General features: G+C 46.6%; 51 protein-coding genes, 1 tRNA gene and 1 other RNA gene (2 of these 53 cut by a window edge). 28 read left to right on the top strand and 25 right to left on the bottom strand.

All coding sequences use genetic code 11. The features are described 5' to 3' along the window. On the bottom strand, positions 1-2,597 hold the 5' portion of the coding sequence (locus E7027_02075; GenBank protein MBE6420919.1) for a DEAD/DEAH box helicase. It extends 547 nt beyond the left edge of the window; 2,597 of the gene's 3,144 nt are visible here — the first part of the coding sequence; its start codon is at positions 2,595-2,597; its stop codon lies off the left edge, out of view. Positions 2,598-2,627: 30 nt separating this feature from the next. After that, a complete protein-coding gene (locus E7027_02080) occupies positions 2,628-4,757 on the bottom strand; it encodes a PBP1A family penicillin-binding protein (GenBank protein ID MBE6420920.1) in 2,130 nt (709 codons plus the stop codon). A 119-nt stretch (positions 4,758-4,876) separates the two neighbouring features. Between E7027_02080 and E7027_02085 the strand changes: the two genes are divergently transcribed. Genes E7027_02085 through E7027_02100 form a run of 4 tightly spaced genes read left to right on the top strand, consistent with a single transcriptional unit; the run spans position 4,877 to position 8,040 of the window. Then, complete coding sequence (locus E7027_02085) at positions 4,877-6,022, top strand: sensor histidine kinase (protein MBE6420921.1); 1,146 nt, start codon at positions 4,877-4,879, stop codon at positions 6,020-6,022. Beyond that, entirely contained in the window at positions 6,019-6,669 is a 651-nt protein-coding gene (locus E7027_02090; protein ID MBE6420922.1) for a response regulator transcription factor, read from the top strand. The genes E7027_02085 and E7027_02090 overlap by 4 nt, the downstream gene beginning before the upstream one ends. Before the next feature lie 15 nt (positions 6,670-6,684). Further along, positions 6,685-7,275, top strand: coding sequence for a 16S rRNA (guanine(966)-N(2))-methyltransferase RsmD (rsmD, locus tag E7027_02095; protein MBE6420923.1), 591 nt, complete (start codon positions 6,685-6,687; stop codon positions 7,273-7,275). A gap of 3 nt (positions 7,276-7,278) precedes the next feature. After that, positions 7,279-8,040 carry a PD-(D/E)XK nuclease family protein gene (locus E7027_02100; GenBank protein ID MBE6420924.1) on the top strand — a complete coding sequence of 254 codons (762 nt, stop codon included), beginning with the start codon at positions 7,279-7,281 and terminating at the stop codon, positions 8,038-8,040. A 64-nt stretch (positions 8,041-8,104) separates the two neighbouring features. On the opposite strand, the gene E7027_02105 is transcribed toward E7027_02100, so the two are convergent. Both E7027_02105 and E7027_02110 read right to left on the bottom strand, forming a co-directional pair. Then, positions 8,105-8,899 carry an undecaprenyl-diphosphate phosphatase gene (locus E7027_02105; protein ID MBE6420925.1) on the bottom strand — a complete coding sequence of 265 codons (795 nt, stop codon included), beginning with the start codon at positions 8,897-8,899 and terminating at the stop codon, positions 8,105-8,107. A 3-nt stretch (positions 8,900-8,902) separates the two neighbouring features. After that, positions 8,903-9,358, bottom strand: coding sequence for a hypothetical protein (locus tag E7027_02110; GenBank protein ID MBE6420926.1), 456 nt, complete (start codon positions 9,356-9,358; stop codon positions 8,903-8,905). Here E7027_02110 and E7027_02115 point away from each other — a divergent pair. The 7 genes from E7027_02115 to E7027_02145 all read left to right on the top strand — a co-directional run bounded on the left by E7027_02115 (position 9,329) and on the right by E7027_02145 (position 19,734). Continuing rightward, on the top strand, positions 9,329-12,469 hold the full coding sequence (locus E7027_02115; GenBank protein ID MBE6420927.1) for a hypothetical protein: 3,141 nt from the start codon (positions 9,329-9,331) through the stop codon (positions 12,467-12,469). The two genes, E7027_02110 and E7027_02115, sit on opposite strands and share 30 nt — an antisense overlap. After that, positions 12,460-15,804, top strand: coding sequence for a hypothetical protein (locus E7027_02120; GenBank protein ID MBE6420928.1), 3,345 nt, complete (start codon positions 12,460-12,462; stop codon positions 15,802-15,804). The genes E7027_02115 and E7027_02120 overlap by 10 nt, the downstream gene beginning before the upstream one ends. 38 nt (positions 15,805-15,842) lie before the next feature. Beyond that, positions 15,843-16,136, top strand: a complete 294-nt coding sequence (locus E7027_02125) for a YbaB/EbfC family nucleoid-associated protein (protein MBE6420929.1) — start codon at positions 15,843-15,845, stop codon at positions 16,134-16,136. 1 nt (position 16,137) lies between these two features. Continuing rightward, positions 16,138-16,503, top strand: a complete 366-nt coding sequence (locus tag E7027_02130; protein MBE6420930.1) for a CoA-binding protein — start codon at positions 16,138-16,140, stop codon at positions 16,501-16,503. A 3-nt stretch (positions 16,504-16,506) separates the two neighbouring features. Then, positions 16,507-17,451, top strand: a complete 945-nt coding sequence (locus tag E7027_02135) for an aldo/keto reductase (GenBank protein MBE6420931.1) — start codon at positions 16,507-16,509, stop codon at positions 17,449-17,451. After that, complete coding sequence (locus tag E7027_02140) at positions 17,433-18,731, top strand: hypothetical protein (protein ID MBE6420932.1); 1,299 nt, start codon at positions 17,433-17,435, stop codon at positions 18,729-18,731. Before E7027_02135 ends, E7027_02140 begins: the two co-directional genes overlap by 19 nt. Before the next feature lie 361 nt (positions 18,732-19,092). After that, the gene (locus E7027_02145) at positions 19,093-19,734 is read left to right on the top strand and encodes a porin family protein (protein MBE6420933.1); all 642 of its coding nucleotides are present in this window, start codon (positions 19,093-19,095) and stop codon (positions 19,732-19,734) included. 59 nt (positions 19,735-19,793) lie between these two features. Here the strand turns inward: E7027_02145 and E7027_02150 are convergent, their stop codons facing one another. The 4 genes from E7027_02150 to E7027_02165 are packed head-to-tail and all read right to left on the bottom strand — an operon-like array spanning position 19,794 to position 23,062. After that, on the bottom strand, positions 19,794-20,576 hold the full coding sequence (locus E7027_02150) for a prepilin peptidase (GenBank protein MBE6420934.1): 783 nt from the start codon (positions 20,574-20,576) through the stop codon (positions 19,794-19,796). A gap of 58 nt (positions 20,577-20,634) precedes the next feature. Next, complete coding sequence (locus E7027_02155) at positions 20,635-21,051, bottom strand: prepilin-type N-terminal cleavage/methylation domain-containing protein (protein ID MBE6420935.1); 417 nt, start codon at positions 21,049-21,051, stop codon at positions 20,635-20,637. 8 nt (positions 21,052-21,059) lie between these two features. Continuing rightward, complete coding sequence (locus tag E7027_02160) at positions 21,060-22,289, bottom strand: M20 family metallo-hydrolase (protein MBE6420936.1); 1,230 nt, start codon at positions 22,287-22,289, stop codon at positions 21,060-21,062. Positions 22,290-22,312: 23 nt separating this feature from the next. After that, positions 22,313-23,062 (bottom strand): Nif3-like dinuclear metal center hexameric protein, encoded by a 750-nt coding sequence (locus E7027_02165; protein MBE6420937.1) that lies wholly within the window; start codon positions 23,060-23,062, stop codon positions 22,313-22,315. A gap of 25 nt (positions 23,063-23,087) precedes the next feature. Here E7027_02165 and E7027_02170 point away from each other — a divergent pair, with 25 nt between their 5' ends. Next, on the top strand, positions 23,088-25,001 hold the full coding sequence (locus tag E7027_02170) for an N-acetylmuramoyl-L-alanine amidase (protein ID MBE6420938.1): 1,914 nt from the start codon (positions 23,088-23,090) through the stop codon (positions 24,999-25,001). A 74-nt stretch (positions 25,002-25,075) separates the two neighbouring features. Continuing rightward, on the top strand, positions 25,076-25,540 hold the full coding sequence (locus E7027_02175) for a prepilin-type N-terminal cleavage/methylation domain-containing protein (GenBank protein MBE6420939.1): 465 nt from the start codon (positions 25,076-25,078) through the stop codon (positions 25,538-25,540). A 47-nt stretch (positions 25,541-25,587) separates the two neighbouring features. Here E7027_02175 and rlmB read toward each other — a convergent pair whose 3' ends face one another. The 7 genes from rlmB to E7027_02210 are packed head-to-tail and all read right to left on the bottom strand — an operon-like array spanning position 25,588 to position 31,767. Further along, positions 25,588-26,337 carry a 23S rRNA (guanosine(2251)-2'-O)-methyltransferase RlmB gene (rlmB, locus tag E7027_02180; protein MBE6420940.1) on the bottom strand — a complete coding sequence of 250 codons (750 nt, stop codon included), beginning with the start codon at positions 26,335-26,337 and terminating at the stop codon, positions 25,588-25,590. 11 nt (positions 26,338-26,348) lie between these two features. Beyond that, entirely contained in the window at positions 26,349-27,449 is a 1,101-nt protein-coding gene (locus E7027_02185; protein ID MBE6420941.1) for a 6-phosphofructokinase, read from the bottom strand. Between the two features lie 12 nt (positions 27,450-27,461). Continuing rightward, on the bottom strand, positions 27,462-29,153 hold the full coding sequence (gene ispH, locus E7027_02190) for a 4-hydroxy-3-methylbut-2-enyl diphosphate reductase (GenBank protein ID MBE6420942.1): 1,692 nt from the start codon (positions 29,151-29,153) through the stop codon (positions 27,462-27,464). A gap of 48 nt (positions 29,154-29,201) precedes the next feature. Further along, entirely contained in the window at positions 29,202-29,816 is a 615-nt protein-coding gene (locus E7027_02195) for a hypothetical protein (GenBank protein MBE6420943.1), read from the bottom strand. Then, positions 29,813-30,265, bottom strand: coding sequence for a C_GCAxxG_C_C family protein (locus E7027_02200; GenBank protein ID MBE6420944.1), 453 nt, complete (start codon positions 30,263-30,265; stop codon positions 29,813-29,815). The genes E7027_02195 and E7027_02200 overlap by 4 nt, the downstream gene beginning before the upstream one ends. A gap of 3 nt (positions 30,266-30,268) precedes the next feature. Next, entirely contained in the window at positions 30,269-30,970 is a 702-nt protein-coding gene (locus E7027_02205; protein ID MBE6420945.1) for a polyphenol oxidase family protein, read from the bottom strand. After that, the gene (locus E7027_02210; GenBank protein MBE6420946.1) at positions 30,967-31,767 is read right to left on the bottom strand and encodes a glutamate racemase; all 801 of its coding nucleotides are present in this window, start codon (positions 31,765-31,767) and stop codon (positions 30,967-30,969) included. Before E7027_02210 ends, E7027_02205 begins: the two co-directional genes overlap by 4 nt. An 85-nt stretch (positions 31,768-31,852) precedes the next feature. On the opposite strand from E7027_02210, the gene E7027_02215 reads away from it, so the two are divergent. Together E7027_02215 and E7027_02220 are read left to right on the top strand one after the other, a co-directional pair. Beyond that, entirely contained in the window at positions 31,853-33,340 is a 1,488-nt protein-coding gene (locus E7027_02215; GenBank protein ID MBE6420947.1) for a hypothetical protein, read from the top strand. A gap of 37 nt (positions 33,341-33,377) precedes the next feature. Further along, complete coding sequence (locus E7027_02220) at positions 33,378-33,854, top strand: prepilin-type N-terminal cleavage/methylation domain-containing protein (protein MBE6420948.1); 477 nt, start codon at positions 33,378-33,380, stop codon at positions 33,852-33,854. 3 nt (positions 33,855-33,857) lie between these two features. Here E7027_02220 and E7027_02225 read toward each other — a convergent pair whose 3' ends face one another. Then, positions 33,858-34,583, bottom strand: a complete 726-nt coding sequence (locus E7027_02225) for a hypothetical protein (GenBank protein MBE6420949.1) — start codon at positions 34,581-34,583, stop codon at positions 33,858-33,860. A 134-nt stretch (positions 34,584-34,717) separates the two neighbouring features. Between E7027_02225 and E7027_02230 the strand changes: the two genes are divergently transcribed. Continuing rightward, positions 34,718-35,626, top strand: coding sequence for a magnesium transporter CorA family protein (locus E7027_02230; GenBank protein MBE6420950.1), 909 nt, complete (start codon positions 34,718-34,720; stop codon positions 35,624-35,626). Positions 35,627-35,689: 63 nt separating this feature from the next. Here the strand turns inward: E7027_02230 and pssA are convergent, their stop codons facing one another. The 5 genes from pssA to E7027_02255 all read right to left on the bottom strand — a co-directional run bounded on the left by pssA (position 35,690) and on the right by E7027_02255 (position 38,461). Further along, entirely contained in the window at positions 35,690-36,481 is a 792-nt protein-coding gene (gene pssA / locus E7027_02235) for a CDP-diacylglycerol--serine O-phosphatidyltransferase (protein MBE6420951.1), read from the bottom strand. Positions 36,482-36,493: 12 nt separating this feature from the next. After that, positions 36,494-37,162, bottom strand: a complete 669-nt coding sequence (locus tag E7027_02240) for a phosphatidylserine decarboxylase family protein (GenBank protein ID MBE6420952.1) — start codon at positions 37,160-37,162, stop codon at positions 36,494-36,496. A gap of 47 nt (positions 37,163-37,209) precedes the next feature. Next, positions 37,210-37,292, bottom strand: a tRNA-Leu gene (locus tag E7027_02245). A gap of 50 nt (positions 37,293-37,342) precedes the next feature. Beyond that, positions 37,343-38,029, bottom strand: a complete 687-nt coding sequence (locus tag E7027_02250; protein MBE6420953.1) for a hypothetical protein — start codon at positions 38,027-38,029, stop codon at positions 37,343-37,345. Positions 38,030-38,050: 21 nt separating this feature from the next. After that, on the bottom strand, positions 38,051-38,461 hold the full coding sequence (locus tag E7027_02255) for an NYN domain-containing protein (protein ID MBE6420954.1): 411 nt from the start codon (positions 38,459-38,461) through the stop codon (positions 38,051-38,053). A 94-nt stretch (positions 38,462-38,555) separates the two neighbouring features. On the opposite strand from E7027_02255, the gene ssrA reads away from it, so the two are divergent. From ssrA to E7027_02270, 3 genes are all read left to right on the top strand, one after another. Next, positions 38,556-38,902, top strand: a transfer-messenger RNA (tmRNA) gene (gene ssrA / locus E7027_02260). Positions 38,903-38,972: 70 nt separating this feature from the next. Next, entirely contained in the window at positions 38,973-40,382 is a 1,410-nt protein-coding gene (locus tag E7027_02265) for a phosphoglucomutase/phosphomannomutase family protein (GenBank protein MBE6420955.1), read from the top strand. A gap of 7 nt (positions 40,383-40,389) precedes the next feature. Further along, positions 40,390-40,749, top strand: a complete 360-nt coding sequence (locus E7027_02270; GenBank protein MBE6420956.1) for a response regulator transcription factor — start codon at positions 40,390-40,392, stop codon at positions 40,747-40,749. 51 nt (positions 40,750-40,800) lie between these two features. Here E7027_02270 and E7027_02275 read toward each other — a convergent pair whose 3' ends face one another. After that, entirely contained in the window at positions 40,801-41,886 is a 1,086-nt protein-coding gene (locus E7027_02275; GenBank protein ID MBE6420957.1) for a YjgP/YjgQ family permease, read from the bottom strand. A gap of 2 nt (positions 41,887-41,888) precedes the next feature. Then, positions 41,889-42,983, bottom strand: a complete 1,095-nt coding sequence (locus E7027_02280) for a YjgP/YjgQ family permease (GenBank protein ID MBE6420958.1) — start codon at positions 42,981-42,983, stop codon at positions 41,889-41,891. A gap of 115 nt (positions 42,984-43,098) precedes the next feature. Here E7027_02280 and E7027_02285 point away from each other — a divergent pair, with 115 nt between their 5' ends. Continuing rightward, entirely contained in the window at positions 43,099-48,465 is a 5,367-nt protein-coding gene (locus tag E7027_02285) for a hypothetical protein (GenBank protein MBE6420959.1), read from the top strand. Between the two features lie 4 nt (positions 48,466-48,469). Next, positions 48,470-49,207, top strand: a complete 738-nt coding sequence (locus tag E7027_02290) for a ComF family protein (protein ID MBE6420960.1) — start codon at positions 48,470-48,472, stop codon at positions 49,205-49,207. 42 nt (positions 49,208-49,249) lie between these two features. Here E7027_02290 and E7027_02295 read toward each other — a convergent pair whose 3' ends face one another. Both E7027_02295 and radC read right to left on the bottom strand, forming a co-directional pair. Beyond that, on the bottom strand, positions 49,250-50,536 hold the full coding sequence (locus E7027_02295) for a serine dehydratase subunit alpha family protein (GenBank protein MBE6420961.1): 1,287 nt from the start codon (positions 50,534-50,536) through the stop codon (positions 49,250-49,252). Then, entirely contained in the window at positions 50,536-51,222 is a 687-nt protein-coding gene (radC, locus tag E7027_02300) for a DNA repair protein RadC (GenBank protein ID MBE6420962.1), read from the bottom strand. The genes E7027_02295 and radC overlap by 1 nt, the downstream gene beginning before the upstream one ends. Positions 51,223-51,278: 56 nt before the next feature. Between radC and lpdA the strand changes: the two genes are divergently transcribed. The 7 genes in view from lpdA to E7027_02335 are tightly spaced (at most 59 nt apart) and all read left to right on the top strand, a layout consistent with a single transcriptional unit that may run on beyond the window. Continuing rightward, positions 51,279-52,667, top strand: a complete 1,389-nt coding sequence (lpdA, locus tag E7027_02305; protein MBE6420963.1) for a dihydrolipoyl dehydrogenase — start codon at positions 51,279-51,281, stop codon at positions 52,665-52,667. Continuing rightward, positions 52,664-53,371, top strand: coding sequence for an RNA methyltransferase (locus E7027_02310; GenBank protein ID MBE6420964.1), 708 nt, complete (start codon positions 52,664-52,666; stop codon positions 53,369-53,371). The genes lpdA and E7027_02310 overlap by 4 nt, the downstream gene beginning before the upstream one ends. 59 nt (positions 53,372-53,430) lie before the next feature. Next, the gene (buk, locus tag E7027_02315) at positions 53,431-54,540 is read left to right on the top strand and encodes a butyrate kinase (protein MBE6420965.1); all 1,110 of its coding nucleotides are present in this window, start codon (positions 53,431-53,433) and stop codon (positions 54,538-54,540) included. Positions 54,541-54,575: 35 nt separating this feature from the next. After that, complete coding sequence (locus E7027_02320) at positions 54,576-55,493, top strand: phosphate butyryltransferase (protein MBE6420966.1); 918 nt, start codon at positions 54,576-54,578, stop codon at positions 55,491-55,493. Between the two features lie 40 nt (positions 55,494-55,533). After that, positions 55,534-56,844 (top strand): hypothetical protein, encoded by a 1,311-nt coding sequence (locus E7027_02325; GenBank protein MBE6420967.1) that lies wholly within the window; start codon positions 55,534-55,536, stop codon positions 56,842-56,844. After that, positions 56,804-57,376 carry a hypothetical protein gene (locus E7027_02330; protein ID MBE6420968.1) on the top strand — a complete coding sequence of 191 codons (573 nt, stop codon included), beginning with the start codon at positions 56,804-56,806 and terminating at the stop codon, positions 57,374-57,376. The genes E7027_02325 and E7027_02330 overlap by 41 nt, the downstream gene beginning before the upstream one ends. Before the next feature lie 3 nt (positions 57,377-57,379). Then, a protein-coding gene (locus tag E7027_02335; GenBank protein MBE6420969.1) for a hypothetical protein crosses the window boundary here: on the top strand, positions 57,380-57,671 show its 5' portion. 272 nt of this gene lie beyond the right edge of the window; only the first 292 of its 564 coding nucleotides appear in the window; the start codon lies at positions 57,380-57,382; its stop codon lies off the right edge, out of view.

A 57,671-nucleotide genomic window follows, 5' to 3' on the forward strand; every position in this document is an offset into this window, starting at 1 on the left:
CCGTGTTGTTTGACGCCCAACAGTTGCCCCGCTCCGCGGATTTCCATATCCCGCAGGGCCAAGCGAAAGCCGCTTCCCAGTTCGCCGAATTCCATAAGAGCCGAAAGGCGTTTTTTGGCTTCTTCGGTAGGGTCTTTTTCTTCTTTGGGTTTCCAATAAACGGCAGACAAATCGGCAAAGTTATCTTCGGGTTGTTCGGGTTTATTAAACAACCAATCGGGGTGAAAAAGGTAACAATAGGCTTTGGTTTCTCCACGCCCGATTCTGCCGCGAAGTTGATAAAGTTGCGCCAGCCCGAAGTTTTGGGCATTTTCCACGATTAAGGTGTTGGCGTTGGTAATATCAATGCCGGACTCAATGATGGTGGAAGCCAGTAAAATATCATATTTCCCTTGGTTAAAATCCCATAAAGTTTGTTCCAATTCTTTTTCGTCCATTTGGCCGTGCGCCATGCAGATGCGCGCTTGCGGAACAAGATTTTTTAAGAAAAGATAGCGGGACTCCATACTCTGTACACTGTTATATACATAGTAGATTTGTCCTTTTCGGGCGAGTTCTTGGGTAATGGCAGCGGCGGCCAAGTCGTTATTCCAGGGAGTAACTACCGTTTTAATCGGGGTGCGTCCGCGGGGCGGTGTATCGATTAAAGAAATATCGCGCAAAGCGGAAAGAGATTGGTTAAGGGTGCGCGGGATAGGAGTGGCACTTAACATTAAGGAGTGCACCCCCGAACTTTTGGCACGGATTTTTTCCTTCTGTTTTACTCCAAATCGGTGTTCTTCGTCTATAATTACAAGGCCTAAATCTTTGAAGGCAATATCTTTGCTCATCAGGCGATGCGTGCCGATAATGATATCGCACACCCCGTTTTTGAGTTGCCCGATTACCTCTTGTTGTTCTTTGGGTGTTTGGAAACGGCAAAGCATTTGCACATGAACCGGGAACCCGGCCAAGCGTTTGGAAAAGGTTTTATAATGTTGTGCGGCCAAAATGGTAGTGGGCACAAGCATCATTACCTGTTTGCCGGATAGAACCACTTTTAAGGCCGCGCGCATGGCTACTTCGGTTTTACCGAAACCCACATCTCCCACCAATACACGATCCATGGGTTTTTGTAAATCTAAATCGTGCAAAGTTTCTTCGATGGCTTGTTGTTGCCCGGGGGTTAGCGTGTAGGGGAAGGAGTCTGCAAATTCTTGTTCGATGCGTTCGTCTCCCGGCACTTGCGGAGCCGGGGTGGCCTGGCGCAAGGCTTCCATTTTAAGGATTTCTTTAGCGGTTTTTTGGGCTTCTTCCTTTACCCGTTTTTTAACATCTTTCCACGCAATACCGCCCAGCACGGAAAGCGTAGGGCGCTTCCCGCCGGCCCCGATGTATTTTTGAACTTTCTTAAAATCGTACATGGGCACATATAGTTTGCTTCCGCGGCGGTATTCGATAATCAGGCAGTCGGTGGGATTGTCTCCCGGATCCATGAGTTCCAAGCCTAAATAGCGGCCGATGCCGTGTTCTTGGTGAACTACATAATCTCCGGCTTCTAATTCCTTAAACCGCACCCGCTTGGCTCCTTGTATATCAAATTGCTTAATCACGCGTGCGGCCTGGTAATGGCGGTTTAAGATTTCGTTGGTAGTAATAAAGGCCACTTTATCTTGCGGAGAATAAAACCCCTGTGTAAGAGAAGAAATCTTGAAACCCAATGCGTGCAGACTGGGATAATCGGCGGATAGTTCGGTCATTCTGTCGAGTTCCCCGCGGTTTAGGCAACACAAAGTAATGCGGATACCTTGTTTCTGCAAAGTGTTTACTTCTCTTTCCAATAAAGCAAAGTTGGCTTGAAAAGAGATATTGGCTTTTAGCCCGCAATCGACGGCTTGATGATGGGGAAGGCGCGTGAAAACGGCTGAAGCGGAAAAAGCGGAAAAATCTGCTTCTTTTTCCGGATCGTCAAAAATATAAATACCCGAGGAAACATAATCGGCCAAGGAAGAGGTGCAGTCATTAAACTGAACAGGTAAAATAAGGGCTTCTTCCTCGCGGGAACGAGTGTTTTGGGTATCTAAATCAAAGGAACTGATAAGTTCAATTCGGTTTCCGGAAAAATACAGGCGTAAAGGCTGCGGACGGTTCAAACAAAAAATGTCCACCACGCTTCCGCGGGCGGCGTACTGGCCGGGGGTTTCCGCGTAGTCTTCGCGGGTATAGCCGTTTTCTTCCAAGCGGTCTAATAATTGTTGGCGGGGGAGGGTGTCGCCCGGCTTAATAATAAAAGTGCGGGATAAAATTTCTTCCTTGGCGGGAAGGCCCGCAAACAACCAATCATAACGGGCACACAATAAGAAGGAGGAATTTTTTTCATGTAAAATCTGCCACAAAGCGGCGGTTCGCCCGGTATCCGTTTCCGGTAAAGTAAACACAGAAGCGGAAGCGGGCGTAAATTCCCGCGCGGCATGTTCAAAATCGTCCGTGTCGTCGTGCGTGATAAATAAAACGGGTTTAGATTGGGTGAGAAATTGTTTGCAGACAAAAAACGCCCTCGCGGCACTGTTGGGCAGACCGTAGTAGTAAGTAGGGCACAAAGGCTTCGCGTTAGGCATTGTTTTTTCTCAACGCGCGGAGAACGGAACTTAGAAACTCTGCGGTTCCGTTCCGGAAATAAATGCTTCTAAAAATTTGTTGCGTTCGGAAGGCATGGCCAGTTTCCCGGTGGCGGGGTTGATATAGACCAAGGAAATTCCTTCCGGCACGGCGAAATCTTCGTTGGGTTCGTCTTTTAAGATTTCTTCCATAATGCTCGTCCACCAGCGGGCGGTGGTGCTACCGGTAAAACGGGCGCCCTGTTCGTGGGAGGTGTCATCGTCGTAACCCATCCAAGCGGCGGCAGCCGTATGAGGTGTCATGCCGACAAACCACATATCGCGGTGGCTTTGGGTGGTACCTGTTTTGCCGGCTATGTGGCGGCCCAAGCGAGAAACATACGCCCCGCTTCCGCGTTGGGTAACCCCTTTCATCATGTTAATAAGAAGGTAAGAGTTTTGAGGGGAAAATTCAGCCGATTCCAACGGAATATGTTGTTCCAAAATACGGCCGTTGGCATCTTCTACCCGTTCTATATAATAGTTGTCCGTATGAATACCGCCGTTGGCAAAAGTGCTAAGGGCAGCCAAGTGTTCGTCCATTTGCAAAACACTGACCCCTAATGCCAGGGCCGGTACGCGCGGCAAGGCGGCAGTCAGCCCCGCTTTGCGGGCCACACGCACTGTCTCCGGTACGCCGATGGCATCAATCAAATTAACGGCTACTAAGTTTTTAGATTTTTCTAAAGCTTTTCGCAGTGTAATCCAGCCTTCGTTTCTTCCACCGTAGTTTTGCGGAACCCATACATTAAAATCTTTACTGGCAATGAAAGTTTGTTTGGCTAAGTCCAAAGAGTACAAATCGGCATTTTCGTCAAAAGTGCGCCAGTTTCGTCCGTCGTAATAAAACATGGTAGGCAAATCTTTTACCAATGTAGCGGGGGTATAGCCTTTTTGCAAAGCGGCCATCCACACATAGGGCTTAAAGGAAGAACCCGGCTGGCGTTTGGCTTGGGTTACGCGGTTAAATTTACTTTCGCCGAAAGCCCGGCCGCCGACCATAACGCGCACCGCGCCGCTTTTTACATCGCGCACCATAAAAGCCCCTTGCAAGCGCGGATATTCCGCCTCCGGGTCTTTGGGAAGGAGTTCTTCGTCCGTGGGGGTGGTGTCGGCTTCGGTGTCGTTGGGGTCTATTTCGATGCCGAGCCCTTTGGCCACTTGTTCATCGTAGGCTTGCAGGGCTTCGTTCATAATTTTTTCGGCTATGGCCTGTTTTTCAATATCAACGGTAGTATAAATGTTTAACCCCGCCTTCCATAATACATCCATGCCGTATTTAGGTTCTAACATGCGGCGGATATGTTCGATAAAATACTGACCGGGTTTGCTTTCCGGAGCGGGTTGTTTTTCGGGCAGGGGTTCGGCTTTGGCTTTTTCCAACTCTTCTTTGGAAATATAGTTTTGCTGGTGCATGACGTCCAGCACTAAGTTGCGGCGGTTTTTGGCGGTTTCGGGGTTAGCAAAAGGATTGTAGCGTCCCGGTGCGGGAATAAGCCCCACGATAAGTGCCGCTTCCCCGGTAGTAAGTTCGGAAAGTTCTTTGTCAAAATATTTTTTGGCGGCAGCTTTTACCCCATAGGCTCCGCTGCCTAGGTAAATTTCGTTTAAGTATAACTGTAAGATTTCGCGTTTACTGAATTGGTGTTCGATTTGGATAGCCAAAATAATTTCGCGTATTTTGCGAATAATCTTTTTCTCTTGCGTTAAAAATACACCGCGCGAGAGTTGCTGGGTAAGGGTGGAAGCCCCCTGCTTGGCACTGCCGGTGATAATGTCGTGAATCAGTGCGCGTAAAATACCGCGGACGGAAAACCCGGCATGGGAGAAGAAATCGCGGTCTTCCATAGCCACCACCGCATTTTGCAAATCTACGGGGATATCTTCCAACGGCACCATGCTGCGTTTTTCGATGGAAAATTCGTGAATTAAGTTGTTATTGCGGTCAAACACCTTGGTGGTAAGCGAAGGGGTATATTCTTCCATCTCGTACACGGGCGGCAAGCCGGAGAAAATATAGCGCATAAACACTGCCCCGGCCAAAATGCAGATAAACAGCCCCGCCAAAGAGGAAAAAATAAAAAAACGGGAAGTAAATAATTTTGTAATCTTTTTACCCATACACTTAAATTATATCAAAAATCCCTATTGAAAAATGGGGAGGAATTAACTAACCTTTTTGGTAGAAAAACGGAGTAAAAATCTAGTACAATAATAATGCAGGACGAAAGGGGGTATTTATGGCTCAAGAAAAAAACGAAGAGCAGATAAAGCGTAAACGGTCTTGCGAGTTTTCGTGTTCTCAATGTGCCAACCGTTTGGACGGAACCTGCCCGCACGAGGTAGTGAAGTTGTCGTTTCGCCCGGAAGATTTGGAAAATATCAAAAAGAACGGTATGGCCGGTAACGACATAGTTATTTTTATCAATGCCGATACCCAGCAGGCGCTTGTTTTAAGTAATACATTTTCCAATATTACCTTGGAAGATTTAATGAAAGACAGCGCCATACATCAACAGGCTTGGTTGGAAACCCTGAAACACGGGGTTCATCACTACGAGTGGAGTTTTGAAAAAGATAATAGAGTGTATCTTTTCCAAACTACGGTAGTGGCTATGTCGGACGAGAAAGGGGTCGTTACGGGCGGACTTTCTCTATCGCGCGACATCAGTCACTGGGGAGTTGGGCGTAGCAAAGTGCTGCGGGACGGTTCTACCCCGCGTACGCTTTCCCAGATACTTATTTCCGCGCGCGAAATGGAAAAGAAAGATATTGCCAAAGCACTTCACGATGAAGTGGGTTCCATGGCCGTTATTTTGACGGCTCTTTTAAGTGTGGTGAAAACCCGTGTAAAAAAGGGCGAACAAAAACAAGCCTTGGCGGATATATCGCGTTTAGATGGGCAGATTAAAGAAAGTATCGAACGCATCAAAAACATTGTGGTTTCTCTGCGTCCGCCGAGTTTGGAAAACGACGGGGCCCTTGGGGGCGCAATCCGCGAACTCTTGGATAATATCAGCGAACTGACCCATATTCCTTACCAGTTTGATTATAAACCCGTTTCGGGCCAGTCGGGAGTATCGGATCAGGTAAAAATTTTGCTTTACCGCATTGTGCAGGAATCGCTTAATAACATTGTTAAACATGCACAGGCCAAAAATATTTATGTTTTGTTGGAAAAAACAGATGTAATTCGCCTGGTCGTGCAGGACGACGGCGTAGGTTTTAAGGTAAGAAAACAAAACTCTATTCGCCATATCGGGCTGTTAGCCATGAAAGACGGCGTAAAGTTGTTAGGCGGAAAAATTTCCATTAAAAGTTCACCGGGTAAAGGAACGCGCATAGAAGTAATTTGCCCGTGTGTGGTTTATGTGGGGGAAAAATGAAGAAAAAAATTGTACTGGCGGACGACCATGCTATCGTTCGAAACGGCGTGCGTGCCGTGCTTGAAAATTTGGGCAAAGATATGGAAGTAATTGCCGAGATTTCCAACGGGAAAGATTTGGTGGAATTTGCCCAAAATAACAAAGCAGATGTATATGTGGTGGATATTTCCATGCCGATACTAAACGGTATCGAAGCCGTGGACCGTATCGTCAAACAAGATCCCGAAGCCAAGGTGGTTATGCTGAGCATGTATGATGACCGGGTTTCGGTAGAAAAATCGCTCAAGGCCGGGGCCAAAGGTTTTATCGTAAAAGTTTCCACTGCCGATGAAATCGTAGATGCCATCGAAGAAGTATCGGCCGGGCGTTTTTACCTGTGCAGTAAGGTTTCCAAATATGTAGTGCAAGGTTTTTTAGGTAAAACAACTCCCCGTAACAAACGGGATTCTTCGGGCTTAACTCCCAAAGAAAAAGAGGTACTGCAACTCATTGCCGAAGGGTATAGCAGCAAAGATATTGCCAAGTCGTTCAACCTTTCGCTCAATACAATTCATGTGCACCGTAACAACATTATGAAAAAACTGGGTATTCACAAACAGGCGGAACTGGTGCGTTTTGCCATTAAAGAAGGAATTGCCCAACTTTAGTTAAAGGATTTTACTATGCGTATTATTGCCGGCACTGCCCGTGGACGGAGAATTTTTTCCGTGTCTAAAAACTTACCGGTCAAACCGATTTCAGACCGGATTAAACAATCTTTATTCGATATTTTGCGCCCGCGCATTACCGGGGCCATTATGTTGGATTTATTTGCCGGAACGGGCAATGTGTCTTTGGAAGCCCTTTCCCGCGGGGCCATGAAAACCGTTATGGTAGACCGCGAACCGGCCTGTATTAAAAATATCCACCGCAACTTGGCGCATTTAGGTTTTGAAGACCGTGCCAAAGTGCTGCGCGGTGATGTATTAAAACCGCTTGATTGGGTGATGCCTTACAGCGATAACGAAGGGTACGATATTATCTTTATGGGGCCGCCTTACCGCGATATTAACAACAAAATGCTCTCTTTTTCAGAGCCTGCCTTAAAAAATGTGGCCGAGGCCCGTCTGCTGGCTCCAAACGGAATTGTGGTATTGCAAACGCATAAAACGGAAGAATTTGCCGTGCCGGACAGTTTGGAAATTTACCGCGTAGAAAAATACGGTGATACCTTGGTACATTTTATGCGTGCCGCCGAAAAAAAGGAAGCCTGATTCATGAATAGCGATGTGCGCGAATTAAACTATTCCAAAATAAAAACCTATATGGAGTGCCCACTTCTATATAAATATAAGTATATAGACGGTCGGCGGGAAGGATTGGTGCCCGCTTCTTCTTTGGGGGTTTCAATTCACCGCGCTTTGGAAGAATACCACCGCGATTGTAATGACCCTTCCGAACTGCTTGCTTATTATGATGATTGTTGGTTGGGGGCGGGCTATTCTTCTTCCGGCGAACAAATGGAGTGGTACTTAAAAGGGCAAAAAATGTTGGAAAAATATGCCGAACGCGAATATGAACGCAAAACCACGGTGGACAGCACCGAACGGGAGTTTATTTTCCAGGAAGGGGATTGGACTTTACGCGGAAAAATAGACCGTATTGATAAACACCCCGACGGTTCTTGGGAAGTTATCGATTATAAAACGGGTACCGATGTGGACTTGTCTATCCCGGTTACGGATTCGTTGCAAATGGGAATTTATGCGGTTGGTGCCCGACGCGCTTGGAATATGCAAAAAGGAAAAGCCAGTTTTTATTTCGTAGCGTATGATACCGTACAATCGGCTCCGTTTGAAGCATTTGACGAACGAAAAATTTTAGACACCTTTATCGAAATAGGCAAGAAAATAGAGGCGGAAAACTTTGAGCCTAATTTGGAGCATTGCCAAAATTGCGCCTTCAAAGACCGTTGCGAAAAATCTTGTGCAGCCGGTGAGGAGAAACCCTTAGACTTTACCGGTTCTTCTCCGGCCTGAAATATTTTTCCGTCAATCAAAAACCCCGAGTATTTCTCGGGGTTTTTTGTTGGGAAAGAGCGTGTCAGTTTTTGAAAAAATAAAAGGCAATAATTGCTAAGCCCAATGCCAATCGGTAGTACACAAAAACATTAAAACTGTGGTTTCTAATGTATTTCATCAACCACCCGATAACGGCCAACGCTCCCAAAAAAGCACTGACAAAGCCGCAAACCAGCGGAGCATTAAAATCTTGCCAGGATAAGTGTGTCATTTCCAACACGGCTGCTCCCGCAATAATGGGCGCGGAAAGCAAAAAGGAAACTCTCGCCCCCGCTGCGCGCGTAAGCCCCAAAAGCAGGGCCGCCGTAATGGTTATCCCGCTGCGTGATACCCCCGGCATAATGGCCAACGCCTGTGCACAGCCGATAAGAAGAAAAGTGCTAAACGGAATAGAAAAAATATCTGTTCCGCGGGTATTTCGGTTGCCGCGTTTATCGGCCCACCACAACAGAAGTGCAAAGCCCATTAAACAAGCGGCAATCATCAGCGGGTTTCTAAAGGTATGTTCGGCCCAATCGTTTAACAGAAATCCTGCCAGCCCGGCCGGTACGGTGGCGGCGGCTAAATACCAAAGGACTTTCCCTTCGCGGGAAGCGGGGCGGGAAAGGCCGTTTTTGATTAAGACAAACCAATCTTTTGCAAAATATAACAATACTGCAAGCAAAGTGGCCGCATGAAGCATTACATCAAAAGCAAGGCCCTGATATTCTTGCCCGCGGAAAAAGGGCAGGAGTACCAAATGGGCAGAACTGGAAATGGGTAAAAATTCGCCCAATGCTTGTAAAAGTCCTAACAAAACAGCATCTAAAATAGTCATCTTTTATTCTCCAAAATATACGAGGTTCGGGGTTTTATCCGTAAAAGAAAACACGGCAAAAGATCCGGGGGAAAACGGACGGACTTGTTTTGCCAATAAATGGGTTAAATAAGATACATTGGGGTTATGCCCCACCGCAATTACCGTATCGCGGGTTTGCAAATTTTCCCACAGAAACTCAAAAACATCTTGTTCTTCGTGCATACCGTTTAATTCCGCAGCCGTTTGCAGAGGAAATCCGAGCGTTTGTGCCAGAACTTCTGCCGTTTGTCGGGCGCGCAACAGGGGACTGGTCAAAATCAGGCCGGGTTGCAGCCGGCGCGAAAGAAGTTGCCCGGCTGTTTGGCGTGCCTTGGCAAAACCTTCCTCGGACAAAGGGCGTTCGGCGTCGGTATTTACCCGGGCCACATACCCCGGCAACGCGTGTGCATGGCGTACGATAATAAGGGTTTTCGTCATAAACGGTTGGCGTCTTTTGTTTTCGCTCTTAAAAATGTAATAATAAAGAAAGCCACTTTATTTTACTATTTTTATCAGGTATTTATGGAACTGTTTTACGCGCATTATCCGTCCTTGGAAAAATCTTTCCTTCGTTTTGTCCGCACGCGCCGCCAAAGTCCGCTCGAGAAGTGGCTGATTGTTTGTTCTTCTAGTTTTCTATCCAAGCGCCTGTCTGCCGAATTGGCAAAAGAATACGGTGCCGTGGCCAATTTACATTTTGCCACACCGTCTTCGCTTCTTCGCCAGTTAGATAGCGAAATGGGCGCGGCTTTGCCCGAGTTCCCGCAAGATAACCTGCGCGATTTTTTAATCAAAGAAATTTTAGCGGAGCCCGGTTTGAACCGTTATCCCGTCTCGCGCGGTTTTGTGCAGGCTTTGAAAGCTTCCCTGCGCGACTTGGCTGATGCCCAAGTAGATGTAGAAGTGTGGGAGGAATACCTGCAAACTTTGCCCGCGGAAACCCTCCCCGAAGAGAAAGAACGCCTTTGCTGGTTGGCAAAAGTTTATCGCCGTTACCAAGAATGCGAAGCCAAAGTGCCCGGTTTCCGTCCGTATCAGCAAATGTTTGAGCGTGCTTTGGGACAGGTGGAAAATTCACCTTTTTTGCGCGAATTTAAGCAAATCGTTTTTTATGGTTTCTATGATATGCCGGGGCGGCAACAGGAATTTTTCAAACACATTTGTTCCGTATATTCTCCGGCCGTGTTTGCTCCTTACAAAGACCATGCCGCCTATCGTTTTGCCGAAAAGTTTTTTAGGAGTAATTGGTTAGGAATTTCCAAAACCGCCCAAAATGTAGATCAAGACGATTTCGGTGTTTTGGGTGCGTCCGGGAAAAGTTTGTTTGAAGCCCGTGCGGGGGAATCATGCGCGGGGGTGGAAGTCTGGTCAGCACCGGACGCTCGCGGCGAACTATTTTTTGTAGCCAAAGAAATTTTGCGTTTGGTGGAAAAAGAAGGATACCACTTTTCCGACATTGCGGTACTTGCGCGCAATACGGCACCATATCAGGACGAAATTCGCCGTGCATTTAAGCAAAATTTTATTCCGTTAGATGCGTCTTTCTCTTATTCGTTACGGCATCTTTCTTTAGGGATATTCTGTTTCAATTTATTTTCACTTCTTGCGCGCGGGTGGGAACGAAATGATGTGTTGTCGGTTGTTTCTTCTCCCTATTTCAAATACGCGTACAAAAAAAATTGGCGCAAATTGATTAACAAATCGCTTGTCAGCCGCGATTTTACCCAATGGAAAGATTTGCTCCCCCAAACGCAACATTACGACCCGGAATTGATGACCTGGTTGGAAAACTGTAAAAAGGGATTGGAAGATTTAAATAAAGCCCGTTCATGGACGGATGCCTCCGCGGCGGCGGTCAGTTTTCTAAAAGATAATGTAGCCGAGCAAAACCTTACTCCCCGGGAAACGGATATTTTCCGCACCGTGTGCGAAAAAATTTCTTCTTTGCAAAGATATGCGGTGATGCGCCCCGACTGCCGCGAGGGAGAGTTTTTACCGGAACTAACAGATGCGCTTCTTTCACTTTCTTTTAATGAAGCCGAATCGGTGCGCGGCGGGGTTACTTTTACAGATGCCGTCCGCGGGCGCGGTTTGCGTTATAAAGTGGTATTCCTATTGGGACTCAATGAAAAATCATTTCCCATGTCCGTCCCAGAAGACCCTGTTTTGCGCGATTACTACCGCTATATTTTGCGCGACGGATTGGGGTATTGGATAAACCAAAAAGTAGAACGATTTGACGAAGAACGACTCCTCTTTTTCAGTGCCGTTACCACCGCTTCGCAAAAACTGTATGCGCTTTACGCTCGCGGAACGGAAGACGGAAAGAATATGGTTCCTTCCGTGTTTTTAGCGGAACTGGCCCGTGTTTGTTGTATCGACTGGCAAAATAAACAAGCCCCGCGTATCAGTGGCCGTTTGGCGGAAAGAATAGCAAGCTTTCCTTCCGGTTTTTTAACGGAAGCGGAGCTTTCTTATTCTTTGTCTTTGCATCCGCAGACCGCCGAAGAAAAATACCTGCAGGCAGGTTTATTGACCGAAGCAAAAAAGCGCTCGCTTGCTTGTGCGTTGGCCCTCAACCGTACGGGTAACCTTACTGCGTATGACGGGCAGATTTCAAGCGGAGAAGATTTTCTGGAGCGGATTAACAAAAAGAAAGGTTTTTCTTGTACGGCGTTGCAGTCTTTGGCGGCCTGTCCGCTGAAATACTTTTTTGAAAAAGGCCTTCACTTGCGGGAAGAAGACCCGCTAAGCCGCCAAGAATTGGCCCCCAATTACCGAGGAACGGTGTACCACAAAATTTTGCAAAATTTCTACACCGAACTTTTACGCTTGGGAATTACCAACAACACCCTTTTCTCCGGGGCGGAAACTTACTTGGAACGGGCCGTTTCATCGAGTTACACGCTTTGCTCGTACAAAGAATTTGGGCTCTACCCGGTGGTGTGGCAGGTAATTTTAGAAGAAATCTGTGCCCAATTGCGCGCATTTATTGCAGATGATTTGTTCACTCAGGGCCCTTATATCCCTTCCTATTTTGAAAAAGAATTTTGTGTTTTCGCTCCCGAAGAACTTCCTTTCAAAATCAACGGAGTAATCGATCGGGTAGATGTGGACGAAAAGAGCAAAACTTTTTTGGTAATGGATTATAAATCTTCCAAAAAAGGCACGAAAGATTTAGCGAACGACTTTTTTAATAAACTTATTTTTCAACCTTTCCTATATGTGTGGGCCGCGCAACACATGGAAGAATTTGTTTCTCTTAAGCCGGCCGGGTCGGGGTTGTTATCCATCAAAGACGGTTTTTCCCGGCAGGACTTGCCTTTTAGCCGTTGGGAAGATATGCGTCCCCAAGCGGAAAAATTACTCACGGCCTTGGTGAACCTGATTAAAGAAGGAAATTTTTTCTTAAATAACGAGCATAAAAAAGTGTGCGACTATTGCCCGTTTGCTTCTATTTGCCGCCGGGACGCCTTCCGCCCGCTCATGCGTGCGCGCAAAAGCGACGGGCATAAAAAAATAAAGGAGATTTGCCAAGCATGGAAATGAAGGAAAACCGTTTGGAAGTTCAAACCGAACTTAATATAAACATGGTGGTTGAGGCCGGTGCCGGCACGGGGAAAACCACCCTGCTTATAGACCGCTTGTGCTTGGCGGTGTTGGTGCATGCGGTAGCAGTGGAAAAACTGGTGGCCCTTACTTTTACCGAAAAAGCCGCCGCCGAAATTAAAACCCGTTTTATTTTCAAATTACAAAAATTGGTAGAAACCATTAAACTTCAACGCTCGGCCCGCCAAAAGCAAGAGGCTGATGAGCCGTTAACCCAAGAAGAAACAAAAGCCGTAAAAGAATCGGACAAAACCCTGGACTTGTTGCGCGCGCACTTTATGGACGATGCCCCCGAAGTCGCCCGCGAGCCGCTTGAAAAGCGCCAAGAAAAATTGGAAGATTTATGGATTTCCCGCGCGGAGACGGCTTTGGCCCGTTTGGACAGAAGTTCTATCGGCACGATTCACGGCTTTTGTGCCGATATTTTGAAGGCATTTCCGTTGGAAGCGGGCTTAACCCCCAATGCGGAAATTGATTCCGGCCAAAAAAGCGAGCGTTTGTTTGATGCATACTGGAATACTTTTTTGGATAAAGAACTGGGCGAAAATGCGCCTCGCCCCGATAAGTGGAAAATCCTTCTGCCCGAAGTTTCCTTAACCGATTTGAAAAAATTTGCCCGTCAATTATGTAGCGGGAAAATAGATCATTACGACTATTGGGCCCATGCCGAAGAAGTGGCTGCCGTTTGTGAAGCAAAGGCTGCTCGTGCCGTGGAATGGAGCACCGCCTACTTGCCGGAAGGAAAAGAAAAACGCCGAAGCGAAAAGAGCCTTATTTGGGCAGGAAAATCACTGTTGCGTACCGTTAAATTTTTGCGTGAACGGGTGATTCTTCCCCCGGTGGAAGATGCAAAACCCTCCTTCCCGGATAGTCCCGTTGCCGGGTGGGACAAAGAGGCGCATGAAGAAGCCAAAGCCCTTGTTGCGTTTGCCGAAAAAATCACGCCCGAAAATCAACAACTCTTTTTAACCGCGTGGGAACTGGTAAAAGATTTAGCTGCTACCGTGCGCGCGGAATTTGCCAAGGAAGGCATTTTAAGTTTTGACGACTTAATCGTTAAAACTCGCAATTTACTGCAACGCGATTTTTATGTGCGCCGCCAATTAAAAGAGAAATTTGATGTATTGTTTGTGGACGAATTCCAGGACACAGATCCGGTGCAAGGCGAACTCCTCTTGTTTTTAGCGGAAGAAAAATCTTCGGCGGCAGCATATTGGCCGGAGGTAAAACTCGCGCCCGGGAAATTGATTGTGGTGGGAGACCCTAAACAATCTATCTATCGTTTCCGCGGAGCCGATATTACAGCCTATGAACTGTTTACCGATTTAATTTTGCAACAAGGCGGAAAGAAATGTTTTCTCCAGTGCAACTTCCGTAGTGTTCCCGATATCGTTTCCACCGCTAACAGTGTTTGTTCGAAAGCCATGGTGCAAGAGCCCACTTTCCAACCGGCCTATGTGCCCATTTTCCCCACCAAACCGGCCGGGAAATCGGCGGTGGAGTGGGTGTTTGTTGCTTTGCCCGAGAAAGAAAGAGGTTCGGAAAAAGACAAAGTAGATTTGTTCCGTTATAATCAAGGAGAACAGATTGCCCAATGGATTAAGGCCCATGTCGGCCACATGAAATTGGCGGACGGCTCCCCGCTTTCCTACCGCGATATTACAATTCTTTCTCGTGCTACCACCACTTCGGGCCCTTATACAGATGCTTTGCGCCGGCACGGTATCCCGTTTAATGTGGAGGCGGACAAAGATTTCTACCGCAAACAGGAAATTCACGATTTTCTAAGTTTGTTGCGCGTGGTGTGCGACCCGGACGATTCGGTTGCACTGACGGGCGTGTTAAGAAGTCCGTTCGGCGGTTTTACTGACGAAGAAATTTACCAAATTGCCAATCGGGGTGAACTGAATCTTTCCGTTACCCCTCAAGACCCGCGCCTTGCGGAATTTTATGTTACCCTTCGTCATTTAATTGATTTATTGGGTCGGGTGAGTTTGCAGGAATTTTTGGTGCAAGTGCTTACTACCGTGTTCCTGCCGGAATCTTGTGCGGCGGCTTATGACGGAGAACAAACTTTAGCCAACCTCAACCGCCTGGTATTATTGGCAGAAGGTTTTTGCGGAGAAAGTGCCGCCGGGTTGGGGCAATTTTTGGCAAAAGTAGAAGATTTGATGAAAAACCACCCGGAGATGTTGGGCGCTCCCACCTCGGACGATGCACTGGACGCCGTATCCGTCATGACGGTTCACAAATCAAAAGGGTTGCAGTTTCCGGTGGTCATTTTGGCAGATTTGTCCAAAAAAGACAGCGGAAATTCTGCAAAAGATGATCATATTTTTTCTTGGCAATACAATATGCACGGGCTTCGCGTCGGGAAAATAGCAGACGCCAATTTGCTTTTTTTGGAAGAAGAACAGAAAAAGCATAGCCGTTGCGAAGAAATTCGCGTACTTTATGTAGGCTTAACCCGTGCCAAGGAGCATATGGTGTTGGTGGCGGATAACCGCAAAAACACCTCGCAATTGGCACAGGCTTTTAGGCGGTGCGGTCTTTTCCCGAGTGGGGATAGCGAGCAAAAAGAATTGAAACAGTTGGAACTTACCGTCCCCGTTAGTTTGATGCCATACCAAGAGACGGATGAGTTTATTTTCCGTACTTCTTCGCAGGAACGCGAAGTGCCTTTTGAACACGATGTGCCCGCGTGGAAAACGGCTTTTTCTGCCCGTAAAGCCAAATACGAACAAATGGCGGGGGAGAAAAATTTAGCTCCCAGCGAACTGGCGGGGCTTGCGCTTTTAAGTGAAGAACAACGCATCGGTGCGGAAGTAGGAACGGTGTGCCACCGCGCGTTGGAACTGCTTGTCAGCCGTAAAGAAACGGACGCGGCCACCGCCGTCAAGCAAGCGGCCGCTTCCACGGCATTTGCGCAACACGAAGAGGCCGCCGCCGGAATTATTGTACCGTTCAGCAAAAGTCCTCTTTTCAAACAGATTTCCTCCTGTGAAGTATTAGCCTGTGAAATGCCCTTTTCGTTCGCGCAAGAAGGCATAGTTACTTCGGGGGTGATTGATTTGCTCCTCAAAAAAGCGGACGGAACGGTGTGGGCGCTGGACTACAAAACCGATCGTGTGCACCCCGGCGGGGAAGGAAAAATTTTGGAAAAATACCGTCCGCAACTTGCCGTCTATTCCCAAGCGGTGCAAAAGTTGTTCCCGAAACAAAAAGTGATTTGTTCGGTGGTTCTTTTGCGCACATTTGCGGCGTTGGACTTATAAAAGATAAAATATTAAAAACAATTTTTAGGAGAAATACTATGTTTGATAAACTCGGTCAATTAAAAGATTTGTGGAAACTTAAAAACCAGATGGAAGAAATCAAAAAACGCTTGGACAACATGGTTATTAAAGTGGAAAGCCCCCGCCATGTGTTCGAACTGACCATTTCCGGCTCGCAAGAAGTGAAAGAAGTAAAAGTAGATGCGCTTGCCAAGAATTTTTCCGAAGCGGAATTGGCGGACGATTTGAAAGCCGTTATCAACAAAGCCGTGCGCGACAGCCAAGGTATGGCCGCGCAAGCCATGGGCAACTTCGGCATGCCCCAAGCCTAATATGTACGAGGATAAAAACATAGCCGTATTCGGGGTATCGCAAGATTCGTCCAAATACGGGTACAAAATTTTTTCTACCCTCTTGGAAAAGGGGTTTTCCGTCTATGCCGTTAACCCCAAAGGGGGGGAGGTGTTCGGTAAAAAAATCTATCCTTCCCTAAAAGAAGTTCCTGTTCCCGTGGAGGTGGCAATTTTTGTGATTCCTCAAAAAGCACTACTAAATGCGGTGGAACAGTGTGAAAACGGGGGGGTAAAAGAAATTTGGTTTCAACCGGGAACGGAAGATCCCACCGCTTATAATGCTACCAAAGAAGCCGGTATGCGCCCTGTAAACGGGTGTTTTATGGTGGATAACGGGTTTTGGTAATTTATGAAATACAACCGCTTAGGTCAAACGGATTTACATATTTCCGCCGTCGGCCTGGGCGGTTGGCCTTTTGGCGGCGGGTACGATTGGGGGGATTTGGACGAAAAAACCGCTGCCCGTTCGGTAGAAGCGGCCTTGGAACAAGGCGTCAACTGGATAGATACCGCCCCGGTGTATGGGGACGGCGAAAGCGAGTCTTTTTTAGGCAAGGTTTTACGCAGTAAACGGGGAAAAGCCCTGCTTGCTACCAAATGCGGGCTTGTTAAAAACGGCTCGTGGACAGACCACGATTTATCCCCCAAAGCCGTTCGCACGCAATTGGAAAATTCGCTCACACGCTTGCGAACGGACTATATTGACCTGTACCAAATTCACTACCCCGACCCGAAAGTTTCTTTGACCGATGCGTTGGAAACACTGCTTCGCTTAAAAGAAGAAGGAAAAATTCGTCATATAGGCGTATGCAATTTTTCGGCGGAACTGTTAAAAGAAGCCGCGGAAATCACCCCCATTGCCTGTGTACAAAATGAATATTCCCTGTTGCACCCACAGAAAGGAAATGAAGTCTTTTCCGTTTGCCGCGAAAAGGGGATAGGGTTTGTCGGTTACGGAACTTTGTGCGGGGGAATTTTAAGCGGAAAATATAAAAAAGAGCCGAATTTCCGCCGAGCCGATGCGCGCAATTATTTTTACAAGTCTTATCGGGGGGCTTCTTTTGAGGCGGCGCAACAGGTGGTGGCGCGTATCAAAAATATGGCGGAGCAGAAAGGGGTATCTCCCGCGGAAGTGGCGGTAGGCTGGGCATTAACGAGCCCAACCGTGACGAGCGCGCTGGTGGGGGCCCGTACGGAAGAACAAATTTCACAAAATACCAAAGGGGCGGAGGTTCCACTTTCCCCGCAGGAAATAGCATATTTGGAGGGGCGTGTATGCTCGTGCATCAAGTAGAACAATATGTTCAGCAGGTGTTGCCTGCGCTGGGAGTAAACAAACTGAGGGAAATTTCCCGCCTGCTGTTTGAAATTTGCAAGCGCGAAGGTACCACCCCGCAAGAAATTTTACAACCCGACAAAAATTTAACTTTTGAATCTGTTAAAAAAACCTTACTCAAGCGTCGCTATCCGGTGAATTTTAAGACGGCGGCCAAAAATCGGTTTTATTTGCCTAAGTTGGAGTTGGACCCTGCCTTGCAGGCAGATTTATCTGCGCGTCCTTTTTACCCTAAAACCGTTTACATAGAAAATTCCGTAAAGGATAGCGAACTGGCCGACCGCGTAAAAAAAGCCTTTCCGTTGGCGGAATTTAAGGAAACGGACGGCAAAACCCAAGTGGGCAGTGCCAATTTTTCCCGCCGTACCGACACCTTGCTTATCCACAAAGAAAAATACGACTTTCTAAAACCCTGCCCGTGCAGTTGCGGTTCGGCGGGTTGCGGGTATAACTTGATAAATCTGGGTTTTGGTTGCCGTTTTGAGTGCGAGTATTGCTTTTTGCAACAGTACCAAAATTTACACGCTGTTTTGCTTCCCGCCAATGTGGACGAATTTTTGCAAAAAATAGATGATGCCCATTTTAACAAGGGGCCGTTTGACCGCCCGCGCATCGGCAGCGGAGAGTTTACCGATTCTTTGGTGTTTGACGATTTAACGCAGTATTCCCAAAAAATCGTTCCGTTTTTCCGTGCGCGCCCACACTTGCAGTTTGAATTCAAAACAAAAAGCGTAAATATCGGCGGACTTTTGGAAGCGGGCGGGGCTGAAAATGTGGTTACTTCGTGGTCGGTCAATTCGGCGCGTATTACCAACGAGGCCGAACATTTTACCCCGGGTTTAACCGAGCGCTTGGCGGCGGCTTGCCAAACGGCCAAGGCCGGGTATCGCTTGGGCTTTCATTTTGACCCGGTGGTTATTTACCCCGGTTGGAAAGAGGAATATGCCCGCACCGTACAAGAAATGGCCGACACTTTGCCGATTGAAAAAATCGCTTGGATAAGTGTGGGAACCTTGCGCTTTAGCCGCGAACTAAAGAAAATGATAGAAAACCGTTTTCCGCAAAACTTTATACTGGACGGGGAATTTTTATTAGATTTTGACGGTAAAATGCGCTACGGGGACGAAGAACGGCGGGAAGTGTATTCGTTTATGATGCCGCTACTGCGTAAAACCTTTCCCAAAACGCATGTGTATTTATGCATGGAAGACCCGCAGGTTGCCAAAGATTTTTGGTAACGGAAAAGTAGCCAAAACGCGGAAAAATTTTTATAATAAATTATATTTGTTGTAAGGAGTTTGATTCTTGCCTAAGCCTTAAACGTGGCTTACATACAATTTTTACTGTTTTTGGAACCGCATGAAGAATGCGGTGCGCTGTTGGGATACCAATGGCACATGAACACTCCAAAAACAGTCGTTTTAGGCACAATATACCCGAGCTGATCCCTTGGGTGTATTGTGTCGAGTGTTTCCTGCCATATTTTATATGGCGGGAGACCACGGCTGTTATCATTTGGGTTAGTGTTCATGGCTCAAATATAACAGCCGTTTTTATTTTATCTGTTATACCTTGGGCCATTTATACAAGGAGAAAAAAATGAAAAAAATAGTTGTGATGGTTGGTTTATTGCTGTTTGGAAGTGTTTTTGCTTCTGCTCAAAGTGGACTAAATGTAGGAGATACAGTGCTTTCTTTTTCTTTGGGGATTGGAAATGCAACTAACACCGTAGAAGGATATGATTGGGGGGATAATGTTGCTCTTTCTTATGGAGGGCAAGTTATGAAAATGGTATCTCCTTTTGTGGGATTGGGGGTGGAATTGAACGGAAATAATTTTGCGAGTGTTAATAATTCCCAAAGAATTTATATTCAATCTCAAAGTTATTTGGAAACTGTAGACTGTAATGTGGATATTTGGAATTTAATGTTGGCTGGGAAATTCTATTTATCTCCTATAGAATCTTCTGGACGCGTGTATATCCCCTTGGGGGTTGGTATTGGTTTTAGTGATATAGATATTAACTATTCAATAGAGGGAATGGGGAGTCTTCATGATAAAAGTTCTAAAGTAGGAGTTGCTTGGCATGCCGGTTTTGGTTTTGAAGGAGATATGACAGATAACCTTATTTTCGGTTTGGAAGCAAGGTTTAGTGGTACGAGAGCAAAAGTAGATTTATTAGATAAAAACACTAATCTTATTCATTTCCAAGTAGCTGCTCGCTTGGGTTATAAATTCTAAGTCTATCCATTAAAAAACCGCCGCAGATTTTCTGCGGCGGTTTTATTTTACAGAAAAATTTATAACTCAATAACCAACATAGAAGGTTTGATTAAATACAGCAAGTTAATCAATGCTCCTAAACTTAAAAACGGCCCGAAGGGGATAGCGTCGGACTTGTTTTTCCCTTTGAAAATCATAAGGAAAATGGCATAGATAAGCCCAAACAGCGAGCCCAATATAACGGTTGTAATAACCCCTTCCCAACCGATTAAGGCCCCCACGCCTGCCATCAGTTTTACATCGCCTCCGCCCATGGCTTCTTTTTTGAACATCCAAGTACCTAAAAGGGCAATTCCCAACACGCCAAGTAAACCCACGGTGGCCCCTAACAGGGATAACAACTCCCGTTGCCACCAGATACCTTCAAAATTGGGGTTACACCAGGCAAACGCAAGGCCCCATACAATAAGCCCCAAGGAAAAGCGGTCGGGGATAATCATGAGTTCTAAGTCGATAATGGAAAGGGTAATTAACGCATACACGGCTGCCAGCACAACAAAAGTCCACAGTGTAAGCCCCAAGTGCCATACGCACAATAAAGTAAGCGCGCCCGTTAAAAGTTCCACAACCGGGTATTGCATGGAAATGGGGTTTTTGCATTTGCGGCATTTGCCGAGTAAAAACAGATAACTAAGAACAGGGATATTGTCGTACCAGGCGATGCGTGCCCCGCATTTGGGGCAGCCCGAAGGTGGCCACACGATAGATTTTTCTCGTGGGATACGGTAGATACAGACATTTAGAAAACTGCCCACAATCAAGCCGAAAATAGTGGCAAAAACAAGTGTAAAGGTTTCCATATAAAAACTCCGTTAAATATAAAAATCCCCCGGTGCTTTTGGGCCCGGGGGAAAAAGGTTAATGCGTGTGCCAGGCTTTGCCGTAACTGTCGTCCTTTTCTACATTTACGAAAAAATCGCCGTAGCGCGGGTCTGCCGGATCGCTGATATAAGCCCAGCCCCCTGTTTTGGTAAAAGCCTGCTCAAAATTTCCGTGAGAAACATGAGCCGAAGGCGGATACCCGGGCACGGTGGCTTGCGGGATTTTTTCGATGTATTGCGGGATAAGGCTGGAGAGGTCATCAGTAGGGTAGTTACCTTGATGTTCCCCATAGTATGCGGCAATGGCGCTGCGTACTTTTACCAATTTATGTTTGGTACTGCCCTCTTGGGCTTTGTGTACGAGTGCCATAAATTTCGGCACGGTAAAACCAAACAGTAGTGCAAATACTACTACCGTAATAGCAATTTCCATGACCGTAAAGCCTTTTTTCATACGCACCTCTATTTCAAGTTTAATGCCACGCGCACAAATACTTTAGCATCGCCCAGCGTATTTTTGATGCTGGAGTATTCGTTGGGTTGGTGGGCCATATCATCGAGTTTGGAACATACCACAGCCGGGTAATCGGCATTACGCAGGAAGGAACCCACCGTTCCGCCGCCCACACCCATGATACGCGGTTCGTTTTTGTAAATGGCTTTGATGGAATCGCGTGTTAATTTTACAAAAGCCGCTTTGTGATCCGTCGGTTTAGAGGCTTCGTTAATAGCAATATCCATTTTAACCGTTACTTTGAATTGTTTTTCGATTTTCTTGGTAATTTTGGTGATTTCCGCCAATACTTCTTTGTTGGAGTAGCAGGGAAGTACGCGGCAATCTAAATAGAAAACATCGGTTCCCGGAATCGTGTTTACATTGGGAACATTGGCTTCGCGTTTGGTCGGTTCGAACGTGCTGGCAACGGCCGGAGCGAAAAGTTTGTCTTTTTTATTGAATTTTTTGGCTAATTGGTCAAAGGCTACAATCAAGTAAGCGGCCGCACGGTTGGCGTTGTTGCCGGCATAAGGCATGGAAGCGTGCGCTTGTTTGCCTTGCACGGTAAATTTAAGCCACAACATATTTTTTTCGGCCACTTCCACCATGGTTCCGTCCGGGTTTCCGCCGTCGGGCACCAAGAATACATCGTCTTTACCGAAAGTTTTGGGGTGTTTTTTCAAAATGGCTACAACCCCGTACAGGCTGCCCATTTCTTCATCGGCGTTGAGCAAAAGGGCATAATCGCACGCGGGGCGGACACCGCAGTCCATAAGGGCTTTGGCGGCCAATAAACCCGATACCAACCCTTGGTGATTGTCTTCCGAACCGCGCCCGTAAATTTTATCCCCTTTCACAACGGCTTTGAAAGGATCCGTTTTCCAGAGGGATAAGTCCCCCGGAGGCACCACATCCATGTGGGCCATGATCCAAAGGGTTTTTTTACGGTTTTGGCCGTAGTAGCGGGCAATAATGTTGGGGCGTACGCCGCCTTCGGCTTGGGGGTCTTTGATATTGATGACGGAAATTTCGTCAAATTTCATTTGTTTCAAAACGGAAAGTAAGTAAGCGGCTTTGGCCCCTTCGCCTTTACCGCCTTCTTGGGGGGACAGGGCTTCCAGCGGAATCATATTGCTTTGCAAATCAATGACATCTTGCTTATAAGAATCGATTTTCTTAAATAAAGTTTTTTCCATAAAATATCCTCAGCCAAGCCCGATTAAATGGGGTTGGCTACATCTATAAATTCGGTTTGAACCTCAAACCGTTTGGCTACCAGTTCCATGAGGGCTTTGATGCCTGCTTTTTCGGAATTATAATGCCCCAAGGCCACACAGTTGATGTGTCCTTCCCGGCACCACTCTTGGACGGGTTCGTCCACTACGCCGGTAACATACAAATCCATTTTTTGGCTGATAGCCTGCGGCAAAAGGCTGTGTGCCCCGCCGCTTACCACCGCCAAGGAGCCGATTTCTTTCGGCCCGTAAGCGAACACTTGCGCTTTGGTTTGGCAGTAGTTTTCCAGGGTGGTTACTAACTGGTCTAACGGGGCATTTACCACGCCCGAAAAGCCAATCGTTTCCCCGTGGTACACGCCAAAGGGTTGTACCCGTTGCGCGTTTACGGCACGCATCAAACAGGCATTATGCCCTATTACGGAGTGTTTATCCAACGGCAAATGATAAGCAACCAAGTTGATATCATTTTTTAACAGAAACGCCACCCGTTCCTTAAAAAGCCCGGTAAGCGGTTGTTCCTGCCCCCACAAAAGACCGTGGTGCACGATAATCATATCCGCTCCCGCCGCTTTGGCTTTGTGAAAGAGTTGCAACGAAGCCGACACGCCAAACACAATTTTGCCGACGCGCGGCGTCCCTTCTACCTGCAGGCCGTTGCGGCTTGCATCCGGTATTTGGGCACTGTTTAAGTAAGTATCTAAAAAGTGCAGAACATCTTCACAATTCACCATAGATTTATGTTATCATTTTATTACAATGAAAAGAATACTTTTTTTACCGATTTTTATGATTTTATTTTCTTTTTGCGCTCAGGCGGAAGAAATCCCGGTTGCGCCCTACCTGCCCGCGCAAGAAAACAAAACTTCCGCCGAGGCACCCATTACGGTGCAGTTTCCTTACGAAAAAATGACCGTTTCCCGCGGCGCAAAAAACATTTTCCTGTTCGGGAAAATCAATTTACCCGGCAAAGTGTCTTTGGATATTAACGGCGTATCTGTTCCCGTCCACCCGAACGGAGCCTTTTTGGCATTTCTGCCGGTGGAAAATGGCGAAAATGCCTTCCTGTTAACCGCTACTAACGGGCAGGAAACCGCCCGTGCGTTACGCCATGTGCGGGTGCCGGGAGTGAAATGGAAAGATTTGTCGGGCCGGGCCGCCTTTGACCCGGACGAACTCTTCCCGCAAGCCCCTACCGAACTGTTGCCGGGTGATACCGTGGGGCTCTACGCGCGCGCCACGCCGGGAGCCGAAGTGACGGCTACGCTCAGCGGGCTTAAAAACGGAAAAAATATCCCGCTACAAGAAGTTTCTTTTATGCCGGGCTTGTACCGGGCTAAATTTACGATTTCTCCCGATCAAAAACCGAAAACGGCTAAAATCGTTTATCACTTAAAAAACGGGCCGCAAAATACAAAAGCCAAAATTACCGCTTCCAAAAAATTAAAAGTCCGCTCTTTCAAAGAGCCTTTTACTTATGCCCAAGTCAAAACTCCGGGGGTAAAATTGCGTAAAATTCCCACGGAAAAAGAAAACCTGTTTCCTTTTTACCGGGCTTATGGGGAGGTGCGCGTAACGGGCCGTATGAACAATCAGTACCGTCTCTTTTTGAACAAAGAAGAATCGGCTTGGCTGGAAGAAGATAAACTGAAAACCATTTCCGCTTGGCCCGGGCTTAATCGTTTGAGTGGATTGGATATGACGACGGACGCGGAAAAAACCCGCTTGCGTTTTGGCGGCCGTCGACCGGTGGTGGTGCAAATTCACGAGTTTACCGATCGTATGGAAGTTGCTTTTTACTATACGGAAAATTTTGATGAAAATTTTAATTTTGACGGCACCGGCCTTTTGGTGGAACAGGTGGTGTGGTCTCAACCGCAGCGAAACACGGTGCTTTTTAAGATTTATTTTAAGAAAGGGGTTCAACCGTGGGGGCATTCGTATGATTTTGAAGGAAATGATTTTGTGTTGGATATTATACACCGTCCCGAAATTACCCCGACGAAAAACAAACCGTTAAAAGGCGCCCGTATTTTGATAGATGCCGGGCACAGTCCCCGCCGAACTATCCCTTATGACGGGGCTATCGGCCCGACCGGTTATATGGAATACGAAGCCAACTTGGCCCTCGCCGAAGACTTAAAACCTCTTTTGGAAAAACACGGCGCTACCGTACTTATGACGCGGGAAGGAAAGAACCGTAAATCGCTTCAAGAACGCTATAAAATGGCCTTGCAGGAGAAGGCACACCTTTTCGTCAGCCTGCATTATAATGCCCTGCCCGAAACCATTAACCCGCTTTCTAAACCGCGCGGTTATTCGATTTATTACAATTATCCTCACAGTTTTGAATTGGCAAAATCTGTCTATGAATCGTTCACCCGTTTGGTGTCCATACCGGATAACGGCCTGATTGCCAACGATGTTTTGTTTATTCCGCGGATTCCGCAGATGCCCAGTATTTTGGTAGAAAATGCCTACCTGATTTTGCCGGAACAGGAAGAAATGGCCAAAACGCGCGAAGGGCGCGCTCCGTTTGTGCGGGCCGTTTACGAAGGGATATTAAAATTTTACGGGGTTACTCCCGAGCCGGTTTTGACAGAAAACCGCAAGCGTAAAACACGAAAAAAACCGGCACGCAAAACTTATTTGCGCCCGGCCAAAGGGAAATAATTTTTTAATAAAATGTGATATCTGTTTGCAAGGAATCAGTAATATTGTTTGAAATAAAAAATAAGGAGTAGTGTATGAAACAGGGGTTTACCTTAATAGAATTGTTGGTGGTTGTTTTGATTATCGGTATTTTATCCGCGGTGGCACTTCCGCAATACGAAAAGGCGGTGGAAAAATCCCGCGTGTCTCAAGTGGTATCGATATTGAAAGCCATTAAAGATGCGGAAGAAGTTTATTATTTAGCCAATGGTACTTATACCGCTGACCCGGAAAATTTGGATATCGCATGGGGAGATTTACCTAAAGGCTGGAGTTTGGTTTTGATGGGAGATTCTTCGCAAAAAGTGGAGGCTTTTCGCGATGGAAGAACCGTAAGTATTGTTTATGGGTTCGACCATAGAACCACCGATGCAAGATTGGCGGGCGCACTCTATTGCGCCGGTAAAACTTCCGAGCCGAAGGCCGTAAGCCTATGCAAGAGTTTCGGCGGAAAGGAACTGGTGGTGGACGGAAGTTGGAGCCGATATTATATTCAGTAAAATAAAAAACCCCCGCAAAAAAGCGGGGGTTTTTGTTTTCCTAAACTTTATTTTTTAATTTGTACTTTGGACATCATATCGTACATAATGATGCTGGCCGCGGCGGAAGCGTTCAAACTTTCCACTCCGCCTTTTTGCGGAATAGAAATTACTTCGTCGCAATTTTCGGCCGTTTTTTCGCGAATACCAAACCCTTCGGAACCGATAACGAGTACCGCCGGAGAGGCATATTCCATAGTGGTAATAGATTTGCCGGCCATATCGGCACCGTAAATCCAAAAACCTTCTTCTTTTAAGTCGTTTAAGGCTGCCGACAGGTTGGCTACTTCCACGATGTTGATGTTTTCAATCGCGCCGCAAGCCACTTTATACACGGCAGGCGTAATGCCTACGGTACGGCGGTTGGGCAAGATGATGGTGGAAAAACCCAAACAAGCCGCACTGCGGATAATGGCTCCCAGGTTTTGCGGGTCGGTCATTTCGTCCACGGCGAGCCACAAATCGTCTTTTTTACCGTCGGCTTCGTAGATAGCATTGGAAAGTTTCATCATTTTAACCGGTTGAATTTTAGCCATAATACCTTGGTGGTTGGCGTTATGGGTCAAGCGGTCTAAAATTTTATTTTCAATGCGGTCGATTTTCACATTTTGGCGTTTGGCCAAACGGATAATATCTTCCACGGCGCGGTGCCCGGCTTTCGAGTCGGACACATAAAGTTGCGTGACATTGCGTTTTTTACTGCGCAAGGCTTCTTGTACAGGGTGAATCCCGTAAATCATATCTAAATTATCGTTCATAAATTCTCCTTTTAGCCGATTTCAGCCGAGCCGAAACTCATGCCTACTTCCAACGCATAGCGTACTTCTTCTCCGTGCGGATCTACGCGTTTAAGTTTGGAAATGGCATCGGCAATTTTTACTTCCGTCATTTCAAAAGCGTGTAAGGAAGCCATATACCCGAATTTGCCTTCCACTACCATATCCAAGGCTTTTGCCCCATAGAGGGTAGAAAGCCAACGGTCAAAAGCCGTGGGCGTGCCGCCGCGTTGGGTGTGGCCGAGCACGCAGGCGCGCGATTCAATGCCCGTTTTTTCTTCAATCATTTGGCTTAATTTGTTGGCAATACCGCCCAAGCGTATGGCATCGGTACTACCGGCAACGGTGCGGGCGATGGCCTGCTCGCCCTGTTCGTTTTTGGCCCCTTCCGCGGCTACCACAATGCTAAAGTTTTTGCCTTTGCTTTTGCGATCCAAAATATACTTAACGATTACATCATCGTTGTACGGAATTTCGGGGATAAGCACAATATCGCCCCCGCCGGCAATCGCCGAGCGAAGCGCAATCCAACCGGCATAACGGCCCATGGTTTCCACAATCATCACGCGGTGGTGGCTTTGGGCGGTGGTGTGCAGGCGGTCTATGGCTTCAGTAGCAATAGCAAGTGCGGAATCAAACCCGAAGGTTTGGTCGGTGGCGGACAAATCGTTATCAATGGTTTTCGGTACGGCTACAATAGGCATACCCAGTTCCACAAATTTTTGGGACATGTGGAGTGTTCCGTCTCCGCCGATGGTAATAAGCGCGTCCAACTGATTGGCCTTAAAGTTGTGAAACGCCACACTGGATAAATCGCGCGGAGTTTCCGGGGAACCGAAGGGGGGGAGGGTGTAATTAAAGGGGTTGGCGATATTGCTGGAACCCAAAATAGTACCGCCCAAAGTTAAAATACCGGAGACTGTTTCGTTGGTGATATGCATAAACTCGTTGCGTACAAGACCGTCAAAACCGTTTTTGAACCCCAGTACTTCAATACCCCGTTTGAGTGCATTTTTGCTGACGGCACGAACAACTGCGTTTAAGCCGGGACAATCCCCTCCGGCAGTCAAAATACCGATTTTCTTAATCGTCATTTTTATCCCCTCCTATAAATAAGCAGATAAGGCACTTAATGCCCAAAGTACAAAAAATTGTCCGTCGATTAAAGTTTCGTCTTTTACACTACGCGTAGTGCTCTTGCTGTAGTAATACACGACAATAGAAACGGTATAAACAAGGCCGAGCAAAAGCATGGCTACCAGCGAGCGTTTCCACGGTAAAGACCACAAAATTCCCAACACCGCCGCCAACGAAACAAGCAGGAAAGTAACCACCCATTTGGTTTTCTTCATACCGAAGGCTTTGTAAAAACTTTCACGGCCGATGATAAGGTCTTTATTGGCGGACGAAAACCCGAGCGTTACCGAGCGCATAAACACCAGCAGTATGGCGTAGAAAATAGCCAAATACGAAGATTTCCTCAATAACATACCGTTGGTAAAAGCCGGCAAAAACGCACAACAATATCCCCAACCGAGCGCGGTGAAAAAGTCTTTTGTACCGGGTAGGGATAAGAGTTTAGATTTAAGAAAGTGACGGGAAGGATACAAAAGCCCCGCTACCAATATAGGAAGGGTAAACAACGCTACCAACGGGGAGATGAACCACCCGATAAGGAGCGTAAGCCCGACAGAGACATACCAAAAACTGCGTTTTATCTTGCCGATTTGTTGAGGCTTGTCTTCGTACACGCGGTTAAGCGAGGTTAAGCCGAAAATAAAGAACCAGGAAAACAGAATATGTTTCCAACTAAAAGGCAGGCCTTCCAACTTCATGCATACAAAGGTTAAGGCCGAGGCTGCCGAGGCCGTATAAAGGCAATTACGCACTAAAAATTGCCAGGCTTTTTGGCAGAGGTTAGCGGGCAAAAAAGAGGCTTTGGATTTACGCAGTTCTCTTACGAAGGCCGCTACGCGGTCAATGACCCAGTTGGGGGTAGAAGCACCGGCCGTGATAAAGATTTTTTTGGCTTTTAAGACGGCGTTTTTATCCAGTTCATCTTCCGTTTCCACGTGTTGAACAGCGGGGGCAAGGTCTTGGCATAAAAGGGCCAAACGCGCCGTGTTGGCACTGTGTTTTCCGCCTACTACAATCACAAGATCGGCACTTTTGGCCAGTTCAATGGTTTCTTTTTGGCGGTCTTTGGTGGGTTGGCAGATGGTATTGGAAATTTGGCACTCATCGGCGTGCTTTTTAATTTCTTCCGCGGTTTCATAGAAAACACTTTCTTTTTGCGTGGTTTGGGAAACAACATTTACTTTGTCAAAATGTGGCAGGCGGGAAGCTTCTTCCGGGCCGGAAACGACGGTGCCTTTCCCCTGTGCATAGCCTAGCAGACCAATCACTTCGGCATGTCCGCCGTCACCGACAATAACAGTGTGATAACCTTGGTCGGCAAATTTGGCGATGATATTTTGCGCGTGCTTAACGAGCGGGCAGGTGGCATCTACCACTTCCATACCGCAAGATTCGATTTCTTGCTGAAATTTGGGCGTAATGCCATGGGCCCGAATGACGAGCACTCCGTTTTTGTCGGAAGCGTCCTGCGGGTGGTCAATAGAAGTAATCTGTTTGGCAGCCAACATATCGGTTACCTGTTTGTTGTGAATCAGGGGCCCAATCGTATAGACGGGTTTTTTGCCTGCGGCTTCCAATTCCAGTACTTTGTCTATCGCGCGTTTTACGCCGGGGCAAAACCCCGCGCTTTTGGCGACGGTTACATCTTGTTGTTTCTCCATATCTATATTATAGAAAATATAAGGGTTTTTCGTATGGGGAATCTGGGGTTAGAAACGAATGCCCGCGCGAAGCGAGAGTTGGGTTTCCCAGCGGTTAGATAAACGGTAAAAATTACCTATGCGGGTAGCATCGTTGTAGATAAAGTTAAGTTCCGCTCCGGCAAAAATCATTTCCCATACATCGGTTTCCAACCCTAAGCCCAGTTGGTAGTAGGTAGAGTCGGCCGATTCTTGCCACCCGAGAGAGAAGTCCAGTTCGCGGGAAGTTCTGCCGATGCCGAATAGCATATACGAGCGGGGGAGTGTGTTTGCCGACAAGAGCAGTTTGCCTACGGCTCCAAGTCGATTGACACGGTATTTTTCCACCCCGGGGAAGTTTTCTTTGGCAAAGGTAGTTCCTTCTATACCCAGGGCCAGATACGGGCAGGAATAGAAGAGGGCACGCACCGAGAGACCTTTTTGATTGGAAAAGGCTTTCAGCCCGGAAGCATCTTTGAGTTGCACAAAATCGACAACGCCTGCTGCGGATATTTCCCAAGCGTCCGGAACGGAGGATTTTTCGGTAGAGGAAGAGCCGGCAGTATAAAACTGCGCGTAGCCGGGGGATATCCAAGCAAATAACCAACAACCGATGAGAAGTACTTTTGCAAAATAAGTTTTCATTTATCCAGCTCTTCTAAATATTTTTCTAAAATATCCGCCGCGCTTTTTACTTTATCCGGGCACGGGCGAGCCTTGTAGTATTGTGCGGTGCGGCGTTCGGGCTCGGGATTGACGGGTGTGGGCGGTTGCCCCAAGAGTTCCCGGCAGATAATAGAGCCGTTTTCTTCTTTGAAGCGGTTACAAAGTTCCTGAACACGCGCATAGAATAAGGTTTTTTGAGAGTGATCGGTAGGGTCTTTGGGGGCATGTTTTAAGGAAAACATCATACACATGGCGCTGACCGCACCGCAAATTTCGCGCTGTCTTCCCAGCCCGCCACCAAAGCAAGCCGAAAGGTTTCGGGCTGTAGTTTCGTCCATGCCCAAGCTCTCACAAAAAGCGCAACTGACGGCTTGTGCGCAATTATCTCCGTTTAGGAATAGTTCTTTTGCCTTATCGCCTTTAGTCATATTTTATTTGAAGGAAGGTCTGTAAATAAATGAAAGTAAACTGTCTTTTACGTGGTCTCTGCGCCAAGAAAAAAAGTTTTCTTTATCCCCGCAAGTGCAGTAGTAGGGAAGTTTGATGTCCGTGGGTTCAATGCCCGCCGCTACGAGTTGTTGGGTAATTTCCGTATTCAAATTGACGAAAATTTTTCCTCTTTTGTGCACCACGCTTCTGGGAGAGAATTGGGAAGCGGCATCTTCCTGTACTTCAAAACAGCAACTTTGAATATGCGGCCCTGCCCAAGCAAAGATTTTGCCTTTGGCTCCTGCTTGTCTCAATGTTTGGGCCGTTTTGTGCGGCAATTGTTTTACTACCCCGCGCCAACCGCAATGGGAAAGAGCGAAGTGTTCGCCTGTTTCGTCCCATAAAAAGAGCGGCACGCAATCGGCCGTTAAAATGGCTCCGCCCCAACCGTCCACGGAGAATACCCAGCCGTCCGCTTGTTGCAAGGGGGCCTTTTGCAGTTCCTCGGCTTGATGAGGAGAAGAAACCTGTATAATTGTATCACTGTGGGTTTGCGAAAAATGAAGGATTTTTTCGGCCGGAATATCTAACTCTTTGTAGACAGATTCTTGGGCTTGCGTTTCGCGCATGTTGCCCGTATGGCGGGAAAGAGTTCCGCCGATTAAACCGCAAGAAAGCATTCTGTTATCTGCGTAAATTTTCATACATTTAATTTTTTAAGCCGAACGGACGAGGGCTTTTCCCCCAGTAAAATAGCGGCTTGTTGTTTGAATTTTTGCGGGTCATCACTGGCGTAAACCGTCAATTTTCCTTTCCCTTTTATTTCGGCACATTGATGAGCCGCTAAAAATTGTTGGGCAGTTTGAGCCAACGTTTGGGCGGAGTCCACCAGTTTTACTTTCTTCCCTAAAATTTTAGCAATGAGTGATTTTAACACGGGGTAATGCGTACAACCCAAAATAACGGTATCGGCACCGCTTTTTTCCACTCCCTTTAAGTATTCCCGCGCAATCAACTCTGCCGCCGGTTTTTTACCCCAGTTTTCTTCTACAAGCGGTACAAATAGCGGGCAGGCTTGCCCCGTCACTTTAATCGCAGGGGAACTCTTGGCCAGTGCGTGTTCGTAAGCTTTGCTTTTAATGGTTCCCTGCGTTCCCAAAACGGCAACTTTGTTGTTTTGGGTGCTTTGGGCAGCTTTGGCGGCGCCCGGTTCAATAACGCCGATGACCGGAACGGAAATTTGTTTTTGCAGTTGGGGCAAAGCAAAGGCGGAAGCCGTATTGCAGGCTACTACAATGAGTTTAGCGTTTTGCTCTTGTAAAAAACGGGCAATCGCCAAGGAAAAACGGGTAACCGCAGTTTTCGATTTAGAACCATAAGGAACATTGGCGGTATCCCCGAAATAAATTAAATCTTCGTGAGGCAAAGTGCGGCGCAAGGCTTTTAAGATAGTCAGCCCGCCCAAGCCGGAATCAAAAACGCCGATAGGTTGCTTTTTCATATAAGGTATTATAGTATTTATTCAAGGGGGCATGCCAATTAGGAAAAATTTTCCCTCTTGCTCTTCTTTGTGCTAGAATATCATTATGTATAGAAAGGTATGGTTGGTATTATCGTGCGTATTGGGGTTAAGCCTTGCGGCGTTTGCTGCACCGGCCGAATCTTCTTCTGCATTGATTGTAGGGGGGAGTTTCTCCTCGCAAACCAACACTTCCGCTCATCAGCAAGTTTTCAACCAAAAAGCCCGCAATGCGGAAATCGCTTCCTTGAACGAAAAGTTAAGAAATAACCAATTTGAAGATGTTGTAAAACGCATCAATTCTTTAACGGCGCGCAATTTTTTGGATAACCGTTTTCACTTGTTGTTGGCCCTTGCGTATGACGGCCTGGGGCGTTACGACGATGTTATTTATTCCGCCTCGCAAGCCATTGCTGTTGCTCCGCAAGATTCCCGTGCTTACATTTTGCGTGCCGGTGCGTATTTGCACTTGGAACAGTATGAACGCTGCCGCATGGATTTGGACAATGCCCTGAAGCTAAATCCTTCTTCCAAATTGGCTCAAAAAATAGAGGAAGAATTAAACGCCAAAACTTTTGTTAAAAAACCGAAACCGGAACCGATTGCCACTTCCAAAAAACCGACACCCCGTTGGGTGATTTTCTATTTCCTTGCCGTGGTAGCTGCCATCTTGCTGTATGTGTATTGGCGGTACGAAGATTTATTCCACCAACCTAAAAATGCCTTCTCCCGCCGAGAAGTAGAAGTGAAGGAACAGTACGATTTTATCCGCCAAATCGGGGAAGGCGGCATGGGAAAAGTGTTTGAAGCCTACGACCGCGTGCTTAAACGCAAAGTAGCCATTAAACGCGTGCGCCCGGAACTGGTGCGCAGTTCTTATGTGCGGGAGCAGTTCTTATCCGAAGCGCGCATGGTGGCTCTTTTGCGCCACCCGTGCATTGTGGAAATTTACACGGTTATCGAGTCGGAAAGTTCGCTTTATTTGGTGTTTGAATATGTGGACGGGCAAACCTTGGAAACTCGTTTGGATATAGACGGCCGCTTGCCCTTCTCCAAAGCCAAACAGGTTTTTGAATATGTATGCCGCGGGCTCCATTATGCGCACTCGCAGGATATTATCCACTGCGATTTGAAGCCCGGAAACATTATGATTTTTGATGAAGAAAAAGCAAAAGTAATGGATTTCGGTGTAGCCAAAAAATCGGTGGATCACGAAACGGGTGCCCGCACGGTAGCAGGTACGCCTGCGTATATGGCTCCCGAACAACAAAAGGGCTTTATGCGTAAACAATCCGATATTTATTCTTTGGCCCTTTGCTTATACGAAGCCTTGGTGGGACAAGTGCCCTGGACGGTAAAAGGTTTCGACATTGCCAATAAAAAAATCGTTCCCGCTTCCAAGTTGGCCCCCAATATCCCTCCTGCGGTAGATTCTCTCTTGGAAGATGCCTTGAAGGAAGACCCGAAAGAGCGTGTGCAATCTATCGATGAGTTCTGGAGCCGCCTACAGGCCATTGATCCGTTGGAAGAAGATTTGGAACACACGCACTATTGATTTTATCTTTCGTCTGCTCTACAACGAGGAGGTTATGATGAATAAAGGTTTTACTTTGATAGAACTTTTGGTGGTAGTTCTTATTATCGGCATCTTGTCTGCCGTTGCACTTCCCCAATACACTAAAGCGGTAGAAAAATCGCGCGCCGTACAAGCGATTACATTGGTCAAAGCCGTGAAGGATGCCGCCGAGGTGTATCGCATGGCAAACGGGGTATATCCCAGCAATTTAAGTCAAATTGATATAGAAGTGTCCACTAATTTGAAAGATTTTGTGTGGGATGAAAGTGAGTTTTCGGACGGCCGTTTCGCGCTTAAGCGTCGCGGGGCTGATCTAGGCTATTTTATTATTTTTAGTGGCACAAACCGTACAAGCCCCTCTTTTAGTATGGACGAAATCGCCGGGGTGTTGTATTGCTCCAGCGATACCAAAAAAGGGATAGAAATTTGCCGCGCCGTAGGAAAGAAAAAATTAAATGCGTCTTTCGGCGGTTTCGAATTTTGGGGCGTCTAATCTTTAGATGTTGAGCAGTTGTTTCAGACTGTCAAATACTTGGCGGTTTTTCAGTTGCGGATTCCATTTCGGACTGAAAAGTTCGTCACTTACTACCAAAGCCGCGGCCGCTTTTACCTTCCGCTTTTTACACACGCTATACACTGCGCTTATTTCCATATCCACAGTCAGCACCTGCTTTTTTTGGTAATGTTTTACTTCTGCTTTTGTTTCGCGAAAAAAAGCGGGTGCCGTCCAATTTTTCCCCAAATGAAAAGAAATTTTTTGCGCTTTTAATCGCTTTTGCCAATCGGTTAGGAGGGTTTTGTCTGCCTTGGCGGTTTCTTGCGAAGTGTAATACGTGCAAACTCCGTCCGCACAGACGGATTCTTGGCATAAAACGATATCTCCGGCCAATACTTCTTCCTGCAAACTTCCGCCTAATCCCACAAATAAAATTTCTTTTACACCTAAAGCGGCCAGCACCTCTACCACAGAAGCAACAGCCGAAGAGCCGGTGCCAAAATTGGTGACATAACAAGTGCCTTTATAAGTGTAGATATCGGCTAAACACCAGTATTTTTTCACGCCTGCCAAGCCGCTTAAATGCTTTGTTACAAGCGGGGTCATGGGGCACAAAACGGCCCGTTTGGGTAGCGTAAGTCCACAGGCGGTGTGGCGGATATATTCCTCCGCGGTTATGTAGGCGGGGAGAGCAGATTTTTTGGTATGGGAAAATAAAATACTCATAGCGGTTTACTCGTCTTTCTTATACTATAGCAAAAAAAGATTTGCACGAAAATTACGAGGAGAAAAACCTTTACAAGCCCCTTCTTATGCGGTATCATTTAAGTATATCCGGTGTATCCGCGAGGTAAAAAATGTTGAAACAATATATCATCTCGGACAAAAAATTATTGGAAACCGACCAAACCGCACAAGTGTATGTATATACGAACCCGACGGTAGAGGAGCAACGCTTGTTGGTGGAGCGGTACCAAATTGACGAACATACCTTGGCTTCCGCGTTAGACCCGGACGAACTCCCGCGTTTGGAATTTGAGCCCGAACATATCGCCATGATTTACAAACGCCCGAAAAATTATTCGGGGAAAGACCAGTTGGAATTCAAAGTGGCTTCGGTGGGCATGTTTTTATTTGAAGACAAGTTGATTGTGGTGTTGGCAGAAGATATCCCGCTTTTTGTCGGGAAACGCTTTCACACTGTTTCTTCCATTAAGGAAGTGTTTTTGAAACTTGTTTACAACTCTATTTCTCATTATGTGGAGCACTTGCGCATTATTCATATGATTTCGGAAGAAATCGAAGACAAAATTACCGAGTCTATGGATAATACTTATTTGCTGAACTTATTTAGTTTGGTAAAAAGTTTGGTGTACTATGCCGAAGCCATTACTTCTAACGGCTTTGTATTCGAAAAAACCCGCAATCTTTCCGGTCGTATCGGCTTTAATGAAAGAGACGAAGAAATGTTGGACGATATTATTGTAGAAAACCGCCAATGTAAAGCCCAGGCGGATATTTACTCCAACATTTTGGCCCAGTTGTTAGATGCGCGTTCTTCTATCGTAAACAACAACTTAAACCAACTAATCAAAAAATTAAATGTTATTACCATTTGGATGATGGTTCCTACCTTTGTGGTAAGTGCCTACGGTATGAACGTGGCGCTGCCGCTTTCCCAACACCCCAATGCTTTTTGGATGCTAATGGGGATATGTTTACTTTTGGTGTGGTTGGTTATTATGTTTTGGCGTCATAAAAATTGGTAATTGTTTATTGCAAATAAAAACCCCCGCTCATTTGAGTGGGGGTTTTTTATGCATAAATGAAATTTATTTTTCCACTTTAATTTTGCGGAAGGCCCTGTACAAAACGGCCAAAAGCCCAAAAAGCACATAAAGGGAAAACACGATAAAAATAACATCTTGCGGAAAGCGAATCAACATTACTACCAAGAATACAATTAAAAGTAATGTCCATACGCTAAGTCCTTTTTCGCGTTTGGATTTGAAAGCCGCATAAGGCACATTGGATACCATGAGAAGCGACAAAATCAGCATGGCAAACCATACAAAGTTATACAAGTGCGGCAAATAGACGGTTAAAAGGTGAATATTGCGCCCGCCCATGTTGCCTTCCATAATGCTATACGAAATGGCAAACGAGGCCAAAATAGCGGCCGCGGCCGGGGTTGGCAAACCGGCAAAATATTTTTTGGAACCTTCGCCCGCATAAGCCATTGCGTTGAATTTGGCAAGACGCAATACGCCAAAACAAGCGTACACACAGGCAATCGGGGCACCCCAAATCGGTTGGGTGTGGAGCACAAAAAAGTACATAAGCATGGCCGGAGCGGTACAGAAAGAAACAGCATCGGCCAAAGAATCCATTTCCACGCCGAAGTTGCTTTCCGTGCCTAGCAAACGCGCGATGCGTCCGTCGAACATATCAAACACCATGGCGAACAAAATCAGCCAGCCGGCTTGGGCGAAATTTCCTTTGGTAGCCGCTAAAATAGAGAAGAACCCGCAGGCCAAATTCCCCAAGGTAAAGAGCGACGGAGCCGTAATGGCACCGGTGTGTTTTAACTTGCTGACGACATTGTTTTCTTTCTTTTCGGTCATAACTTAAAGCCTCTATTTCCACAACGCCAAAACGGTAATACCGCCTTGAACTTTTTGGCCTTCTTTTACCAGCACGCGCACTTTGTCTTTCGGCAGATATACCGCCACTTGAGAACCGAAGCGCACTAAACCGATATGTTGCCCGACTTTGATATCTTGGTCTTTGTTTACCCAGCATTCAATGCGGCGGGCAATAGCCCCGGTGATTTGCTCTACGTGAGCAAAGCGGGCCGGGTCGCCGTCTTTGAAAAGTTGAATCAAATTGCGTTCGTTTTGATTGGCGGCAGGGTTATTGGCGAAAAGGAAAGTCCCTTTATTGTAAAAAATGTCGCCTACTTTGCCGGAGACCGTCGCGCGTTGTACGTGGACATCGAAAATAGATAAGAAGATGCGCACTACTACGGAGTTCGGGTCGTCTTCCGTTTTGATGGAAAGCACGGTGCCGTCAGCCGGGCAGGCAATTTCATCTTCGGTAAAAACGGTTTCGCGTTTCGGGTCGCGGAAGAAAAAGGCGCAAAAGCACGCAACCAACAGACAAATTCCGCCTACAAAACGGAACCCGAAAAACAAAAAGACCGCGGCCACGGCCACGGCAATCGCAAAAAATTTAAGCCCCATGGGCAAAACGGTAGAAACCCAACCAAAACACTTGGAAAAAGTACGGTTGATATCTTCAATCATAAGTATTAGTTACTGGTGGGATAAATTAAATGGCAGGAAAGTAAGAGTGGGCAGGGGGGGACTTGAACCCCCACGACCTTGCGGTCAACAGATTTTAAGTCTGTCGCGTCTGCCATTCCGCCACCAGCCCTCTTATATATTTATTTTAACAAAAAATGCGTTTCTTTGCACTCTTTAATTTCAAATTATTCCGCCAAATCCTTCCAGAAAGGGATTTTCCTTGATACAATCTTCCGACTTTAGGTAATCAATCAGGTGATTATAATCATTTAGCGAAATGACATCTTCATCTTCTTCTTTTGTGATGGCAAAGTGGTCGCTGTTTGTGATACGGTGCAAGCGTTTTACAAAAGAGTAGAGGTCTTTGGCTACTACTATCTTGTCGTCCTCGTCTCTGCCGAAGGTGATGATTTGTCCGGGGGTTCCCCAGGAATCCGGCGCTAAATCCAGGCCAATGTGATTGCCGCCGCTATCCCCACATAAAGGAATCCATTGGGGAATGGAATAGCGTTTTTGAATATAATTTAACGGGGCAGAGGTGGCACACTCGCTCATATCGTTTAAATCTGCTTCGCTTAGTTCTTCCCGCACTTCTTTCCAAGCAGTCCACTCCCTTAAGATATCCTCTAAGGAATAAAGATGAAATCCTAAGAGGATCCCGCAAAGTTTTTCTTGTTTTTCGCCGTTATTTATTTTGTAGAGTTGTTTAAATTGCTCGGGTAATAAGAGGCCGATTTTTGCCTCTAACTCGGTAATTTGTTCGTCGGTTGCGGGAGCGTTTAACTGGTTCAAAATAGAAGGGAATTTGCTTTGAATGGCCTTTTTGTACGCTTCCCAAGGGTTTATTTCGTTTGTGAGATTAGACATAGGATAACTCCAGTTTCTGCATTATTTTTCGGAGATTTTAAGACTATTGTAAAATTTACGGCAAAATAAAGTTTTAACTCCTAACTTTTTTAAGTCGGCCTGGAGTTGGCGGTCGTCTGTCACGGCTACCACCCGTTGGCCCGTTTGGGCGGCATAAGCGGCGCGTTCGTAGATGATTTGGTCGGCACTTTCTTCTTCCGAAAAAGAAATATGAACCCCCGCTCTGTATAGCGGGCCCACCGGGCGGAAAGAGCCGTCAAAAACCACTTCGTATTGATGCATGCAGTAGTGTTCGTCTCGGGAAATATCGGTGAGAAAATCTAAAAAATCGGCGGTTATTTCTTCTTCCGAGCGGGCAAATTCGTACAGAAAACTGCGCACTAAATTAAGGCCGTCAATTAAATAAAGGGTAGATTTTGTGGTTACATACATATTTTATTTGCCTATCTTGCAAAAAATTGTTATAAGAAAATGATACAATATAATGCTAAATTGTAGGAAGGTCTTTGACAATTTCCGTATTTACGGGGGTGTAATAGATTCGACGGGTATCTGTTGCCGCCCGGGAGCAAGTGCCGGTTGGCCAGGCCGGCTAAAATAGGGCCAAAAAAATAAGCAACAACAATCAAGTTGCCTGGGCTAACGCTTAGTCCCACCGCTCCTTTAGTGTCTTCCATGCGCTAGAGGGTTGCGGTCACAACATGGAACGCGGTAAAGCGGGCGCGGTTCGTCCGGCTTTACTTAAGACTCACGAACCAAACCGCAAACGTGCCGTTTCGCGCTTAGTTTGCGGTTATGATAGCGAAACTAAACTTGTAGAGCCTGGGAGGAAAAGATGTTCGGACGGGGGTGCGAATCCCCCCACCTCCACTTTTATATAAGTAAACCGGATGCGGAAATTGCAAGATAACAAGAAGATTTTACCTTTATAACGGGAGAAATTATGGCAACGGAAATTAAGTTCGGCACCGATGGTTGGAGAGGCGTAATTGCTTGGGATTTTACTTTTGAAAATGTCCGCCGTATGGCACAGGCCTTGGCAGATTATATCAACGAAAATGCCCCCAGCGACGAAAAAGGAAAACTGCCCAAAATTTTTGTAGGATATGACCGTCGTTTCATGTCGGATTTGTTCGCCGCCGATATTGCCAGTATCTTCCGTTCTAACAAAATTGATGTTACCCTGTCCGATCGCCCCGTTTCCACTCCCGTGGCCGCGTGCTTGAGTTTAAGTAAATTTTGGATGAGCATTATGGTAACCGCCAGCCATAACCCGGCCAATTACAATGGTATTAAAATTAAATTAGCCGGCGGTTCTGCTTCTTCTCGCGTAACCAAAGAAGTGGAAGACTTTTTAGACTGCAATTCCATTTTGCTTCTTTACGGACAAAAAGCCGAACAAAAAGATTTGACTGATGTTTACTTTAAGTATGTATCCGGTCATGTAAACACCAAAAAACTACAAACCTTTAAGGGCAAAGTAGTAATGGATTATATGCACGGCGCGGCGGCCGGATATATGGATAAATTCCTGCCTTCCAAACAAATCATTTCCCTGCGTGCCGAACATGACCCCACTTTTGGGGGGATTCAGCCCGAACCGGTGGAAAAGAATTTAGCCGTTTTGAAGAAAACCGTGCTTGAAAAGAAAGCCGCTCTCGGTGTAGCCTTTGACGGCGACGGAGACCGGGTGGCATTGGTGGATGAAAAAGGTTTTTATTTGACCCCTTGCCAAATCGCCGCGGTATTGTGCGATTACCTGATTAAACATAAAAAACTGAAAGGGAAAATCGTGCAAACGGTTTCCATGGGGTATTTGCTTAGACGTATCGCCCGCAAGTACGACATGATGTTTGAAGAAGTAAATGTCGGGTTCAAACATGTAGCCGAACGCATGGCCCTGGAAGAAGTAGCCTTCGGGGTGGAAGAATCCGGCGGTTTTGCCTGGCGCGGAAACCTGCCTGACCGGGACGGTTTAACGGTTGCTTTGGCGTTCTTGGAAGTGATGGCTGTTACCGGCAAAAAAGCCAGCGAACTTTGCGCGGGTATCGCCGAGGAATATGGCGCCTCCGTCTATTTGCGCCGCGATTTACCGCTTACCAAGCCGCTTGATAAAGCCGCTTTAACGGAAAAACTGCGCAAGAAATTGCCGAAAAAAATTAACGGTCACAAAGTAGCGGAACTTTTAACTTTTGACGGCTTAAAAATTTTACTTGATAACGACGAGTGGTTGTTGTTGCGCCCGTCCGGCACGGAACCCGTGTTGCGCGTATATGCGGAAAGCGTAACCAAAAAGGATACGCAAGCCTTGTTAGATTTTGGCGAAAAATTGGCCACCCCGTATTTGAAATAGATTCTTTATGCTAAAAATCGCTCTTGTAGATGATTCCGTTATTTTGCGTTCTGCCATTAAGAACGTGTTAGAATCTTCCGGTTTTGAGATAGTGTTAGAAGCTGGCGGTTCTGCGGAATTGTTTGCGGGGTTGGAGGAAAAAAAGGCGGATGTCGTTTTGTTGGATATTTTTTTCCCGACGGAAAACGGATTGGATATTTTGGCAAAAATAAAAAAAATGTTTCCGCAGACAAAAGTGTTAATCGTTACCGGACTCAGGCAAGACACTATTTTGGAAGAGGCCCAACGCTTAGGTGCGGACGGCGTGTTGTATAAGCCGTTTGATACGGACGAACTGCTAGCCACGATTCATCGCATTATTCAATAATAAAAAACCCTCCGTACAGGAGGGTTTTTTATTTGGTAAAGTCGAGCCTTCTTATAGTCGTAGCCACTTAAATTCCGCAAACAATAATACCGAGAAAAATACCACCGGCCCCCAACCTGCCACAAAGGGGTTAATATATCCGTTTTCCCCGAAGGAAGTGAACATGGACATCATCCACCAAAAGGTAAATGCGATTACAATGGAGGCTAAAATGTTCAAAATCTTACTTTTTCGGCGGGAACTGATAGCAAACGGCATACCCAGCAAACACATAATAACGGTTACAAACGGACTCGCCAAGCGCGATTGGCGCATGGTTTCGGCAGAGTAGTGCGCCAGGCCGCTTTTCTTTTGGAAATTGATGCGTTTGGTTAAATCCCGAATACTCAATAAATCGGGATCGGTTTTATCGACGGACATATCTTCCGGCTTGGTTTGCACGGGTGAAGCGGTTTGTTCAAAGATTTCTTCTTCCGTATCCATTTCGTTGGCAAAAGTGCGTTTGATGCCATTGGCAAATAACCAACTGGAAGAGTCCGGATCCCACACCATTTGTTCCGCAATGATTTGGTTGGCAATATCCCACTCGTCGGTGTAAGTGTCCACGGAAACATTTTTCATGGAGCCTTTTTTTAAGTCCACTTCTTTAGCAAACAACATTTGATAGGGGGAAATTTTAATAACAACATCTTTTTCCGCGTATTGGTTAAAATCGGTACGCGCTTTTACGCGGGTGTAGTATATTTCGTCCGCTTTAATGTTAAGCGGCGGAACTACAAATTCCTGCATCAGCATGGTTGCTGCTACGACGGTTAAAATACACGCAATAATCGGCTTAAACAAATCTCTGGGTGCAAACCCGCCCGCCACGCAGGCTGTCCACTCTCCGTTAGAAACCATTTCGGAAATGGTGGAAATAGCCCCTAATAAACAGGCTACCGGCATAATTGTAGTTAACCAGTTAGGGAAAGTAAGAAACGAGTAAGAGAGTACATCTAAAATGGTGGTAGTGCCGTTTCCCAGATTTTTCATTTTTTCAAAAGTGTCACCCAATACGACTAAGGCGGCAAAAACCCCCAGGGCAAAGAAAAACGGCCCCCAAAATTTTTTGGCAATATAAATATAAATGCGATACATAACTAAATATTAAGCCTCTTTTTCCAAAGCCAGTAGGCTACTCCCGCTCCGGTAAAAATGGGCAACCACGGGCCGGGATAGGATATCCACCCGTATTTTTTACCAAGGGAGAGGCCAAAAGTCATCAACAGATAAAAAGTGAAAATAATGATGACGCTAAACAACATACCCCAGCCCTTGTTAGTCCGTTTACCGAACGAAAAACCAATCGGGCAACTGACAAACAATAAAATAATCGGCGACAACGCAAGCACATTTCTCATACTGATGGTGGTTTTATATTCGTTGGCCAATTTTTCTTCTACCAGCCCCGTACGCAATAAACGCAGGAGTTTGGTGGTGGTCATTTCGCCCACTTTGCGGCTGCGTTCGCGGTCGCGCACGAGGGAAATACTCATGGTGTAATCATCAAAGTTGGCGGCGATAATGGAACTGTTATTTTTTTCGTCAATGCGTTGCATTTGTCCGTCTTCCAAATGTAAACCAATGGCGGTATCGGTCAAGATTACTTTGCCCGAAGTGGCATTTACTTTGGTGCTCAAAGCCCCTTCATCGTTTTTCTTGATTAAGTGAATCAGTTGCGCCGTGTGGGTGGAGGGGTCTAACTTTTCCAAGTACAAATCCCAATCTCCCAAGTTGATAAAAGTTTTAGGTTCTAAGGTTACTTTGGTAATTTTACTGCGGGCTTCTTCGCGGCGTTCCAAAAAGCGTTTGTAACTGCGGGGGGTTAACCAGTTGCCCAACACAAAGAGTAGTACCGATAGAGAAACCGCGCAAATAAGCAACGGCCGCACGATTTCCTTAAACGAAAATCCGGCTGCGCGCAAGGCAATCAGTTCGCCGTGTTCGCTCATAGAAGTTAAGGTTAACAGTACCGCAATTTGAAAAGCCATCGGTGCGCTTAAGCAAAACACATCGGGCAGTAAATTAAACAGAGAAGAAGCAATCCACCCGATACCGGTGCCGTATGTCATGGCCATATCCAGTACTTTGATGGAGCGCATCATAAAAATAACAAAGGTCAAAATGCCCGTTACCCCGGCAAAAAAGGTAAGCAGGCTTTTGGCTATATAGCGGGAAAAGATGCTAATGTTCATCTTTATTATTCTAACAAAATATCACGCTATAGGGGCGGAAAATCATAGGGGGGCGGGTAAATCGTACGCGCGGGGCGGAATTATTATAAAATGAAAAGATGAGGTATTTTTCCCTATGAAAATACTGCGGCTTTTTGTCGCCCTTTTGTTAAGCCTCCAGTTTATGTTCGCCCCGCCTGCGGGTGCCGAAACGTTGCCTTACACCCTGGTGGACAGAAACCAATATTCCATTTTCGAAGAAGACCAAGCCGCCCAACGGGAAGAAGAACTGCAAATTACCGACCCGCCGGACGATGCCCAACTGCTTAAATACTCTACCGAGTTTTGGCGTCAGGCGGTTACCGCGGTGGAGGGCTCCTACCAATTGGATAAAGACCCCGAACCAATCCCCGACTTAACCCTGCTGAACCCTACCCTTTCCTTGCCCATTTACGGCACGAGCATTGCTTTAACGGGGCGTTATGTGTTGGGATTTAAGTTTGCCGGTAAAAAATACAAGGAAGACGATAATAACGATATTGACGACCGCAACACTCACAGCGTGGAAATGGCGCAAGAACTGCAACTGAAAATGCAGGGTAAAATTTTAGAACGTGTTTTTGTGGATATCGATTACGACGACCAACGCGAAGAGGAAAAAACCATTTCCGTGGCATATCGCGGTAAACCCGGGGAACTCGTGCAGGTGGCCGAGTTTGGGGATATCAATTTGGCACTTCCGCAGACGGAATTTATCGCTTACCAAAAGCAACTTTTCGGGGCAAAGATGCACCTGCAACACAAAAATGCCAACCTGTATTTGATCGGTTCGCAAACCAAGGGTTCCAGTAAGCAAAAGCAATTTATCGGCAGCAGTGTATCGGAAATCGTTTCAATTGCCGATACCGACTATATCCGTCGTAAATACTACGATTTAACCTTCGGCGGAAATATCCACCCCATTGATAACGACACCGCTTATCTTCAATGGCGCGATGAAGTAGGCAATATTTCTCCCGGCACGGAAGAAATTTATTTGGATAGCAACACTACTTCTTCCGACTATGTGCCGATTAACAAAACGGCTACGGACTATTTGGGTACGGTGCCGTATCAAGCCCAATGGGAACTGCTGGTGCGCGGGGTGGACTACACCGTGGACTATGCCCGCGGTATTATTACTTTTAACCGTTCCATTTCAGCCGAAAGTGTACTGGCGGTAGATTACAGAAGTACCCGTGGGGAACAGTTAAGCGCTCTGGGGGCTACGCCTAACACCATTAAACTCATCAAAACCGAAAACGATAAGCCCTTGGAGTCTTCCGGTGAAGAAACCGCCAATAAGTTGGAGATGAAAACTTTTTACAACATCGGCGCACAAAAAATTACCCAAGATAACGGTAAAGGGAACTTCATTTTGCGTTTGATGGACGCCAACGGCCAAGAAGTAGGGGAACAGGCTTCGCCCAAGCAAGTCTATCCCCGTACGATTGAGGTTGATTTTGATAAAGGGCTCTTTGAACTGCAAAGCCGCATGGTGGACGATTTAGGGCTTTACAATGTAACCCCTACTTCGTCGCGCAACCGCACTTTTAAGATTCAATACGAATCTACGGTTAAAACTTATTTTATTGAATCGGATATTGTTATCGAGTCCGAAAGCGTAAAATTAAACGGTCGTGCTTTAACGCGTAATAACGACTACTACATTGATTACACTTCCGGTTTTATCACCTTCTACAAAGGCGATGAAATTACCGAAAATTCCGTTATCGATATCACTTATGATACGACCACCGGTTCCAGTTCCAATAACTCGGTGTTGGGTGGCCGCTTGGATTATCACTTGTTTGATAAAATCGTTATGGGCGCGACCCTTTTGCAAGAAGGCGGAGACAAACCCTCCACCGTTCCGCAGGTAGGAGCCTATAACAAAAACATCTTGGTGTACGGAGCGGACATTAACGGGAAAGATATTAAACTGGCCGAGCCGGTGTCGGTAGATTTCAGTGCCGAAGTAGCCAAAAGCCGCAAAGATCAAAATATGTTCGGCTATGCCATGGTGGACAGCATGAACGAAACGCAGGAAAAAGTATCCGGCTCGCACGATTTTAGAGAGTGGATAATTGCTTCCAACCCCAACGACAAACCTAACTTTTTAAGTGCGATTCGCTGGGACACGCAAGACTTGCCTTCGTTAGAAATTAACCCCAACTCCATAGCCAACTATAACGATAAACAGCAAGTGTTGGTTATTAACTACGATTTCAGCCAAAGCGTTGGCGCATACGCGGATAGAGACGAAGTTTCTATCGTCTATCCGCTTAGCACCAGCGGTATTGATTTGTCCGAAAAAACCTCGTTCGAACTTACCATGCTTGGCGAAGAAGGCGGCCCGCAAGTCAACTTTACTTTCGGTAACATTTCGGAATACTCCGATAATTCCTTCGGTATGGACACGCAGTGCGGAACGGGAGTACCCAAGACCGAGGATATCTACTGCCGTAATAGTTTGGCCCCGAACGAAGATATCGGCTGGCTTTACACCAACCCGGACGGTAATAGCGAACGCTACAATCCGTTTGTTTACAATATGTATAACCCCGAATCCCAACCTAACGGCCGTATTGATACGCAAGATTTGAATAATAACGGCAAATACGATGATGCCGATGCGTTGGCGTTACCGAACGGACAGGGGAACTTCGGTTTTGCGGGGGCTTCTATTGACGGACTGACGGACAGTTACGCCACCAACACCAAATGGCAAACCTATACGGCCCCGCTTTTAATTAACGATAAAGAGGCCTGGACGGCGGTGCGCCATTTGCGTATTACCCTTAAAAAAGGACAAAAAACAAAAGGGCAGATTAAAATTGCCAATGTGTCTTTGTCCGGCACGGCATGGAACCCGAAAGAAGGGGTTTCGGCAGATATTTTCTCGGTGGCGGGGATCAACAATGTGGATAATACCCACTATCAACCCATTTTTGCCGACCGCCGCGGGGACGGTTTGAAAGTATTTAATTATCTTTACGGCTCTGTGGATAATTATAAACGCAGTAACGATTCCGCCAACGCGCTGGATCAATCACTTAATATCACTTTTGATACTACCCAAGTGTCCGCCGTAGCGGATAATGACTCTACTGCCACCGACGGAGAATTATATGCCAACCGCAACTTTAGATCCATGGACTTTACCCAACACCGTGAATTTCGCTTTTTGGTGCACAGCACGCCGGAAAACCAAGGTTCTGAATTTTTCTTAAAAGTAGGGACAGACACCAATTACGATAAAGTGATTGTTCCCTTAACGGACGATTTTGACGGGTGGCGCCTGATTTCCCTTAAAATGATTGATACCAATGGGGACGGTATCACCGATACCTTTGAAAATGCCTCTGCCGAGAATTACCAAGTACGAGTGGAAAACCACCGGGCACCAAACGGAGTGCTTAATTTCAAAGAAATCAGTATGATTTTAGCCGGGGTACAACGCCGTAAAAAGGCAGACGGGACGGAAGAAACGGGTAGCCGAGGGGAAGTGTGGTTAAATGTGATTCACTTGGCCGAAGCCATTACCTTGGAAGGCGAGGCTTACAAGGGCGATGTGGTGTTAAAATGGGACGGCTGGGGAAGTGCCGGGGCTAAGTATAAATACCAAGATAATAATTTCGAAACACCGTTAGCCGTTTCTAAAAATCAAGAAGTAACGGAAGAAGAATATTTTGTAAAAGTGGATCGCATCAAAGAGTTTCCCATGCAGGCTAATTTAACGCGCAGCAGCGTTACCACTCCCTTAGTTACCGATTCTACCGACTACAACACTGTCAGTTTATTGGATAAAGGAAAAGTAGACCGAGAGCGTGCCGTTATCCGCGGGGATTACGTGAAAGAAAACAGGCCAAAAATCGGGTTGGAATATACCTTGGATAAAGTAGATTACGACGCTATGAAACGCAAAGACGATTCCCAAACCTATGGGGCTACCTTGTCGCACACTGCGGGAGATTTCAAAAACATTTCGCTCGGCTACCATGTAACCGATTCCAGCGTAGATTACGACCGGGCCCGCCACCAAGAATCGGAAAATTTTTATAATACGGACGAAACCACCCAAAAAATGAACATGAAGGTTTCTTATCAACCCAATAACAACTTTGTGTTCACGCCTAACTACAGTTTAAGTAAAAGTAAAGAAAACCGCACCCGCTACGAGCAACTGGGGCAGCACAACATCCGCTATCCCAAGGCCATGAGCCAAAGCACCGGCTTTAATACCACCTGGAAAATTACCAAGTGGTTGGCCCCGTCGGTTAATTACAATGTCAGCACGGTGGAAAATAACAACCTGACCGCCAAAACCATTACGGCTTCGGGCCAAAATGTGCAAGTAGGGGTGGGTGATGTCAAAACCGTAAACCGAAACGCGGACGGGGGTGTAACCCTTACCTTAAACGGAAATGAATTGCTTCCCAAGAGCAAGTTGTTCAACACCTTTGTTATTTCGTCAAGTTACCGTATTCAGGACGCTGACGCCTGGGCCGATGTGGACAGCGGTTTTGATTCCCGCAAAGAGTTGTGGGTGCGCCGCTCGTTAAAAGATGTGGGCGAATTCGGCTACCGCAAAAGTATGACCTTGCGCGATACTTTCACCTCTACCCAGCGGTGGAATCCGTTCTCTCAATATAATTTAACGGGCGCGGCGGCTCCGCTTAAAACAATTTCGCTTATTAACAACTTTACCAAAACCATGCAAACCAACGAGCAAACCGGCACACAGTACGATTCCGAAAGTCTCACCTTGCCCGATGTTACTTTCTCTATTTCCGACTTGGAAAAAATCTTCTATGGGAGCCGTTGGTTTAGTTCTTCCAACTTAAAACTCCGCTACAGTTGGATTGAACAAACCAATATGGGTACGGACGAACAATATACCACCCAATACGGGGGAGATTTGCGCTTTATGTTGTTTAACTATTTTGATACGGTGTTTAACTACACCAAAAAAGAGGCCGACAAGACCGACTTGCGCGCTCGTACCAGTTTGGAACGGATAGAAGATGATAACTTCTCCGCGCAGACCTCTTTTTACATCGGCTCTTTGCGTGTTACCCCGAAACTCCTTTACAGTTCGCACGATAAATGGCTTGTGAACGGAAAAATCAGTGAATCTTCTACCGAAACCACCCCGAGTGTAAACTTCCGTTGGGACTTTAATATCCCGCGCGGTTTCAGGCTGCCTTTTATCAACAAAATGTATAACACCACCAACCGTGTGATTTGGAACACCAACCTCAGTTATACCGATAAGCGTTCCCCGGTGGAGGTAAAGGATAACTACAAAATGTTTGATTTCAGCACTTCGTTGGATTACGAACTTTCCCGCAACTTGCGTTTTACGCTATCGGGCGGGTTAACGGTGTTGGATCACGCCTTTGTGGCTACAGAAGATTACACCGCCTATAATGTGGCCGCCAATGTGACGGTGCAATTCTAGCAATATGAAAATTTCCTTTTTCTTTCGCGAGATACCTTCTTACCTGTTACATTTCTTTTTCCCAAAAACTTGTTTTGCCTGCGGGTGTGATTTGGCCCGCCGTGCGGAACACTCGCTTTGCCCGCGTTGTTTGGACGGGTTAAAAGAGCCCGGGCCGCATATTTGCCGCCGCTGTGGAGCAGTGCTGAAATCGGGCGGGGCACATTGCTATGCCTGTCGCGGAAGCAAGGCTTCAAAATATAAGTGTGCGCTGATTCGTTCGGCATTTGTTTTTAACAATTCTTCCCGTGCGTGGGTACATGCACTTAAATACGGCGGGGCTGATTATCTGGGAAAGGAAATGGGAAAAGAAATGGCCCGCCGTTTTTGCCGTTACCCCGAAATGGCCCAAGCGGAAGTTATTATGCCGGTGCCGCTTTTTTCAAAAAAATACCGGGAGCGCGGATATAACCAAAGTGAATTGTTGGCACAGTCGTTGGCGGAAGAGTTACTGATTCCCTTGGATAAAACTTCTTTGAAGCGTACGCGCAATACCGTCAGCCAAACTACCTTAGGGAGAAAAGGCCGCTTGGAAAATATGACGGGATCCTTTGTCTGTCGCAACCCAAAATCCGTTTACAGAAAAACCGTTTTACTCATTGATGATGTGGCCACTACCGGGGCAACCCTGGAAGGATGCGCCCAAGCCCTTAAACGAGCCGGTGCCAAAAAAGTGCTGGCCTATACCTTTGCCAGAGAATAAATTCCATAAAAAAGGCCCGACTTTCATCGGGCCTTTTTATTTTTAAGAGTTGCATTTCTCCTGCATGATGTTTACAATCATGGGATCCACCCGGCTCATTCCCACACTGGAAATACTGCCCAGGTTTTGGATTGTTTCTTCTGCCGTTCTGCCTACAAACCCTTCCACTTCGGTAATGCCGTAGTCGTGAATAGCCATATAGGCACTGCGTATGGCGGCATCGGTGGAACTGACTACCTTTAAGGCGCAACCGCTTTTGGCGCCGTCGCAAAGCATACCGCCGATGTCGCTGATGATGTTGTTGATGGCTAAGGTAACGGCAGGTACGCATTTGCCGCGTTGTTGATATACAATGCCCGCGGTGGCACCCACCCCGGCGGCAATCGCGCAACCGCAAATGGGGGCCAGTTCTCCCGTAAATACCTTTACATAGCCGTTAAGTAAATGCGATAAGGCAATACTTTTCAAAATGGTGGTTTCGTCCACTTCCATTTCTTTTCCTACTTTCCACGGTACCAAAATAGTTACTACCCCTTGGTTGCCGGATTCTCCGCTGGCCATAACGGGTATGGCTTGGCCGTCCATGCGGGCATCGGCTGCGCAAGCGGTTAGAATTTTGGTGGAAGAAATCAAATCCATTTGTATTAGTTGTTTGCGGACGAGTTCTTTAATGTAGAAACCCACTTTTTGCAAAGCTTGGCCTCTTTCGGCGGCTTTTAAGTTCATTTCTACCCCTTTTTTGATATAGGCCAAATCTTCTTCATCTGCGTTTTCGGCCGCGTCCAACAGTTGCGCTAACGTGGCATTTTTAAGGGCGGTTTTGAAGTCCGGCTTGGAGGAAAGAGATTCTTGTGCTTTTTTTTCTAATTTTATTTTACCGTTACAGGATAAATAAACCACTTCGGTATGACCGCCGGCAATGATGCATTGGGCCGTTTTACCGCTAATGCCCGTTAAACAGGCCTTGATATAAAATCCGTTTACTCCCGGAGCTACTTTCATGGAAACCGCACGGTTTTCTACCAATAGTTTTGCCTTGGCCAAAACGGTTTTGTCGGCGGCGGCTAAAATTTCCATATTTTTTTCCGGGCAGGCCAAAAGCGCACCCATGGCACCGGCGAGCACATTTCCTTTTTCGCCGTCGGTGTTGGGGATACGCACGCCCATACCGTTTTTGTAGGTGCCGGCATCTAACTCAAAAGACAGTCGGGCTACGGGTTCGCCCAATTCTTTGGCCGCGTAGGCGGCGCACAACGCAACGGAAACGGGTTCTGTACAACCCATGGCCGGATAAACTTGGTATTTCAAAACTTCTTTTAATAAATTCATTAGATTATTCCATTCGCTTTCATACTGTAATGCGAATTGCCTCCGATAATAATATGGTCATGCACCGAAATATCAAAAAGTTTTGCCGCACGGATAATGTCGTGCGTGAATAAAATATCCTCTTGCGAGGGGGACGCATCGCCGGACGGGTGATTGTGTACCAAAATAAAGGCAGATGCTTTGGCCGCCAGGGCACTTTCCACTATTTTTCTGGGAGAAACAGCCACTCTGTCAATCAACCCCGAGGCCAACACCTGCGTGCCCATAACGGTGTTTCTTACAGAAAGATAAATGACTTCCAAAGATTCTTCTTTTTTGCCGGCTAACGAGGCCTTGCAATACTCCAACACCTGCTGCGGAGTGCGAATTGCTACCCGTTCTTTTACCTCATCTAAAGTATATTTTTTGAACACACCCCGAATCAGTTTAATAAATAAAGCCGTTTGCGGGCCGACTCCTTTTACTTGCGCAAGTTGTTCCGTTTCCGCGTCCAACACGGCGGCTAACGACCCAAAGCGTTTTAGAAGTGCCCACGCAATGGGTTTTGTATCCTTGCGGGCTACGGCATAGGTAAGCAAAAGTTCCAATGTTTCGTGATCCAAAAAAGAATCTAACCCGGCCGAAGCAAATTTTTCGCGGATTCTTTCACGGTGACCGATATAAGACGGTTTTTCGTTTTTGGGCATAGTACAATTCTACTTTTTTATTATACTGTTTTTAATGCTACAATAGGTATAATCAAATGCTGTACACGGGGGCTGAAATGAAACATATTGTTATTATCGGGGGCGGCCCCGCCGGTTATCCGGCGGCCCTGAAAGCCGCAAACTTGGGGGCACAAGTAACACTGATTGAAAAAAATAAATTAGGCGGGGTGTGCTTAAACTGCGGTTGTATTCCTTCCAAATCGTTATTGGATGCCGCGCATCGTTTTCAGGTGGCCCGGGGGGTGGCCTCTTTGTGTAAAGAGGGCGGAGCGGAAACGGCCGAAAAATTATTTGAACTGAAAGATTGGGAAAAAATAAAATCTCGCCAACAAACCGCTGCGCGTAAATTAACGCAAGGGATTGGGTTTTTGCTTAAAAAAGCCGGAGTGGAAGTGATAGCGGGTGAAGGTTCTTTCGTCAACGAACATACCGTCTTGGTAAAAACCACTGAAGGAGAAAAAGAAATCTCTTGCGACGGGGTCATTTTGGCTACCGGCTCCGAAGCGTTTTTCCCGCCTCCGTTTGATACCATTAAAGACCAAATTTACGATAATTCCACCATTTTCGATATGCCCGCTTTGCCCAAAAGCATTGTGATTGTGGGCGGTGGGGTAATCGGTTGTGAATTTGCAGATTTGATGAGTTCTTTGGGTGTGGAGGTAAGCGTGGTGGAAATGCAACCGCGTATCTTACCGTTGGAAGACGAAGGTGCCGCGAGGGCGTTGTCCCAAGCTCTTACGAAGCGCGGCGTAAAATTTTACTTGGGCGTGCGCGCCGAACAGGCCCAAAAAACATCGGAAGGTTTTTTGATTACCTTGACCGACGGCCAAACGATTTCCGCCGAAACGGTGCTGGCGGCTATTGGAAGAACAGTAGATTTGGCTTCTCTCGGTTTGGAAAAAATCGGGGTGGAGTGGAACCGTAAAGGAGTGCAGGTAAATCCTCAAACGCTACAACTGAAAAACGATATTTATGCTGCGGGTGATGTAACGGGACTGATGCAACTGGCCCATGCGGCTACGCGTCAAGGCGAAGTGGCGGCTGCCAATTTGCTGGGCGGAACGGCCGTGTATCACAACGATCGCGTGCCGCGTGCCATTTATACTTCACCGGAAATTGCTTCCGTAGGGCTTACGCGCGCGCAAGCGGCGGAACGAGGGTTGACTATAAAAGCCAAAAAGGCCTTTTTGCTGGCTAACGGTCGCGCCGTGGCACAGGATCAAGCGGAAGGGTTCTTTGAAATTTTACTGGAAGAATCTACCGACAAAATTGTAGGGGCAACTTTAGTAGGGGCCAATGCCTCGGAACTTGTGCACGTGATTTCCGTAGCGTTGGCGGCTCAAATGACCGGTAGCGAATTGGCGGAAGTTATTTTTGCACACCCTACTTTGGCGGAATCTATCGGGGAGGCTTTACATAAGTGAGTCGTTTTTGTGTTGTACTGGTTCGCCCGCGTGACCCCAATAATATGGGGGCTTGTGCGCGCGCCATGGGAAACTTCGGCTTAACCGATTTGCGCATTGTGAACCCTTACCCGCCGATTTGGCAGGAAGCCGTCAGCGCGGTGGGTGTGGCGGATATCCTGAAAAATGCGCGTTGTTTTGATACATTGGACGAAGCCTTGGCAGACACTCACTTTTCTTTGGCGGCTACCGCTCTAAAAAAACGGGAAGTGAAGCAGGAAATTGTCGTTTTGCCCGCACTCAATGACCGCCTGGCCGAAACAGACGGACTGACAGCCTTGGTATTCGGGAACGAAAAAACGGGTCTCAGTAACGAAGATATCTCCCGTTGCCAAGCGGTTCTTAATATCCCTACGGCGTCCAAACAGCCTTCTATCAATTTAGCACAAGCCGTTATTTTAACCTGTTACGAACTTTCGCGCCGGGCCGACTTTAAGCCCTTGCGTTCCGCCCCTTCCAAAAAAATGCTACCGACGGACGAGCAAAAAGAATTGGTGGTGGAGTCTTTGGACAGAGTCTGCGAAAAACTGCATTTGCGTACCGATCTTACCCCGGCCCAACGCAAGGCTTTTTTGCGTTCGGTGCTAAAGGAAAGTTCCCTTTCCAAAGACCGTTTGTTTTTTATCAAAAAATTGGTGGAAAAAATAGCCGGAGAATTAGACTAAATAACCCTGCCAAAGGGCGTATATTTTGATAAAATATAAGAAACCAAAAAGGGGGCCGCATGGAATACAACATCCTTGTTATTAACCCGGGTTCTACCTCGGACGATATCGGATATTACCGGGGCAGTGAACCCGTATTCGAAGTGACCGTGCGTTATTCCATTACCGATTTGGAACCATACGAAGGCAAAAATGTTACCGAACAACTGCCTCTTCGCCGTAAACTTATCTTAGATTATTTAATCGATCATGAAGTATCACTCAAGGAAATTCACGCCGTTATCGGGCGAGGGGGATTTATTCACTCCATCGAAGGCGGTGTATATGCCGTCAACGATAAAATGATTGCCGATTTGGAAAAAGGCCAATATGGTGTGCACCCCAGCAACCTCGGCGGTATTTTGGCGCGCGACATCGCCCAGTATGCCGGTTGCCCCAGTTTTATTGCCAACCCCGTAGTGATTGACGAACTTCAACCGATTGCCCGTTATTCGGGTATGCCCGAAAACCCGCGTATTTCTATTTTTCATGCCTTGAGCCAAAAACGCGTGGCTCGTTTGATTGCCGATAAATTGGGTAAACCGTATGAAGAGTTAAACTGCATCGTTTGCCATGGCGGCGGCGGAATTACGGTGGGGGCTCACCGTAAAGGGAAAGTGGTGGACGTAAATAACGGCTATGAAGGGGACGGCCCCATGACACCCCAACGAAGCGGCGGTACGCCCAATACGGGTTTGGTGCAAATGTGTTATTCCGGCCAATATACCCAACACGATATCCGCCTAAAACTGCGCGGAAAAGGCGGTTTGGTTGCCTATACGGGTACTTCCGATGTGAAAGATTTGGAAGAATATATACGCACCGGCGAAAAACGCCCCGGATCTTTAATTACCTGCACGCAGGAAGAAGCCAAACTGGCCGAAGATGCCATGATTTACCAAATCGCTAAATACATCGGGGCGATGGCGGTGGTGTTGGAAGGAAAAGTAGATTTTATTGCTTTAACAGGCGGACTGATGCACAGTAAATATATTCCGCAGGAAATCGGCCGCTATGTGGGCTGGATTGCCCCTATGTATGTTTTCCCCGGAAGTGAAGAAAAAGAAGCCTTGCGTGAAGCCGCCCGCCGGGCCTTAAATAATCCCGAAATCATTAAAAATTACAACTGATTTTATTATACTTAAGCAGTTAAGGAGAAATAAAAATGAAATTCACAAGTTTTGCCGACTTAATCAATCAAGTAAAAGGCAAATCCAACCGCGTCGTTGTTCCCGGCGCCAATAACAAAGAAGCCTTGGAAGCCATTAAAATGGCTGATGATAACGGGCTTATTTCCCATGGTATTTTAATCGGGCCCATTAACGCCGTAAAAGAAATGGTACAGGCGGCCGGGCTTAATGAAAGCAAATTTGAATTTATTGATTGCGAAGATGTCCCCACCATGTGCAAATTGGCCGTGGATCAAATTTTGGAAGGGAAAGGCGACTTTTTGATTAAAGGTCTTGTAGATACCAAATACTACATGAAAGCCATTTTGAACAAAGACGCTCACCTCGTGCCCGAAGGAGCCCTTCTTTCCCACTTTGTGCTTTTCAGCACTCCCAAATACAAAAAACCCTTTGCCGTCACCGATTCCGCTGTGGTAATTGCTCCTACCTTGGAACAAAAAGCCAAAATTATTCAAAATGCGGTAAATACCATGCATAAATTGGGTTTGGAAAACCCGAAAGTAGCCTGTGTGTGCCCGGTGGAAAAAGTGAACGAAAAAATTCCCTCTACCGTGGATGCCGCCGCGCTTGCCCAAATGAACGCGGAAGGTAAAATTGCCGGTTGTACGGTAGAAGGGCCGTATGATTTGTACATTTCTTTGTCTGCCGAAAAGGCCGCCGAAAAAGGCATTAAAGATGCCAAAGTGGCCGGTGATGCCGACATTTTGATGCTGCCCGATTTGGACGCCGCCAACCCGCTCTACAAAGCCTTGGCTTTCTTTGGCGACCAAATGGAAGCGGCTGCCGTTTTGGTGGGGCCGAAAATTCCGGTCATCTTGCCTTCTCGTGCCGATGACCCCAAAGTAAAACTAAACGCTATTGCGCTTTGCTCTTACTTAAAAGAAGATAAATAATTTATAGGGGGCGGCTTAAAACACCGCCCCTTTTCCCGTTATGAGAAAGAGATTTTTAGTCCTGTTACGCAAACATTACCGCCGATACCACGATATTTTATTTTATGTGTTGGCATTGGGAGTTATTGTTGTGTCCACTTGGGCGGCTCTTTCCATTACGAAAACCAAAAACGAACAGGAACGCGAAAATTTGCGTGCGCGTGCAATCCCCACTCAAGAATTCAAAGTGGGGGAAAAACCCATTTATGTAGGCTTGCAAGAAGCGGGCCTTTCGAACCAAGAAGTGGCGCAAATCGTCGGGAAACTTTCCACTGTAGTTGATACCCGCAAATTGCAAAAGAAAGATATTTATTCCGTGTCCGTAGAGGACGGGCATTTTGTGATGTTGCTACTCACACAGGGGTTCAAACGCTACTTTGTTGCCAATGTGGGAGATGGTTTGGTGGCAGGCGTAAGTGATGTGGAAATTAAAACCCGCATCAAAACGGCTGCCGGAAAAGTGAAAGGTTCTTTATTTAATTCCATGCTGGCCGAAGGCTTGCAAGTGCCGCTTATTTTAGATTTTACAGATGCATTTTCCTGGACAATTGATTTTAATACCGATACCCGCAACGGCGACGAATACACCGCTCTGTGGGAGGAACATTACACTTTAACCGGAGAAATTACCGGGCAAGATTTATTGGCAGCCACTTATACGGGTGCGGAAACCAAAGAAACAACGCGTGCTTTTTACTTTGAAGACGATTTTTATGACGAAACAGGCAAAGTAAGCAAAAAAATGTTTTTGAAATCGCCTATCAGTTTTAGAAATTACCGTATTTCTTCCCGTTTTTCGTATAACCGTTTGCACCCTGTTCTTAAAATCCGCCGTCCTCACTTGGGGATTGATTATGCCGCCCCGGTGGGTACGCCTATTCAGGCAGTGGCGGACGGTACCGTTCGTTACGCGGGCTGGAAAGGAGGTTTCGGCAATTACATAGAGGTAAAACACGCCAATAATTATACTACCACCTATGGCCACTTAAAAGGTTTTGCCAAAGGGGTTAAGGCCGGCGCGAGGGTAAAACAAGGGCAAACAATCGGTTATGTGGGAAGTACGGGGTTATCTTCCGGCCCGCACTTGGATTTTCGCATCAAAGAAAAGAATAAATTTATTGATTTCTTGCGCATGAAAAACCGCAACTCGGCCGTGAGAGATGTGCCGAAACAAAAACGAAAAGAATTTGAAGAATTAAAAGTGCTATACTTAAAAGAATTGGAGGCGGCAAAAAAATCTGCCCAAGAGGCCGCCCCGGAGGAAAAAAAGCATGAAGAAGCAGAAAAAAATCGCTCTAACCGGCGGCCCTAACAGCGGAAAAACGACGGCTCTTTCCGTGCTAAAAGAAACCTTTGGCCCTCAAGTGGAATTGGTCAAGGAAGCCGCTACCCTTATTTTCAGCGGAGGCTTTCCCCGCCAAGATAACAGCCCTGCCCATATCGAAGCGGCACAGCGCATTATTTTCTATACCACAAAACAGTTGGAAAGTTTGGCGGAAAAATCTTCTTCGGCCGACTTAATCGTATGCGACCGCGGAACGGTAGATGCTGCGGTGTATTGGCCCGAAGGCAGTGATGCTTTTTTTGCGCATATGGGCACTACTTTAGACGAGCAACTTGCCCGCTATGATGCGGTTCTGCACCTCTCTCCGCCGTCCAATCCGGCGTTTTACCAATCTACCCATGTCCGTACGGAAAGTTTGGAAAAAGCCTTTGAAATTGACCGCAAAATCTTGCAAATATGGGAAAAGCACCCCAACCGCATGATTATCGGCGGAACGGAGCATTTTTTTGAAAAGGCGGAAGCCATTAAAAATTTTGTAGAAAAAATTATTCAAGGATAACTTATGAAAAAAATAGTTTTAACCGGTGGCCCCAGCGGCGGAAAGACGACAGCTCTTTCTATTTTGAAGGAAACCTTCGGCGGTAAAATTGCCTTGGTGCAAGAAGCCGCTACCCTTATTTACAGCGGTGGTTTTCCCCGTAAAGACAACAGCCCCGTGCATATCGAGCACGCACAAAATATTATTTTTTATACCGTTCATCAGTTAGAAGAACTGGCCGAACGCACTTCCGAGGCGAGCCTGATGGTTTGTGACCGCGGTTCTATTGACGGCGCCGTCTATTGGCCGCACGGCC

It is taken from the genome of Elusimicrobium sp. (genome assembly GCA_015062115.1).
Classification (GTDB): domain Bacteria; phylum Elusimicrobiota; class Elusimicrobia; order Elusimicrobiales; family Elusimicrobiaceae; genus Avelusimicrobium.

Bases quoted from the DNA above. Each gene is read 5' to 3' on its own strand.
- E7027_02080 (MBE6420920.1), bottom strand. From the start codon at position 4,757: ATGGGTAAAAAGATTACAAAATTATTTACTTCCCGTTTTTTTATTTTT.
- E7027_02085 (MBE6420921.1), top strand. From the start codon at position 4,877: ATGGCTCAAGAAAAAAACGAAGAGCAGATAAAGCGTAAACGGTCTTGC.
- E7027_02090 (MBE6420922.1), top strand. From the start codon at position 6,019: ATGAAGAAAAAAATTGTACTGGCGGACGACCATGCTATCGTTCGAAAC.
- rsmD (MBE6420923.1), top strand. From the start codon at position 6,685: ATGCGTATTATTGCCGGCACTGCCCGTGGACGGAGAATTTTTTCCGTG.
- E7027_02100 (MBE6420924.1), top strand. From the start codon at position 7,279: ATGAATAGCGATGTGCGCGAATTAAACTATTCCAAAATAAAAACCTAT.
- E7027_02105 (MBE6420925.1), bottom strand. From the start codon at position 8,899: ATGACTATTTTAGATGCTGTTTTGTTAGGACTTTTACAAGCATTGGGC.
- E7027_02115 (MBE6420927.1), top strand. From the start codon at position 9,329: ATGGCGTACGATAATAAGGGTTTTCGTCATAAACGGTTGGCGTCTTTT.
- E7027_02110 (MBE6420926.1), bottom strand. From the start codon at position 9,358: ATGACGAAAACCCTTATTATCGTACGCCATGCACACGCGTTGCCGGGG.
- E7027_02120 (MBE6420928.1), top strand. From the start codon at position 12,460: ATGGAAATGAAGGAAAACCGTTTGGAAGTTCAAACCGAACTTAATATA.
- E7027_02125 (MBE6420929.1), top strand. From the start codon at position 15,843: ATGTTTGATAAACTCGGTCAATTAAAAGATTTGTGGAAACTTAAAAAC.
- E7027_02130 (MBE6420930.1), top strand. From the start codon at position 16,138: ATGTACGAGGATAAAAACATAGCCGTATTCGGGGTATCGCAAGATTCG.
- E7027_02135 (MBE6420931.1), top strand. From the start codon at position 16,507: ATGAAATACAACCGCTTAGGTCAAACGGATTTACATATTTCCGCCGTC.
- E7027_02140 (MBE6420932.1), top strand. From the start codon at position 17,433: ATGCTCGTGCATCAAGTAGAACAATATGTTCAGCAGGTGTTGCCTGCG.
- E7027_02145 (MBE6420933.1), top strand. From the start codon at position 19,093: ATGAAAAAAATAGTTGTGATGGTTGGTTTATTGCTGTTTGGAAGTGTT.
- E7027_02150 (MBE6420934.1), bottom strand. From the start codon at position 20,576: ATGGAAACCTTTACACTTGTTTTTGCCACTATTTTCGGCTTGATTGTG.
- E7027_02155 (MBE6420935.1), bottom strand. From the start codon at position 21,051: ATGAAAAAAGGCTTTACGGTCATGGAAATTGCTATTACGGTAGTAGTA.
- E7027_02160 (MBE6420936.1), bottom strand. From the start codon at position 22,289: ATGGAAAAAACTTTATTTAAGAAAATCGATTCTTATAAGCAAGATGTC.
- E7027_02165 (MBE6420937.1), bottom strand. From the start codon at position 23,062: ATGGTGAATTGTGAAGATGTTCTGCACTTTTTAGATACTTACTTAAAC.
- E7027_02170 (MBE6420938.1), top strand. From the start codon at position 23,088: ATGAAAAGAATACTTTTTTTACCGATTTTTATGATTTTATTTTCTTTT.
- E7027_02175 (MBE6420939.1), top strand. From the start codon at position 25,076: ATGAAACAGGGGTTTACCTTAATAGAATTGTTGGTGGTTGTTTTGATT.
- rlmB (MBE6420940.1), bottom strand. From the start codon at position 26,337: ATGAACGATAATTTAGATATGATTTACGGGATTCACCCTGTACAAGAA.
- E7027_02185 (MBE6420941.1), bottom strand. From the start codon at position 27,449: ATGACGATTAAGAAAATCGGTATTTTGACTGCCGGAGGGGATTGTCCC.
- ispH (MBE6420942.1), bottom strand. From the start codon at position 29,153: ATGGAGAAACAACAAGATGTAACCGTCGCCAAAAGCGCGGGGTTTTGC.
- E7027_02195 (MBE6420943.1), bottom strand. From the start codon at position 29,816: ATGAAAACTTATTTTGCAAAAGTACTTCTCATCGGTTGTTGGTTATTT.
- E7027_02200 (MBE6420944.1), bottom strand. From the start codon at position 30,265: ATGACTAAAGGCGATAAGGCAAAAGAACTATTCCTAAACGGAGATAAT.
- E7027_02205 (MBE6420945.1), bottom strand. From the start codon at position 30,970: ATGAAAATTTACGCAGATAACAGAATGCTTTCTTGCGGTTTAATCGGC.
- E7027_02210 (MBE6420946.1), bottom strand. From the start codon at position 31,767: ATGAAAAAGCAACCTATCGGCGTTTTTGATTCCGGCTTGGGCGGGCTG.
- E7027_02215 (MBE6420947.1), top strand. From the start codon at position 31,853: ATGTATAGAAAGGTATGGTTGGTATTATCGTGCGTATTGGGGTTAAGC.
- E7027_02220 (MBE6420948.1), top strand. From the start codon at position 33,378: ATGAATAAAGGTTTTACTTTGATAGAACTTTTGGTGGTAGTTCTTATT.
- E7027_02225 (MBE6420949.1), bottom strand. From the start codon at position 34,583: ATGAGTATTTTATTTTCCCATACCAAAAAATCTGCTCTCCCCGCCTAC.
- pssA (MBE6420951.1), bottom strand. From the start codon at position 36,481: ATGACCGAAAAGAAAGAAAACAATGTCGTCAGCAAGTTAAAACACACC.
- E7027_02240 (MBE6420952.1), bottom strand. From the start codon at position 37,162: ATGATTGAAGATATCAACCGTACTTTTTCCAAGTGTTTTGGTTGGGTT.
- E7027_02250 (MBE6420953.1), bottom strand. From the start codon at position 38,029: ATGTCTAATCTCACAAACGAAATAAACCCTTGGGAAGCGTACAAAAAG.
- E7027_02255 (MBE6420954.1), bottom strand. From the start codon at position 38,461: ATGTATGTAACCACAAAATCTACCCTTTATTTAATTGACGGCCTTAAT.
- E7027_02265 (MBE6420955.1), top strand. From the start codon at position 38,973: ATGGCAACGGAAATTAAGTTCGGCACCGATGGTTGGAGAGGCGTAATT.
- E7027_02270 (MBE6420956.1), top strand. From the start codon at position 40,390: ATGCTAAAAATCGCTCTTGTAGATGATTCCGTTATTTTGCGTTCTGCC.
- E7027_02275 (MBE6420957.1), bottom strand. From the start codon at position 41,886: ATGTATCGCATTTATATTTATATTGCCAAAAAATTTTGGGGGCCGTTT.
- E7027_02280 (MBE6420958.1), bottom strand. From the start codon at position 42,983: ATGAACATTAGCATCTTTTCCCGCTATATAGCCAAAAGCCTGCTTACC.
- E7027_02285 (MBE6420959.1), top strand. From the start codon at position 43,099: ATGAAAATACTGCGGCTTTTTGTCGCCCTTTTGTTAAGCCTCCAGTTT.
- E7027_02290 (MBE6420960.1), top strand. From the start codon at position 48,470: ATGAAAATTTCCTTTTTCTTTCGCGAGATACCTTCTTACCTGTTACAT.
- E7027_02295 (MBE6420961.1), bottom strand. From the start codon at position 50,536: ATGAATTTATTAAAAGAAGTTTTGAAATACCAAGTTTATCCGGCCATG.
- radC (MBE6420962.1), bottom strand. From the start codon at position 51,222: ATGCCCAAAAACGAAAAACCGTCTTATATCGGTCACCGTGAAAGAATC.
- lpdA (MBE6420963.1), top strand. From the start codon at position 51,279: ATGCTGTACACGGGGGCTGAAATGAAACATATTGTTATTATCGGGGGC.
- buk (MBE6420965.1), top strand. From the start codon at position 53,431: ATGGAATACAACATCCTTGTTATTAACCCGGGTTCTACCTCGGACGAT.
- E7027_02320 (MBE6420966.1), top strand. From the start codon at position 54,576: ATGAAATTCACAAGTTTTGCCGACTTAATCAATCAAGTAAAAGGCAAA.
- E7027_02325 (MBE6420967.1), top strand. From the start codon at position 55,534: ATGAGAAAGAGATTTTTAGTCCTGTTACGCAAACATTACCGCCGATAC.
- E7027_02330 (MBE6420968.1), top strand. From the start codon at position 56,804: ATGAAGAAGCAGAAAAAAATCGCTCTAACCGGCGGCCCTAACAGCGGA.